25 protein-coding genes and 1 tRNA gene are annotated in these 47,297 nt (G+C 38.7%); 19 read left to right on the top strand and 7 right to left on the bottom strand.

Annotation, left to right across the window (positions count from 1 at the left end; all coding sequences use genetic code 11):
• Nucleotides 1–293 precede the first annotated feature (293 nt).
• On the top strand, nucleotides 294–1,334 hold the full coding sequence (gene nadA / locus BI291_RS08080; protein ID WP_074498153.1) for a quinolinate synthase NadA: 1,041 nt from the start codon (nucleotides 294–296) through the stop codon (nucleotides 1,332–1,334).
• A 249-nt stretch (nucleotides 1,335–1,583) separates the two neighbouring features.
• Nucleotides 1,584–1,671 (top strand) — tRNA-Ser (locus BI291_RS08075).
• Between the two features lie 243 nt (nucleotides 1,672–1,914).
• Here the strand turns inward: BI291_RS08075 and BI291_RS08070 are convergent.
• The 7 genes from BI291_RS08070 to BI291_RS08040 all read right to left on the bottom strand — a co-directional run bounded on the left by BI291_RS08070 (nucleotide 1,915) and on the right by BI291_RS08040 (nucleotide 14,595).
• Entirely contained in the window at nucleotides 1,915–3,645 is a 1,731-nt protein-coding gene (locus BI291_RS08070) for a potassium/proton antiporter (protein ID WP_074498150.1), read from the bottom strand.
• Between the two features lie 471 nt (nucleotides 3,646–4,116).
• Entirely contained in the window at nucleotides 4,117–6,369 is a 2,253-nt protein-coding gene (locus BI291_RS08065) for a GH92 family glycosyl hydrolase (protein WP_074498147.1), read from the bottom strand.
• 2 nt (nucleotides 6,370–6,371) lie between these two features.
• Nucleotides 6,372–8,660: a GH92 family glycosyl hydrolase gene (locus tag BI291_RS08060; protein ID WP_083601961.1), complete on the bottom strand. Its 2,289-nt coding sequence runs from the start codon at nucleotides 8,658–8,660 to the stop codon at nucleotides 6,372–6,374.
• Between the two features lie 16 nt (nucleotides 8,661–8,676).
• Entirely contained in the window at nucleotides 8,677–9,903 is a 1,227-nt protein-coding gene (locus tag BI291_RS08055) for an AGE family epimerase/isomerase (RefSeq protein WP_074498145.1), read from the bottom strand.
• Nucleotides 9,904–9,930: 27 nt separating this feature from the next.
• Entirely contained in the window at nucleotides 9,931–10,905 is a 975-nt protein-coding gene (locus BI291_RS08050) for a carbohydrate kinase (protein WP_074498142.1), read from the bottom strand.
• The gene (locus BI291_RS08045) at nucleotides 10,902–12,161 is read right to left on the bottom strand and encodes a sugar MFS transporter (RefSeq protein WP_074498140.1); all 1,260 of its coding nucleotides are present in this window, start codon (nucleotides 12,159–12,161) and stop codon (nucleotides 10,902–10,904) included. Before BI291_RS08045 ends, BI291_RS08050 begins: the two co-directional genes overlap by 4 nt.
• A 97-nt stretch (nucleotides 12,162–12,258) precedes the next feature.
• Nucleotides 12,259–14,595, bottom strand: a complete 2,337-nt coding sequence (locus tag BI291_RS08040) for a GH92 family glycosyl hydrolase (RefSeq protein ID WP_074498138.1) — start codon at nucleotides 14,593–14,595, stop codon at nucleotides 12,259–12,261.
• A 336-nt stretch (nucleotides 14,596–14,931) separates the two neighbouring features.
• Between BI291_RS08040 and BI291_RS08035 the strand changes: the two genes are divergently transcribed.
• The 17 genes from BI291_RS08035 to BI291_RS07955 all read left to right on the top strand — a co-directional run bounded on the left by BI291_RS08035 (nucleotide 14,932) and on the right by BI291_RS07955 (nucleotide 47,186).
• Nucleotides 14,932–15,948, top strand: a complete 1,017-nt coding sequence (locus BI291_RS08035) for a LacI family DNA-binding transcriptional regulator (protein WP_074498135.1) — start codon at nucleotides 14,932–14,934, stop codon at nucleotides 15,946–15,948.
• Nucleotides 15,949–16,509: 561 nt separating this feature from the next.
• Nucleotides 16,510–19,416: a TonB-dependent receptor gene (locus BI291_RS08030; protein WP_074498133.1), complete on the top strand. Its 2,907-nt coding sequence runs from the start codon at nucleotides 16,510–16,512 to the stop codon at nucleotides 19,414–19,416.
• Between the two features lie 66 nt (nucleotides 19,417–19,482).
• Nucleotides 19,483–22,386, top strand: a complete 2,904-nt coding sequence (locus BI291_RS08025; RefSeq protein WP_074498130.1) for a discoidin domain-containing protein — start codon at nucleotides 19,483–19,485, stop codon at nucleotides 22,384–22,386.
• A gap of 161 nt (nucleotides 22,387–22,547) precedes the next feature.
• Entirely contained in the window at nucleotides 22,548–24,299 is a 1,752-nt protein-coding gene (locus BI291_RS08020) for a glycoside hydrolase (protein WP_139302585.1), read from the top strand.
• On the top strand, nucleotides 24,299–25,042 hold the full coding sequence (locus BI291_RS08015; protein WP_074498125.1) for a copper homeostasis protein CutC: 744 nt from the start codon (nucleotides 24,299–24,301) through the stop codon (nucleotides 25,040–25,042). Before BI291_RS08020 ends, BI291_RS08015 begins: the two co-directional genes overlap by 1 nt.
• Before the next feature lie 113 nt (nucleotides 25,043–25,155).
• Nucleotides 25,156–27,690, top strand: coding sequence for a glycoside hydrolase family 2 protein (locus tag BI291_RS08010; protein WP_074498123.1), 2,535 nt, complete (start codon nucleotides 25,156–25,158; stop codon nucleotides 27,688–27,690).
• Nucleotides 27,691–27,707: 17 nt separating this feature from the next.
• Nucleotides 27,708–29,498: a sodium:solute symporter family protein gene (locus tag BI291_RS08005; RefSeq protein ID WP_074498122.1), complete on the top strand. Its 1,791-nt coding sequence runs from the start codon at nucleotides 27,708–27,710 to the stop codon at nucleotides 29,496–29,498.
• A 39-nt stretch (nucleotides 29,499–29,537) separates the two neighbouring features.
• Entirely contained in the window at nucleotides 29,538–31,775 is a 2,238-nt protein-coding gene (locus BI291_RS08000; protein WP_074498121.1) for a GH92 family glycosyl hydrolase, read from the top strand.
• A gap of 3 nt (nucleotides 31,776–31,778) precedes the next feature.
• Nucleotides 31,779–32,669, top strand: a complete 891-nt coding sequence (locus BI291_RS07995; RefSeq protein ID WP_074498120.1) for a BadF/BadG/BcrA/BcrD ATPase family protein — start codon at nucleotides 31,779–31,781, stop codon at nucleotides 32,667–32,669.
• Between the two features lie 19 nt (nucleotides 32,670–32,688).
• Nucleotides 32,689–33,693 (top strand): isoaspartyl peptidase/L-asparaginase family protein, encoded by a 1,005-nt coding sequence (locus BI291_RS07990; protein WP_074498118.1) that lies wholly within the window; start codon nucleotides 32,689–32,691, stop codon nucleotides 33,691–33,693.
• Nucleotides 33,694–33,788: 95 nt separating this feature from the next.
• Nucleotides 33,789–36,287 (top strand): glycoside hydrolase family 97 catalytic domain-containing protein, encoded by a 2,499-nt coding sequence (locus BI291_RS07985; RefSeq protein ID WP_254849546.1) that lies wholly within the window; start codon nucleotides 33,789–33,791, stop codon nucleotides 36,285–36,287.
• Between the two features lie 158 nt (nucleotides 36,288–36,445).
• Entirely contained in the window at nucleotides 36,446–36,652 is a 207-nt protein-coding gene (gene nrtS, locus BI291_RS07980) for a nitrate/nitrite transporter NrtS (protein WP_074498113.1), read from the top strand.
• A gap of 33 nt (nucleotides 36,653–36,685) precedes the next feature.
• Complete coding sequence (locus tag BI291_RS07975) at nucleotides 36,686–38,335, top strand: methyl-accepting chemotaxis protein (protein WP_074498111.1); 1,650 nt, start codon at nucleotides 36,686–36,688, stop codon at nucleotides 38,333–38,335.
• 401 nt (nucleotides 38,336–38,736) lie between these two features.
• Complete coding sequence (locus tag BI291_RS07970; RefSeq protein WP_074498109.1) at nucleotides 38,737–39,243, top strand: hypothetical protein; 507 nt, start codon at nucleotides 38,737–38,739, stop codon at nucleotides 39,241–39,243.
• Between the two features lie 132 nt (nucleotides 39,244–39,375).
• The gene (locus BI291_RS07965) at nucleotides 39,376–40,431 is read left to right on the top strand and encodes an efflux RND transporter periplasmic adaptor subunit (protein ID WP_074498108.1); all 1,056 of its coding nucleotides are present in this window, start codon (nucleotides 39,376–39,378) and stop codon (nucleotides 40,429–40,431) included.
• Nucleotides 40,432–40,433: 2 nt separating this feature from the next.
• Nucleotides 40,434–43,565, top strand: coding sequence for an efflux RND transporter permease subunit (locus tag BI291_RS07960; RefSeq protein WP_074498107.1), 3,132 nt, complete (start codon nucleotides 40,434–40,436; stop codon nucleotides 43,563–43,565).
• A gap of 135 nt (nucleotides 43,566–43,700) precedes the next feature.
• Entirely contained in the window at nucleotides 43,701–47,186 is a 3,486-nt protein-coding gene (locus BI291_RS07955; protein WP_074498106.1) for a PAS-domain containing protein, read from the top strand.
• Nucleotides 47,187–47,297 lie beyond the last annotated feature (111 nt).

Genomic DNA, 47,297 nt, shown 5'->3' with positions numbered 1-47,297 from the left:
TCAGGAACAATTTTGAACGCGCAGCGGCCAAAGGGTGTAGTACAGGATTACGGAATACAAAATTGTCAGGAACAATTTTGAACGCGCAGCGGCCCGTAGGGTGAAGTACAGGATGTACGGAATAAATCCCACCGACCACTTTTTTATCATGTTATCGCCTATTTGTATGACTTTCCCACACGATATAAGCAGTTCACTAAAAACCACCAGTTGTACATTGATCCGATAGTACACTTTTCATCGTATATCTCGTATAATTCCGCCCAGTTGTAATAGGCACGTAGAGTAAACTAATGGCACAGAGTAATTTAGCAGTAGATTTTGAATTTAACTTTCCAGCGAAACCCGCAAAGTTATCTGAACAAGAAAAATCAGACTACAAAACACGCATTAAGAACCTATTAGTTGAAAAAAACGCGGTATTGATCGCGCATTATTATACTGATCCTGAGATTCAAGCGTTAGCCGAAGAAACCGGTGGCTGTGTGGCAGATTCACTAGAAATGGCACGTTTTGGTAACCAACATCAGGCAGATACGTTAATCATTGCAGGTGTTAAGTTCATGGGTGAAACCGCAAAAGTGCTAACACCTGAAAAACGTGTTGTTATGCCAACCCTAGAAGCTACGTGTTCTTTAGATTTAGGTTGCCCAATTAAAGAGTTTAACGATTTTTGTGATCAACACCCTGATCGTACCGTTGTTGTTTACGCCAATACTTCAACTGCCGTCAAAGCACGTGCTGACTGGATAGTCACTTCATCTTGCGCACTCGACATTGTTGAGCACTTAGATGAACAAGGCGAAAAAATTGTTTGGGGGCCAGATCGTCACCTAGGCAATTATATTCAAAAGCAAACGGGTGCAGATATGATCATGTGGCAAGGTGCTTGTATTGTGCATGATGAGTTTAAAACCAAGGCGTTGACTGATATGAAAGCGTTGCATCCTGATGCCGCTATTTTGGTTCATCCTGAGTCTCCAGAAGAAATTGTAGCGCTAGCTGACGCCGTAGGTTCAACTAGCCAACTGATCAAAGCAGCACAAGAAATGCCTAACCAAAAATTCATTGTTGCCACTGATCGCGGTATTTTTTATAAAATGCAGCAACTGTGCCCTGGAAAAGAGTTTTTTGAAGCTCCAACAGCAGGGGAAGGGGCAACCTGTAAAAGCTGCGCACATTGCCCTTGGATGGCGATGAACGGCTTAAAAGCCATTGAAGAAGCCCTAATAGATCCAACTGGCAAAGAAGTTTTTGTTGATATGGAACTGCGAAAAGGCGCTTTACGTTCAACCAATCGCATGCTCGATTTTTCAGCAAGTTTAAAACGTTAAGCTAAAAAGCAACCAATTAGTACTGAAAGTATAAGAAAGCCTTGCTAAATCAGGGCTTTTTTTCTAACATAGCGCAGCTTTTTTAGTGCAGCCTTCAGTATTGATGTGAAGGAGCAATAAAAATTCAAGTTTAGGTGACGTGTCCGAGTTGCTGCCAAGGTGTATAACACGCCTAGGCGAGCTCAGCCAAATCACCCAGTGCAGATAAACACTGTAAAAAATTTATCGTTAAAAAATGAATCAAATTTAGGTGACGTGTCCGAGTGGCTGAAGGAGCACGCCTGGAAAGTGTGTAAAGGGCAACCTTTCGAGAGTTCGAATCTCTCCGTCACCGCCATTTTCTCTTTTGTTATTATCCAATGAATTTTCTCATATCAAAAAATAGCTATTGCAGCTTCTTTTTAACTCGAAACATTGAAACAAATCCATACATTAATACACTGATCTCATGGGTGTTCGGCAATCCCCACATATTACTGTGAAGAGGTAATCAAAAAGTTACTTCAATTGAAATGAAAAGAGTTAACCAATAAAATAATTTTTTCTTGGTTTATTGGCTCTAAACTTCGTTTTAGCCATTTCATTTACTTTTAGTGATTTTTGGGGCCGTCATTTTTACCCCAACAGTTATGATTCTATCCATTAACATTTCATGAATGGTTAATTCAACATTTTCTAATATCACCGATTTTCCAACTTCCACATTGTCTTTGAGTTTACTTTTTATGAGCTGTTCTAAAGTTTCGTTTTCAGAGCAATTTACTTCTATATTATAGGAGTGAGATAAATCTAATATTCTTGTTGTGGCTTTAACTTTAAATTCGTCTAATAAAGTATTGAGATTTTTTCGCTTTGATTTACTAGAGAAAACAAAATTCACAAAAGACCTAATTGCAGGCTTTAATACAATAAATAAGTGATCGCCTGTCAATAATTGCGTTGAGCCTCTTGGTGCAATTATCTTATCGTTTCGGGTAATCATCGCAACTACGGCACTTTCAGGTAAGGCAAGTTGTGATAATCGTCGCTCTGCTGCACGTGACTTCTCATCAATGGTGATTTCTACAATATCAGCATTTACATCTTTCAATGACATAATTTCTAAAGTGGCTGCTGGCTTCTCTTGAGGCGGTAATGTTAGCTTTAATGCTTTGGCCATTAAAGCTAGGGTAGAGCCTTGAACCGTTGCAGAAATTAGAACAACGAAAAACACTACGTTAAAGATAAGCGCGGCTCCGGGTAACCCAAATATATAAGGGAATATCGCTAAAATAATAGGCACAGAGCCTCTTAAGCCCACCCAAGAAACTAAGGTGATTTCTCGCCATTTAAACCTAAAAAGTGCAAGAATTGGAATTACAGCCAATGGGCGGGCGATAAAAATTAATACGAGTGCTATAACAAGGCCTTCTAGCCAAACTTCTAATAATAATGTAGGCGTTATTAACAAACCGAGTACTAAGAACATTGTAATTTGACTCAGCCAAGCAAGGCCGTCGTGAAATAGAAAAGTGTTTTTTCTTGCAATGAAATGACTATTTCCTATAACTGTGCCGGTAATAAACACAGCTAAAAATCCACTTCCACCAACATAAGCGGTTATACCAAATGACAATAAGCCGCAGGCTGCTACTAGCACAGGGTATAGGCCTGCTGCTGATAACTGTGTGTTATTGATTAACTTGACTGATAACCAACCGATTAGTAATCCGAACAGTCCCCCAAACCCCATTTGTGAGGCAAATAATGCTAATAATTGGGTGCCGGGCTCCATTCCATTCACTAAAATTTCTAATAGACCTACAGTTAGGAAGATGGCCATTGGATCGTTTGATGCACTTTCGATCTCGAGTGTGGAGCTAAGTTTTTTGTCTAAATTAATACCGGCATTGCGCAATAGTGAAAAAACAGCTGCGGCATCAGTAGAGCCAACGATAGCGCCAATTAACATTCCATATAATAAGGGTAAATCTAAGATATAAGCTGCCGCATATCCAGTAACAGCCCCTGTGACAAGTACACCAAGAGTTGCTAATGCAGAAGCTGGTTTCCACACCTTTTTAATCGAGGAAAAGGGTGTTTGTAAGCCACCATCAAATAATATCATTGCTAATGCCAGTGTTCCCAGCGCATGCGCTGCTTCAGCATTATCAAACATTATGCCGCCAGGGCCATCTTCTCCTGCTAGCATGCCAACTAATAAAAAGAGTACTAATACAGGTAAGCCCAAGCGAGCAGACAATTGACTCGACAAAATACCTATTAGAATAAGTGCGGCTGCAAGTAAAATAAACTGATCAATCAGAAACATTGGCTCCTCCAGTACGCACAACTATTTAGGTAAACCATTATTATATGGGAATTAATTCAACACATAAAATTTATTTGTTATGTTTTGTAGCGGTCTGTAGAAAACTTATGTAATGGTGACTATAGATTACTAGGTATGATTGTTAGAACATGATTATAATTCGACAGAATTTTGGCCGTTGCGCTATAGAAAGCATTACTTATTATGATCGTGAAGATTGGCTGCCGGGTAGTAATATCGCGCCTGTTCATATTAAAGGAGTGAATATTACAGAACTGAAGGCAATCTATTGTTTATTGAGAATATAGGGACTCAGGTAGATTTAATTGTAAATAATAACCTCCAAGACTCTCATTGAGGTTGAGTGAGGAATAGGTTCTGTTTAGGGGGTCAGCCGCCCGATATTAAGAAAGCGCGTAATTTAATAATTATCGGACTTTCTTATTTTATATATTCTATTTGTACAAATTGCTATTTAGACTTTTCATCGCCAATCAAAAATAACAACTCACCACCTTTGACCAATGCATTGTGATTGATGAAATAGGAGTTAATCTTTTCATTATTAAACAAAATGTTTGAAATATACTTACCTTCAGAGTCATTTTGTTTTGATTTTATCACTAAATTTTTATTCGCATAGTAATCTGAATTGAGCTTTATTGTTACTTCATTAAATGAGGGTGATACAACGGCATAATGCATATCGCCAGGTGAAACTGGATATATACCCATCATACTGAAAACTAACCATGCTGAAAGGGTACCGGCATCATCATTACCAGGAATGCCACCAGGTGTATTATGGTAATGTTTTTCTATTAGCTCCATTACTCGTTTTTGGCTACGCCATTCTTCGCCCTCTATATAATTATAGAGAAATGGGTAGGTGATATCTGGCTCATTTGCCATATCGAAATTATCAGTAATAAAAGTTTGTTCAAGTTGCTCAAGAAAATGTTTTTCACCGCCAAGTAATTCCATAAGCCCATTAATATCATGGGGAACATAAAAGCGATAGTTCCAAGCATTTCCCTCGATGTACCCAGGAGCGGGTTCAAAATTTCGGCCTAGTTGAGGGTCGTAAGGTGTTAGCCATTTTCCATTGATGTGCTTAGGACGAAGCATACCTGTCTTAGGATCAAATAATTTTTTATAACCCATAGAACGCTGTAAAAAAGTGTCATGATCTTGCTTTTTACCTAATGCTTTTGCTAGCTGTGCAAGGTTCCAGTCAGCGATATAGTATTCTAGGCTAGTTGATACAGTACCATCCCATTGACCTTCTCCATCAACAGGCACATAGCCATGTGTTAAATATGCTTTATTTTCTGGACGTAATAGGTTGTTTTGTTCAACACTCGCAGCTTTTTTTGCAAAATTGTAAGCACTATCAATATCAAAGTCTTGTATGCCACGTAAATAGGTATCAGCAATGACAGGTGTTGCAGGATCACCTACCATGACTTGTGTTTCCATGCCCAGTAATTCCCATTTAGGTAACCAGCCACTTTCTTTAGCCATGTCTACCATAGAATTCACCATATCAGATTGTATTTCTGGGTAAACAAGGCTTAACAGAGGGTGAAGGTTTCTATTGGTGTCCCATAATGAGTATACACTGTAACGCGTTTTTTCTTGATTATTACCAATACCTGATTGTCCCATCAATGGATAATCTCCATTGATGTCTTGAATGATATTAGGGTGAATCAGTGTATGATAGAGTGCGCTATAAAAAATAGTTTTCTTTTCTGTATCGCCTTTAACGGTAATACGTTCAAGCAGTTGTTGCCATTTTTGTTGAGATTTTTCTTTGGTGCGCTCAAATGAAAATTCGGGTTGTTCTGCCTCAAGGTTTTCTCTTGCATTGCTAATACTAACGTAGGAAATACCTAGCTTAACTTCAATTTGCTCATTTTCTTGCGTGTCAAACTGGAAGTACGCACCAATATCATCACCTGCAATTTCTTGTCGATAGTTTTCATAGGGCTTATAGCTATCGTTGTAACCAACCCATTCTGCCTCAACGTTTTTATACGTCGGCATTTTTTTCCATGCACCAGCCGTTTTAGCTTTTTTACTCAGTTTAGCGACAAAATAAACAGGACGAACATCCTCTGGGTTATAACAAAAAGTACCCAGCATTTTAAAGCCTTCGACTTCGTTGTTTGATACCACCTTTAGCATGCCACCCGTTTCATTAGTGAGACCTAAGCCTAAATTTAGTAAAATTTGAGATTGTCCTTTAGGAAAGGTATACCGACTAAGGCCTGTACGTAAGGTGCTAGTGACTTCTACATCAATTCCGTATTTATTAAGGGTATTACGGTAATATCCTGGAGAGGCTTCTTCATTGCTGTAAGTAGCGCCATATTTTTCCGCGTCAAATTCTAAACTCCCTGTCGTTGGCATCAATAAGAGGCTACCTAAGTCTGGGCAACCAACACCACTTAAATTGACATGACTAAAACCGGTTAGAAAGTTATTATCATGGATGTACCCTCGTGAATTCCATGCCTCGTCTTTTTCAAATGTATTTTCTTTACCTGCTTTAAATGCAGCATTAAACGGAACAACAGATGCCATACCATGCGGGTATTGCGCACCGGGGTGTGTTGCGCCAAAATTAGAAGTACCAATAAAAGGGTTAACATATTGAGTGACTGTTTCGGTGGCATGCGTGAATGTGCACACTAAGAAACATAATAAAAAAGTACGCATAATTACTGTTGCTCCGAAGTCATGTTAAATATGAGTGTGCCACCCGCCATAATTTCTTCATGGCTAATTTTAAAGGAAGTGTGTTTTTTATCATTCAAAAATACTGACTCAACATAAATATTATCTTCTGATTGGTTCTTGGCGATGATGTTAAATGTTTTGTCGTTGGGCAGTGATATTGTTGCTTGATTAACTTCTGGGCTACCTAAAATATATTCACCAGATACTGGGTTTACCGGATAAAAACCAAGTGCACTAAACATATACCAAGCTGACATTTGACCGGCATCTTCATTACCAACAAGGCCATCGGGTTTTGTTGTATATAAAGTAGACATAATTTGTCGTACGCGTTGCTGAGTTTTATGAGGTTTGTCTATAAATTGGTACAAGTATGGGACGTGATGTGCTGGTTCGTTGCCGTGTACATACTGACCTATGTAACCTGATATCCATTCAGGCAACATATTTGTTTTGGGATCTACTTGTTGGGCAGTAGTAAACATGTTATCGAGTTTTCGATTAAACTTTTCAGACCCACCCATCAACTTAATAAGCCCATGAATATCATGAGGCACAAAAAAGTTATACTGCCAGGCGTTAGCTTCGCAATAATCTTCTGGATGATAGGCTAATGGATCAAAGTTATCTTTAAATTCGCCGTTTAAGCCTTTAGCGCGCATGAAATTTGTATTGTGATCAAAATGCTGTTGGTAGTTTAAGGCTCGTTGGGAAAATAACTGGTAATCGTCTGCTTTACCTAAAGCCTTTGCCATTTGGGCTATGCTCCAATCGTCAAAAGCATACTCAAGCGTTAATGACACATTCCAGTTACCTTGTTCAAAGGGAACATAGCCCAATTCACGATATTCTTTAATGCTAAAATTAGTTTGCATCGCACTTTTTTTCATGGCGACGAATAACTCTTCACCATTAATGTCTTTATCAGTAATAACACCTTTTAGATACGCATCAGCCAGTACTGGTACGGCATGATAGCCCATCATCATATCGGTTTCGTTACCTTGAAAATTCCACACGGGTAATAGCCCATATTCATGATAATGGGCCATAAGTGAATGCATCATGGCTTTGCTGTGTTCTGTGTCGGTAATTGTTTTCCATGGGTGTAATGCTCGGAAGGTATCCCATAAAGAGAAAAAAGAATAACGTGGGTTTTCTGTAGACTGATGAATATTGCCATCAGGGCCTTTGTATTGTCCATTACTATCTGAAAATACGCGAGGTGCTAAATAAGAATGATAAAGTGCCGTGTAAAACTGCACCATGTTATCAGGAGTTGCGTTAACTTTTACTTTTGCTAGCGCTTGTTCCCATAATAGTTCACTTTCTTGTTTTACCTGTGTAAAACTTTTTTCTGCTCCATCACTTAGTAAATTTAGTTTGGCATTTTCACTACTGACTGAGCTGATCGCTGTTTTAACCGTAATTTTCTTGTTTTTGCTGACATCAAAATGTAGCAGGGCTGTTAAACCATCGCCTTTGGTTGTTGTGTAATGTGTCTTTGTTGTTTGAATGGCTTTTTCAGCAACACTGATATCGATAGAAGTGATTTTTTCAGAAAAGGTGGTATAAAAATATACTCGCTGATCTTTAGCCCAGCCGGTAGACTTTCGGTAACCTGAAATAGTGTAATCATCAATCACGTTAATGTTAGTGGCAATCGTAGCGTCCCAATTACGTGAATAATTTAAATCTAATTTTACTTGTCCATGTTGATGTTTATCAGCAAAGGTATATTTTTGAACCCCGCTTCTTAAACCTGCCGTTAATTCAACATTAATGTCGTAATCGGTTAAAAAAACCTGATAATAACCAGGCGAAGCAGATTCATTATCATGAGAGAAAGACGAATAAATGGTTGGTGTTTTTTTTACATCGTCTAATACTGCTTGTTTTACTTCACCTGCCAATGGCATAAACGAAATATCATATAAATCACCAGCACCTGTGCCGGAAAGGTGAGTATGACTAAAACCGGCAATAACATTATCAGGATAAAAATAACCTGAAATCCAATCCCAACCATTGCGACCATTATCTGGACTTAATTGCACCATACCATAAGGTTGGGTAGCTCCTGGGTAGGTTTTACCTTTTCCGGCCGTGCCAATAAAAGGATCTACATAGGAAATGAGTGTGTTATTGTGTTGAGGCTTGGTTGCATTTGGTTTTTGCGTGCAAGCCGTTGTTAATAATATCGTTATAAAAACACCGAACACTATTTTTTTTACGTCATTGTGCGTCGACTGAACCAAGCGGTACTGCATTTTCTTTCCTTTATGCTTAAAGCTTTCTATTTAAGGTATCGTCGCCAAGTACACGTAATACTTCAAAGCATGCGCCTAATGTGTGGTAATCACATTTTGCACCAGCAGCACTTTTTTGGTCACTGTATTTAGTGTTGTTATGTTTTAAGATACGAAACCATGCTCCGTGTTGATGATCAACCATATGCTGCCAGCTGTATTGCCATAATGCATTGTATTGCTCTAAGTATTTTTTATCCTTGGTGACTTGATATAACATTGCAGCAGCAGCAAAGCTTTCTGCTTGCACCCAAAAATATTTATCGTTATCGCAGCATTTTCCTTGCGGATCAAATCCGTAGATTAAACCGCCGTGCTCATTATCCCATGCTGTTTGATAAGCACGATCGAATAATGATTTGGCGCGTTCAACTAACCAGCTTTGTGGTTGATGTCGGTTAAGCATTAACAGTAATTTGGTCCACTCTGTTTGGTGGCCGGGTTGAAATCCCCAAGGGCGATATAGATTTTTTGGATCGTCTTTGTTGTATTCCCAGTCAGGCGTAAACTCGGTAGTGTAATGTTCCCATACTAACCCATCAGTGAGATCAGCTTGGCGAATAGCAATATTTTCAGCAATGGTTTGCGCACGTTGTAAAAATAATGTGTCTGATGTTGCTTCGTAGGCGGCAATCATCGCTTCACATAAGTGCATGTTAGCATTTTGACCACGGTAATCACTTAATTGTCCATCGGCACTGATTTCGTCGGCATATAAGCCAAATTCGGCTTGCCAAAAGCGCTCTTCAAGTAACTGATAAACAGTAAGTAGTTTATCGTTACTGTTGATAAGGCCTGATTTTTTTGCTGCAGCATATGCAAGTAATACAAAGGCGTAACCATAGGCTTGTTGGGTCATGTCATTAGCTTGGTGATCGTTTAACGTCCATGCGTAGCGTTGCTTGTCTTGTTGCCAATGTACTTGTTCTACATAATCTAAGCCGTGTTTAGCCATGCTAAGGTATTCATTGTTATCATACACCAAACTGGCAAGAGCATAGTTAACAACGATGCGTGTACTACTGACAAGCTGTCTGAATTTATCATCAAAATGGTCGCCATTATCACGGAAGTTTTGAAAGTAACCGCCCGTATTATCAATTACCCTTGGGTTATAAAAGTTAAGAATTGATTGGCCATGTTTGAGTAAAAAATCGCGGCTATAAAACGCCTCTTCTGGTAATGGTTGTTGTGCTGGTTTCATATTTCTCTCCAAATCGGGTATCAATGGTTATAGATAAAGATCTGTTGGCCAATGTTGTTCTATATCACTAAAGCGAGGTAGGGCAGGAAATGCGCCTGGTAAAGTTACTGTATGAGCACCACAGTTTGACGCAAACGTAATTAACTCTCTAAGTATATCCATTGAAAACAGCGCAGTTTTTGGTTCTGACAATTTACTTAATGCAAATAGCAGAGAACCGCTAAATGCATCGCCGCCTGCTGTGGTATCTACAGCTTTAATATCAGGTACTGGTATTGTGTCTTGTCCAATGGTTGAGTAAAACTCAATTGGATGCTCGCCATCAGTAATAACTAACAATGAGACACCGTTATCAAGACAGGATTGAATGTAAGTTTGATTGTTCCCTTGGGCGAGGTACTCTAATTCATCACGTGAGAACTTAACAATATCTGAGATATAAACGAGTTCATTAACTAATTGTACATTAGCTTGGCCAGTAGACCATAAATTATGACGTAAATTAACATCAAAACTTACCAATGACTGCTTCGCTTTTGCTCGTGTAACGGCAGCTTTAGTTGCTATCGCTATGCTTTTGTCAGTTAGTGTATTGCTACAAAAGTGAAATAAAGGTTGATCTTCATACCATTTATCATCAATCTGCTGTTCACTAAAAAGCACATCTGCGGAACCATCACGATAAAAAGAAAAGCTTCTGTCACCTTCACTGTCTAGCATAACAAATGCTAGCGCCGTTTTGGCGCTAGGGTGCTTGGTTAAAAACTGAGTATCAACGCCATATTCTATCAATGCTTGTTCTAGAAAGTGACCAAAGGCATCATTACCTACTTGACCTGCAAATAATGCTTTACCGCCAAGTTTGGCTACAGCTACCGCAGCATTTGCTGGCGCACCACCTGGATATTGGCGATAGTTATTCAAAACAAGGGGACCGTCTTCTTGCTTTCCTGTATTTAAAAAATCGATTAGCGCTTCGCCAAAACATAAGACGGGTTTCATGCTTTTACCTCTGCTGCATTGTTGATATTCGTACTTTTAGAGCCTTTTAGTGCGTACCAAGCGATATAAACATAAGCAAAAGCAGGTACGATAAAGCTAGCCTGTACTGATGTTACGTCAGCTGCAACGCCTTGAAGCATTGGAATAACCGCACCTCCGACAATTGCTTGGCATAATAAGCCAGACCCTCGACCGGTTAATGGACCGAGTCCTTTAATGGCTAAGGTAAAGATAGTAGGAAACATAATTGAGTTGAAAAAACCTACACTGAGGATCGCCCACATCGCAGTTTGACCACTACTGTTAACAGTTAAAGTGATCAGTAAAATAACCATCATGGCATTAAAGGCTAATAAAAATGATGGTCTAATGATTCTCATTAAAGCGGCACCAATAAAACGTCCGATCATGGCCGCACCCCAATAATATGACACCATTTTACTGGCTTCATGCTCACTTAAACCACCAATATGACTTTCTGCAAAAAAATTAACGAGAAAGCTACCGATAGAGACTTCTGCCCCTACATACAAAAAGATAGCTAAGGTACCAAACAAAAGTGGAGGGTGTTTAAAAACAGAATCATTAGGCGCTTCTGTGGTATCTGTTGTTTCAACGTCAGTAATAACTGGAAGTTGTATACGACTAAATATCACCGCTGTAATTATCATGACACTGGCTAAAATTAAATAAGGTAACTGAACTGCCGTTGCGGCTATGATTGTCGCTGTACCACCAAATATAAGTGCTGCACCAAATGCAGGGCCTAAAGTATGACCTAAAGAATTAATAGCTTGCGCTAAATTGAGGCGACTAGCTGCTGTTGTTTCTGAACCCAGGATCGCGACATATGGGTTGGCTGATACTTGCAATATTGTGACGCCGCTAGCAAGAATAAATAAGCCAAGTAGGAAAATGGCATAAATTTCAACTTCTGCTGCTGGATAAAACAAGAGGCAACCAGCTGCAATGGTAAGTAAACCAATAATGATGCCACGTTGATAACCTACTTTCTCAATTAATTTACCCGCGAAAGGAGAGATAATAAAGTAAGCACCAAAAAAGCAAAATTGCACCAACATTGCTTCAGTGTAGTTAAGATCAAATGCCGCTTTTAAATGAGGAATTAAAATGTCATTTAATGCAGTAATAAATCCCCAGATAAAAAACAAGGTTGTCATCGCAATAAAAGCAAATTTAGTATTCATTGCTCCTGTTGCTTTAAATGTATTCCCCGTTGGAATGTTTCCAGCCATATTATTGCCTTTATTCGTTTTTGGTTGTTGTTAAAATAGCGTCACTAGGTGATTTTTTTCGACTAATAACGGTTAATGTTGCTATCAAGACTTTTCATCATTTTTTCTCTGTAGACAGTGAATAAGGTATAGAGTCTTTAGCATTTGCCCATTGTTTGTTGGGGGTTTCTCCCATTGAAAATTCTAGCGAACCACCTGCTTGGATTTGATGATGATCTAACCAACTTTTATTATAGGTTTTTCCATTTAATGAGCTTGATTGAATAAAATGATTTTGCTTTAGATTATCCTTAGCCGTAATCACAAATTGCTTGCCGTCTTCAAGCGTCATGGTAACTTTATCGAACAATGGACTTCCGATAACATACTGAGTGGTACCTGGAGTGACGGGATAAAAACCTAGCGAACTAAAAATGTACCATGCTGACGTTTGTCCATTATCTTCATCACCAGCGTATCCATCTGGTGTTGCGGAGTAGAGCTTGTTCATTACATCTCTAAGTTTAGTTTGTCCTTTCCAGGGCTGCCCCGCATAATTGTACAGGTACAACATATGTTGAATAGGCTGGTTTCCATGAGCATAATTACCCATATTAACAATTTGCATTTCTCTTATTTCATGAATCGTAAATCCGTAGTATGAATCATCAAATTTTGGTGGCATTGAAAATACTTCATCTAATTTGGCAACAAATGCATCATTACCACCCATTAGTTGCTTGAGGCCTTCAATATCTTGGAAAACTGACCAAGTATAATGCAAGCTATTCCCTTCAGTGAAAGCGTCTCCCCACTTCAATGGATTAAAGGGAGATTGAAAGCTACCATCTTGGTTTTTGCCGCGCATCCATTTAGTATCTGGATCAAAAACATGAGTGTAGTTGTATGCTTTTTCACGGTACAAGTCAGCGTCTTTTGTTTTGCCAAGCAATGTTGCTAATTTTGAAATATTAAAATCTGCGAAAGCATATTCAAGCGTTCGTGCGGCATTTTCATGAATATCAACATCGTAAGGAACGTAGCCAAGTTTATTATAGTAATCAACGCCTTCACGACCGACAGAGCTTACCGGGCGGCCTTCATTGACAGTCGCATTTTTGATAATTGCTTCATATAAGGTGTCAATATCAAACCCTCTTATCCCTTTTATGTATGCATCGGCAATATTAATCGCTGAATTAGAGCCTATCATGACACCACGATGACCAGGACTTGCCCACTCAGGTAACCAACCAGATTCTTTATAGGTATTTGCTAGGCCTTCCATTATTTGTGCATCCATTGATGGATACATTAAGGTAAAGAAGGGAAATACTGCACGGAATGTGTCCCAAAATCCATTGTCTGTGAACATATACCCAGGTAAAACCTCACCATTGTAAGGGCTATAGTGTACTATTTGATTGTTTTGGTCGTACTCGTAAAATTTCCGTGGGAATAATAAAACGCGATAAAGTGCCGAATAAAAAGTACGTACGTCTTCAACATTGTCATCTTCAATTCTTAAGCGAGAAAGCTCGGTTTGCCATGCCTGATGTGCTTTGACTTTGGTTGCTGCAAAGCTGTCATTACCAATTTCCCTTGTTAAATTAAGTTCTGCTTGTTCAGCACTAATAAAAGAAGACGCCACTTTTACATGAACAGTTTCCCCTTTTTGAGTTTTGAAACCAATAATGGCACCAACATGATCGCCTTCACTGTCAGTAGAGCTTTCAACAAGTTGCCATTCATCTCTCCAAGTGTGTGTGAGTTCGAAGTCTTTATCGAATTGAGCAACAAAATAATTATGGAAATTTTCAGGTACGCCGCCATGGTTATTCCGAGCATAGCCAATAATTTTACGCTGTTCAGGAATAATTTTTACCATAGAGCCTTTATTAAATGCGTCTAAAGTTATATAAGCGTTATCAGTTTCTGGGAAAGTAAACTTAAAATGTGCAGCGCGTTCTGTTGGCGCAACTTCAACGTTTACATCGTAGTCAGCTAGATATACTTGATAATAGTGCGGTGATGATGTTTCTGCTTTATGTGAAAACCAAGATGCTCGTTTATCTTCCTGAAACTTTAACTCACCGGTTACTGCCATTAAAGAGAAAGCGGCATAATCATTTAGCCAAGGGCTAGGTTGGTGGGTTTGTTTAATGCCTCTAATTTTATTGTCAGAGTACTTATAAGTCCATCCATCACCCATTTTAGCGGTCATTGGCGTCCAAAAATTCATGCCCCATGGCGTTGCTATTGCAGGGTAGGTGTTGCCATTTGATAAGCTAAATTTGGAATCTGTCCCCATTAGCGGGTTTACATATTGTACTAAATCTTCTTTAACAATATTCAAATTCTGTATTGCCGGTTTTTGGACTTTCACTGAGTGTTGTTGGCCACAGCCAAACAGCAATACAGAAGCTAAGCATAAAAAGTAGGTTGACTTGTTCATTATTGAGTCTTCATCTTTTATTAGTTTGTTGTTTTATTTATAGTTTTTTTATTTTTCCATCAAGGCATTCATAGATGGAATATTACTATGTAATCGATTGCATCTTTTAAGATGTTATACGATGAATTTATTTAATTCAATAGAGATTTGTGTCTCTGACTTTAAACAAGTTAAAAATAATTAGGAAATTCTTATGTATAGCTATTAAAATTTAATGAATGCCATAGAATTTAATGCGATATTATGTCAAATTATAAACGGATAATTTGACATAGATGTTATCGGTTGCATTTTTGTTCCGAGTTTACAATTTACTTTTGGGGGGTACGTGAAACAATGTCAACAATAAAAAAAGTTTGTCAACTCGCTGGTGTTTCTACAGCGACAGTATCCAGAGCATTAAAAAACCCTGATATGGTAAATGTTAATACGAGAGAGCGAATCTTTAAAGCAATTGCAGAGGCTGGTTATCGTCCTAATGTATTAGCATCAAGCGTAAAAACAGGTCGCTCTAATTCTCTCGTTATCCTTGTACCTAATCTTTCTAACCCTTTCTTTTTAAAGATTATTCAAGGAATTGAACAAGCGGCTCAAGAAAGTGGTTATTCGGTGTTATTAGGAGATACGCAAGGTGATCCTGCTCGTGAGCATGAATATGCTGGTATGGTATTATCTAACCGAGCTGATGGGTTGATACATCTAGATCATTCTTTTCCTTTTTCTAAAAGTGATCAGGATCTTGCCGAAAATATTCCTATGGTAAGTGTATGTGAGCGAATCGTATCAAAAAAACAATATCCGGTGGTGGAACTAGATAATTACTCAGCATGTAGAGCATTAGCGAATCATTTAGTGAGCTACGGGCATAGAAATTTTGGCGTGATAGGTGGTCAAAAAGAAAGTCAAATTTATCGGGATCGCTTAGGCGGCATAAAAAGTGTCTTACAAGAAGAGAAAATAGCTCTTGATGCCGCGTTGATCGTTGGTGGTGAGTATAGCATTGAGGCTGGCGAAGCAGGAGCTAGGGAGCTGTTAGCTCATAAAGATAGGCCAACGGCTATTTTTTGTTTTAATGATGATATTGCAATCGGTGCTATCCACGAAATTAAAAGACAAGGTTTATCAGTACCGGAAGACATTTCAGTTGTTGGTTTTGATAATATTAAAGTATCCGCCTATGTTGATCCGCCCTTAACGACCATCGACCAACCTGCTTATGAAATGGGCCGTAAAGCGGTTGAAGTTGTGCTTAAGCAAATTAAAAATCAACCCCTGATTAAAGACAGGGAAATTGTTCCTTTCAGCTTATTGGAACGGGAAAGCTCTGGACAAGTAACGTCAAGTTATACATAAAGAGGTTACTGTATTTTCTTAGGAAATTTCAATTTAACATTTTGCTTATCTGCTCTTAAGGTACAGCGATCCTTCAAGGCTACATCCATCATAAGAGCTAGAGTCATATAAGAAATGGCATTATGAAATGCTGGATAAAGAGCGTTAGGTACTACTTTTTTAGGTGGAATATCTTATGCGACTGTATTGTGTCTAGCTGTTTTATACTTATCTACTATGTAGTTTTCACTTAAAGAATAACTAATTCATTATTTTTATATGAATTAAAAAACGTACAGATGAACTGTTGACAGAAAAATAATTTCAATTTAATATCAAATCAACTGTAATCGATTGCAGTTAGGGTAAAAAGGAAACATATTTTTAATAAATAGCTATTTATTCAGAGCATTAGGTAGCTTTTTTATTAATCAAGTATGCAATCGATTACATTAAGGGTGGGATAATGGGTTTTACTATGGGTTTTGTTTTACCAATAGCTGTGGTAAGGAATGTTCGAGCATTATTCCGATAAAAATAAAATCATAAAAAATGAAAACAATAAATTTGGGAGAGAGTGATATGAAGGCGAACAAAGTAGGGGCATCAGTGAAAGTCCCTTTTTCTACAACCTTTAAAAAATCTGTCATTTGCACTGCTATCTTGTGTTCAATCGGGGTAGTACATGCAGAGGAAGTAGAGAGTAGTGAAAAGAAAACTGATCAAGTAGAAGTCATTGAAGTTCGTGGTATCCGAGCATCATCAGCGGCTAACTTGGCAATCAAAAGGCTATCTAACTCAACGATAGAAGCTATTACTGCTGAAGATATTGGTAAGTTTCCGGATAAAAACATAGCGGATTCATTGCAGCGTGTACCAGGTGTCGTTATTGAACGAAGTGGTGGAGAGGGGGCAACGGTAAGTATTCGCGGTTTATCTTCTGACTTCACATTTACACAGTTAAATGGAAACTTCATCGCTTCTTCTCCTGGAACTCCTTCCCGTTCATTTTCATACTCATTGCTTCCTTCAACAATGATTGAAATGGTGGAAGTCTACAAATCTTCAGAAGCCAGGATAGATGAAGGTGGTATAGGTGGTTCAGTATTGTTACATACTCGAAAACCACTCAATATGGAAAAAAACTCTGGTATTATCAATATAGAATCTACCTATGCTGACGTTACCGATAAGCATGAACCACAATTCAGTGGTATTTATTCGTGGAAGAATGACGCAGAAGATCTTGGCTTACTTGTCGGGTATACCAAGCAAGATCGCACCAACCGAGCTCAAAATTCTCGTATCAACATTATTAACCAAAACTTCTTATATCAAGAGCGCAAAAATAATCAAGTTGTGGAAGGTGGTGCTGAAGGCTACGCTGCTCAAAGTATGGTTCAAGAAGTACTTGAAGAAGACAGAGAAAGAGAAGGTATTCAGGTTACAGCACAATGGCAAATGAATGAAAAATGGTTATTGGGTTTTAACTATTTTGGCTTTAAATTAGGACAAGATTCTGTATTACATCAACTTGAATACCCAGAATGGCATAATAAAGATAGTTATTGGACAAATGTTCGGGTAGACGCAGATGCACAATGGGTAACAGGGATTGATTACTCAAACGGTGCGGGCGGTGCAGAACAATTGTTTGACGTACCAAGAATCAATGGTGAATACGTTCGAGAAGAATCGACTTCAGATACGTTTGATTTTTCTGTTGAATATGAAGGCGATGATTACACTGCAAAATTTGTCTTTGGTCGTACAGAAGCTGAAGGTGGACCTTCTCAAAAATATCGAGCTGCTTATTACCCTAAAGAGGCCTCGACTTTTTATGGTTATGATTTAACGGGACAACAATTAACCACGTATATGGATCCTGAAATGTTTAATAACCTTCAGGCTGGCATAGGTGGTGATCCTGATGTAGGTGCAACAGACTCTAGTTTTGTTACTGGTACACAAGAAGAAGATTATGCTCAACTTGACGTAGAATATACACTTGATTATAAAATGATTGAAACATTGCATTTTGGTATTAAATATCGTCAAGGGAAAATTCACAGAGATACTCGTAATACTTTCTACCTTGATAAAGATTTTGATGTTGCGGCAGCAGAAGCCGGTAATGGCATTACTCTTGATGATGATTATTCAAGAAATGGTGGTATCCCATTAATAGTTGATGTATTAGCGGATAAACCATTAGAAAATTTATCAGATGTTATTAATACTAATTTATTTCCAGCGGTTGATTGGCATAAATATGAGGAAATTCTTAACAGTAATTTCCAAAGATATACGCGCAAAGAGCCAAACTTTATTTATGAAGTAGAAGAAGATATTTTATCTGCTTATATACAGGCTGATTATAAATATAATGATCTGCGTGGTAATTTTGGTTTGAGATTTGTAGAAACTGAAACCACGAGCTCTGCAACTGACAAAGTTGTGTATCGATTAGATTATAAAGATGCTGATGGTAATGAAATAAGTCAAGATCAAGGACGCCCAGAAGAGTTCATCCTCAATGATAAAGTTAATAAGCAAACCCATGTGCTACCAAGTTTTAATATTGTCTGGGATATCAATGACTCTTGGGTAATGCGTGGCGCTGCGGCTAAAGTAATTTCACGTCCTGCTTATCAAGATTTAGGTGATTTTCAAACACTTACTTACACCTCAAGTGAGTACTCTGCTGATCGTTCATTAGAAACCGCATTTGACCCTATTTATGATGCTGAAGGCTGGGTTGGTTCAGGCGGTAATTCAAGTCTGAAACCACTAGAGTCAACGCAGTTTGATCTCTCTCTAGAATACTATTACGGAGAAGGTTCAGGCGCCAGTATCGCTGTTTTCAAAAAAGATGTAGACAACTTTGTTGTACCGCTGATTTTAGATGTTACTCGTAGTGTGCCTGTTCGTGAGTTTATTATAGAAACAGCAGGTAACCAGACTGTTTCTGCCGGTGGCGAGAACTTTCTTGTTAGAAATTATCGAACAAATGCTAATGGAACGAATGCTGAGTCAACAGGTATTGAGGTTTCCTGGCAACATTTCTTTGAAAATGGTTTTGGTTTTTATGCCAACTACACCTACAACGATACAAACCAAGCAAATGTTGAGCTAGATGGTAATAAAGTGGGTGAATCACCGTTAATTGGTTCATCTGATTATCAAATGAATTTTTCAGCATTTTATGAAGACGATTTATTCAGTGTAAGAGCGTCATATAACCGTAAAGGTCCTTCTGTTGGTGCATATGTATCATCTTGGGAAACAAACTTCTATAACGATACATACGATCAAATTGATGTGAATGCCAGCTACAACTTTAGTGAAAATTTGGTTTTTTCTGCATCAGTCGTCAACCTTACTGAGTCAGAAACCTATCGTCATTTAGGCAATGATACTAAAAATCGTTTTATTGCAAATGGCTATGGTGGTCGTCGCTTTTATGCAGGCGCAACTTATAGATTTTAATTGATGATCCCTTTGAATCATAAGCGTGAAAAACGCATATAAGAAAAATTAGGTAGAGGAACAGAAATGAAAACATTAAATTTAACTAAGGCGTCTGCTGCCACATTATTGGCAATGAGCGCGTTAGTCGGGTGTAGTAGTGATGAAACCAAAGCTGATGATATTCCTGAAAGAGCGGCTGTAAATGACAGAACATCTGCCGACATCAGCGGTAGTGTTATTAAGGGTACTATGAGTAATGCAAAAGTGCTCGTAAGCCAACTCAATGGGGCCGGTATTGAGATCACATCTGATAATCATACTGATAGCAGCGGTGATATCGACTTAATGGTAGAAGCTAATGCCGGTTTTGGCATTGATAGTGCCTTTAAAATCAGCGTTACCGCTGATAATGAAACACGTATGGCATGTGATGCCATTAATTGTGCTGGTGTTGAATTAGGTGGAGAGTTAAGCGGGGCACCCTTAACCGGTGCTAATCTAACATCACTTGTGTATGTTAATGTTCCATATGCAAGTAGCGCAGATAATAACGCTGATGCCAACTTTACTGCGAATTCATTTACTACGATTACCACTTCGCTTTTAGAAAAGGCCGCAGCAGAAGGTAAAAATATTGGCGTTAAAGCGCTATTTGATTTAGCGATGGCAGAATACTCGGCTTATACTTTAAAAGCTATTGGGGTTTTTTCGCCAGGCACTAATGTCTTTAATACCCCGCTTATAAGCGCTGAATCCTATGAAAACTTCGTTGTTGATCAATCCTGTGAAACTATTCCTTTGGTAGATGAAGAAGGTAACCCTGTTGTTGATGAAAATGGTGATGAGGTAACTGAAGAATCATGCACAGATATATTGGCTGATGCAAAAATCATTAAGTTATCTCTTGCTAATGCGGCATTTGCTAACATCAGCGAGTTTGAAAGTTTTAATGCACTGTTCGATGAAACTGTTTCGCGTACAGAAGCTGCATTAAATGGTGATGAAGTCGCTTTGAAACCATTAAGAGAAAGATTATTAGCGTCAGTTAGTGCTATTCCTTTTCTTGAACAGTTAGGGGTAAGCGCAGAAGAGGTCATTGATGTTGAGTTGACATTTCTTGATAGTGCCTCAAGTGGCGGTCCTGTTAAAGAAATAACAACAGCAGAAAACTTATCGGGTGCAATTATTACAGCGCGTAATCGTATTGGTGACGCTGAAGCAGAAACGATGGCTTTTGATGGCGATGTTACTACTAAGTGGTTAGATCATAATGATTGGGCAGGCGCTCCAACTGAAGAAAACCCTGCATGGATACAAATTCAGTTTCAAGAAGCTCATGCGGTAAATAGTTTATTTATCACTAGCGCAAATGATGCTGATGCTAGAGATCCTGAAAACTTCAATATTGTTGCTTCAAACGATGGTGAAAATTGGACTACCTTAGCAACTTTTGTTGGTGAATCTTTCGATGAACGTTTTGAACGAAAAGGGTTTAGTTTCTCAAATGGTCTCGCTTACACGCATTATCGCGTTAATATTACCAAAAATAAAGGTGATGATTCGTTAATGCAACTGTCTGAAATTCAGTTAGTGGGACCTGTTCATGCAAGTGTGGATCATACTAACCCTGTAGGTTCAGGTACGATTACGGAACGTAATCGTATTAGTGACAATGAAGCAGGGACCATGGCATTTGATAATAATCTAGAAACTAAATGGTTAGACCATAACGACTGGGCTGGTGCGCCAACGGTTGAAGATCCTTCATGGGTACAAATTGATTTTGTTGAACCTGTTGCCGTAAATGCTTTAGCGCTAACAAGTGCAAACGATGCTGATGCACGTGATCCAGAGAATTTTACATTAGTTGCTTCTAATGATGGTGGTGTAACTTGGGTTGAGCTTAGTGGTTGGATTGGTGAAGCATTTGATGAGCGCTTTGAGCGTAAAGTGTTTGGCTTTGATAACGTATTAGCCTTTACTAGCTATCGTTTAAATATCACCAAAAACAAAGGTGATGATACGTTAATGCAAATCGCTGAAATCGAGTTGATTGGTCCTGAAATGGCTGGTTTGAATCATGGTATGACACCAGGAGCTACTATTACCGCCCGTAACCGGATTGGTGACGGGGAAGTTGAAACAATGGCTTTTGACGGGGATGTTAATACTAAGTGGTTAGATCATAATGATTGGGCTGGCGCACCAACAGTTGAAGATCCTTCATGGGTGCAAGTGGCATTACCAGAAGCTGCTACGGTAAACCAGCTAGCAATTACAAGTGCTAATGATGCTGATGTTCGTGATCCGGAAAATTTCGACTTATTAGCCTCTAATGACGGTGAAAACTGGATTGTGCTAAATAGTTGGATTGGTGAGAGCTTTGATGAACGCTTCGAACGCAAAGTATTTAGCTTTGGCAATGACCTTGGTTTTAGTTTTTATCGCTTAAACATCACCAAAAATAAAGGTGATGATACGTTAATGCAAATTGCTGAAATTGAGCTAAATGGTCCGCAGTATCAATCGATTGATCATTCGTCAGATCCAAGTGCTGTATTTACGGCTAGAAATTACATCGGTGATGCAGAAGCGGCAGGAATGGCATTCGATAATGATATCGACACTAAGTGGTTAGATCATAACGATTGGGCGGGAGCACCATCTGTTGATGATCCTTCTTGGGTGCAAATTGATTTTTCTGAAAAGAAAATAGTGACAAGCATCGCAATTACAAGTGCTAACGACAGTGAAGGTCGAGATCCTGAGAACTTTAATTTACAAGGTTCTAACGATGGTGGTGTTACTTGGTCACCGATTGCTAATTGGATAGGTGAAACTTGGGATAATCGCTTTGAACGTAAGTTATTTGAAATGGGGAATGGTTTTGCATACACCACTTACCGTATCAATATTACGAAAAATAAAGGTGATGATACCTTGATGCAAATAGCCGAAATAGAGTTAATTGGACCTGTAATCGACTAAAGTTATTAAGAAACAATGTACATGTGCTGAGATTGACTCCCTTACACACCAATCAAGTTTTGCATGTGCATTGTTTCTTATTTTTCATTGAGTTTATTACTCTGTATTTTGTATTGAGAGAATATAGAGTAATAAAATCAGCTTGAAACCTATAATTAATCATGAAATTAAAACACTATTTGTTATCTATCATTACGTTATTTACTTTGTCTGTGAGCAGTTGGGCAGAGATTAATAATAACCGTCCACCATTTTCATTGACATTAAGTCAAGTAGAACAATGGTCACCATCTTCAAAGTGGGCGGATAAAAACAATATTTCTCGAGTAGATTTACAACCTAGAATGCTTGCATCCTATGATGAGCATAGTGCAAGTCTAGACGGCAAGGTGCGCGTACTTATTGCCCCAGATGGCATGAATAATTTTGCCAATTACCTCAATGAACAGAAAAAATTTAATCTTTATAATTTTACTCATTGGTCGCAAATTGATGTACTTAACTGGTTTGCTGGAACGGCAAATGAAACCGTAAGTTTACCGTCTCGGCCTTGGGTGGAAACGGCACATAAAAATGGCGTCAAAGTTATTGGAACCGTGTACTTATCTGTTGCTCAATATGGTGGCAGCGTCGAAACCGTGGAAAAGTTATTAAAAAAAGACAATCAAGGACGATTTATTTTCGCAGATAAGTTAATCACGTTAGCCCAATATTATGGCTTTGATGGATGGCTGATTAACCCTGAAACTAACCTTACCTTGGTAAAAAATGCAGAAGGAGAGGTGATCAAAGGGAAGTTTGAGTATGAGAATGCTGCGCGTTTAGGTAAAAAAATGCAGGACTTTATGCTTTACCTAACGAAAAATGCACCGAGTGAAATGGAAATTCATTGGTATGACTCTATGCTGCTAGATGGGTCTGTGCGCTGGCAAAATCAGCTTAATGAAAAAAATATTCCTTATTTTCAACAAGAAAACCAACGATTTAGTGATGCTATGTTTATTAATTATTGGTGGAATGAGGACATGATTAACGCTTCAAATCATTTAGTAAAGCAAGTAAATCGTTCTCCCTATGATTTATATTTCGGCGCTGATTTATCTCCAAATAGAAATGCACAGCGTATGTTTGAGCAAAGCAATTGGCTTTATATGTTGTTTCCAGGAAGTGGTACAAAAGGGTTAAGTTCAATTGCATTGTTTGGTAACGACATCAATTACAGTTTCGGTGGAAATGAACACACGAAAGCTTACAGTCAGTTTAAAAAAGATAAAACTGATTACCGTCGTTTTTATCAGGCGGAAAGAAAGTTGTTTGCCGGTTTAGATGGGAATCTAGATAAAAAAGATCCAGACGGGCAGTGGCCAGGTATCGGACAATTTGTGCCAGCTAAAACTACGCTAAATACATTACCATTTCGTACGAGCTTTAATACTGGGCATGGTTTTATGAAGGCGGAACAGGGTGAGTTAATTGCACAAGAATGGCATGATATAAGTCAGCAGGACATATTACCTACGTGGCAATTTGCCATTATCGGAGATGATGCTCTGGACATTTTTTATGATTTTGAACAAGCCTTCTCTGGCGGAAACTCTCTTGCCCTTCGTGCAGACAAGCTCATTCAGCTTACGACCATACCATTATACAAAACGGCTTTTGTATTGGATAACGACGCTCAGTTGTCGGTGACTTTTAAAAATAATGCCACAACAAGTTCATTATGGATTTGGTTAGACACTACTGAAAACGTGCGCATTAAGTATCCATTGATTTCAGATAATAAACAATGGGAAACCCTATCGATAGATTTATCACAATACAAAGGCAAAGTCATCGATAGCATTGGTTTAATGATACACGGACAGACCGGTTCATTTTCTAGCAATATCGGCTTAGTGGAAATTAGATAATGAATGATATCGAAATTTGTATAGATGGTGACAATCAAGAACACCTTTTTAATAACATTAATAAAGTATATCAAGCAGGTGCACAACGAATTGAATTGTGCAGTGCAATGTCTGAAGATGGTTTGACGCCTAGTATTGAATCTATAAAGTTAGCTCGCCAAGCATTTAAACGCTGCGGTCTTATGGTGATGATAAGGCCAAGAATTGGAGATTTTTGTTATAACGCGCAAGAAGTCGAACGAATGATTGAACAAATAAAGTGCGCAGCTCAGTTTGGCGCTGATGGTGTAGTGTTTGGTGTTTTAGACGAAAGCGGTGAGAAATTTAATGTTGAGGCAATGCAAAAGCTAATTTTACTATCAAAAACATTTGGACTTGAAGTGGGCATCCACAGAGCATTTGATGCTGTTATTGATAAAAAGTCAGCGTTATTACAATTAATTGGGTTAAGTGTGGATAGAGTATTAACTAGTGGCTCTCAATGGGGCGCTGCATCTGATGCAATATCTGGTATGGAAAACTTAAAGTCTTTCGCTAGTGTTGCAGGTAACGAAATTGAGTTAGTGATTGCTGGTGGTGTATCTCCAGAGAATGCAAATACTATTTTGACTGGGTTCAGTGAAATGAAAGTACATGTATCTCTGCACGCTTATTCAAGTGTTTTGCATGATGGTGTTATCAGTCACGAACGAGTAAAAGCATTGGTGAATACTACTCCTGAACACAAAATTGTTACTCGTTAAGTCAAGTAGTATGCATACATTAACCTTATGTACACAGTAAATTTAATCAACTGTGTAATCGATTGCAGCTAGTCTGTAGAGTTATTTAGAATCTTATAAACGAAGTAGTATATATGCCTAAAAATGAAGAATTAGTAGCGATAAAAGAAATGAGCCTTAATGGACATTGGCAATTTCGTCAATCTGGCAATGATAGTTGGCTACCAGCTGTAGTTCCGGGCTGTAATTACAGTGACTTGATCGCTAATGGCATCATTAACGATCCCTTTTATCGTGATCATGAACATCAGCTGCAGTGGATTGAGCGAGAAGACTGGCATTATCGTAAGTACTTTGAACTAAATGAAGAACTGTTTGCACAAGAAGCGATAGAGTTAGTGATAGATGGGTTGGATACATATTGTGACGTCTATATTAATAATGTCTTGATTTTAGAAAATGTAAATATGTTTGTAGGTCATCGAATTTCCTGCAAGGAACACTTACTGCTCGGAAAGAATGAAATTAGGGTGGAGTTTCATTCTCCTATTATTAAAACATTACCAAAATATATCGATAATGGTTTTACCTACCCTGCTGAAAATGATAAATCCTCGGAGAGACTTAGTGTCTACGCCCGCAAAGCGCCATATCATTTTGGTTGGGACTGGGGACCTAGATTTGTCACATCTGGCATTTGGCGTGATATTAAGCTAGTAGGCATTACCAAAGCGCGGATAGATAACATTTATGTAAAGCAGAACTTGATAAGTAAAGAACTTGCTAAATTAACTTTTCAGATCAGTTTAGCGCCTTTCACAGGCTTTAATGGTTTCGTTAATGTATGTTGCCAAAATGTTGATGGAATTACTCAGAAGATACCGATAAACCTAACAACAGATAAAAATGCAATAAACGTTAATATTGATATTAAACAGCCCCAATTATGGTGGCCTAATGGTTTAGGTGAAGCTTTTTTACATCAATTTTCAATTGAACTGTTAGATGGTGAACAATGTTTAGATAAACAGTTGTTGTCAGTTGGTTTAAGAACAGTAGAAGTGATCAACGAGGCTGATGCTCAAGGCGAATCGTTTTTTGTTAAAGTAAATGGACAGCCTACTTTTATGAAAGGGGCGAACTATATTCCCTCAGACAGCTTTTTAAATCATGTGAGTAAAGAAAAATATCAAAAGGTTTTTACCGATGCTGTTTCAGCAAATATGAATATGCTACGTGTTTGGGGAGGTGGTATATACGAAAATGATGAATTTTATCAATTTGCTGATGAACATGGGATCTTAATTTGGCAAGACTTTATGTTTGCTTGCAGTTTGTATCCTGGCGATGATGACTTTATTGAAAATGTTCGTCAAGAAGCAGAATACAATATTAAGCGATTACGCAATCATGCTTGCCTTGCTTTATGGTGTGGTAATAATGAAACTGAGATGGGGATTCAATTTTGGCAATGGCCTGAAAAATTTGAATATTCAGATCAGCTCTACACAAAATTACAACAAGATTATGATTTGTTATTTAAACAGGTTTTACCAGAAATGGTGGAAAAGTTAGACCCTCAACGATTCTACTTTTCTTCTTCACCAATTGGCTTTTGGGAAAATAAAGCTGATGATAACCGCGGAGATAATCATTACTGGGGCGTTTGGCACGGTGAAGAACCGTTCAGTGAATTTAAGAATCGAGTCCCTCGCTTTATGAGTGAGTTTGGCTTTCAATCTTTCCCTATTCTTGAGTCGGTACAAAACTATTCTGTGGCGAGTGACTGGCGGTTAGATTCTCCTGTGATGAAAACACATCAAAAACACCCTCGCGGTAATAGTTTAATTCAACAATACATGGATGATGAATACCAAGAGCCAAAAGATTTTGAAAGTTTTTTGTACTTAAGCCAAGTGCAACAGGCTTTAGGAATGAAGGTTGCTTTTGAAGCACACCGCAGTGCAATGCCTTTTTGTATGGGGAGTTTATATTGGCAATTAAATGACTGTTGGCCGGTGGCGTCTTGGTCAGGTATTGACTATTACGGACGATGGAAAGCATTACACTATCAAGTTAAACGTAGCTTTGAACCTGTTGCGGTTTTTATTGATGAACAAGATGAACAGGTTAACGTTAACTTAATTTCAGATAAACGTGAATGCGAGTCTTACTATGTAAAACAACAATTGATGACGTTGGATGGTGTCGTTATGCATAGTCAGCAAGATACCGTAAAAATTGAACCCTTAAATGTTTCAATTTTTAGTTCACAACCTCGTGCTGAATTACTCGCGATGCATGATGCGACAAACTTGGTCTATGTTGTACAACTCTTTCATGATGATTCACAACAATCTTTGATAAGCGAAGCCTTTCATTATTTTGTTCCGACGAAAGCCTTAGCACTAAAGCCAGCTGTGATTACATCTCATTTAAGCTATCAGCAGGGGGAGTTGATAGTCAATTTAAGCAGCGGAGTGTTGGCGAGACAAGTGCATGTTTCAATGCCGGGGCACACAGGCAATTTTTCGGATAACTTTTTTGATCTTCTTCCTAATATGAATAAGCGAATAACCTTAAATATCGAAGCGTTAAGCCAGCAAGAAGTCGCTTTACTGGATGAAGAGATAAAGATAATGTCAATCATTGATAGCTACCAACAATAATAATTTAAAGGGCATCTATGTCGTTACAACCTGTTGATATACTGATTATCGTTTTTTATTTAATTGCAACATTGGCGATAGGCTTTAGCTTATCTAAACGTGCATCTAAAAACATTGACTCTTACTTTCTTGGTGGCCGTAAAATTCCTTGGTGGGCACTTGGTGTATCAAACGCTTCTGGCATGTTTGATATTGCAGGTACCATGTGGTTGGTATCGATGTGCTTTGTCTATGGTTTGAAAAGCGCATGGTTACCTTGGATATGGCCGATATTTAACCAAGTGTTTTTAATGATTTATTTATCAGCATGGTTACGACGTTCTAACGTTATGACGGGGGCTGAATGGTTAAAAACTCGTTTTGGTGATGGTCGTGGTGCTGAGCTTTCTCATCTTGCGGTAGTGATATTTGCTGTAGTCAGTGCTATAGGCTTTATTTCTTATGCGTTTAAAGGAATAGGTAAGTTTGCCGTTATTTTTTTCCCTTGGGACTTATCTCCTGATACCTACGCACTGATTATTTTTACTTTTACCACGCTATATGTTGTGAAAGGAGGCATGTACAGCGTAGTTTTTACAGAATTATTGCAATTCGTCATTATGACGGTTGCGGCTATTGCTGTGGGCGTCATCGCTATGAATACTGTAAGTAGTGACGCTTTGAACGCTGCTATTCCTGCTGGCTGGAAAGAGTTGTCATTTGGTTGGCATTTAGATCTTAACTGGACAGGCGTAATTGACTCAGTTAATCAAAAGATGACGGATGATGGTTTTGGCTTATTCGGCATTTTTTTTATGATGATGTTATTCAAGGGGATTTTATCGAGCTTAGCAGGGCCAGTTCCTAACTATGATATGCAGCGTATTCTAGCAACAAAAAATGCCAAAGAAGCAGCAAAGATGAGTGGGATAGTGTCATTAGTGATGTTTTTTCCGCGATACATGATGGTAGCTGGATTATCAGTATTAGCTTTAGTATTTATGGGGCCTGAAATACAAAGCAGCAATGAGGCTTTTGATTTTGAACAAATTTTACCTTATGCCATTGAAAACTTTATTCCTGTTGGCTTAAGTGGTCTTTTGATTGCTGGCCTATTGGCTGCTTTTATGTCGACCTTCGCTGCTTCAGTTAATGCCGCACCAGCGTATATCGTCAATGATGTTTACAAGCGTTACTTTAATCCGCGTGGAAGTGAACGGCATTATATTCTGTTCAGCTATCTCATATCTACTTTATTAGTGGTTGCTGGAGTCGGTGTTGGTTACCTTATTTCTAGTATAAACGACATCATGCAATGGATTTTCGCTGCTTTATTTGGTGGTTACGCAGCTGCAAACTTACTTAAATGGCATTGGTGGCGCTTCAATGCATTTGGTTACTTTTGGGGGATGATGTCTGGATTGATTGCATCATTAGCTTTACCGTTAATATATCCCGATTTACAGCCCTTATACGCGTTTCCTTTCCTTCTATTGGCCGGAATTACCGGTTCAGTCCTAGGCACATTATTAACACCGCCAGAAAAAGATGACGTACTGATGACCTTTTATAAAAATGTACGTCCTTGGGGTTTTTGGCAACCTATTCACCAAAAAGTATTGGCGCAAGATCCGAATTTTGTTAGTAACGCTAATTTTAGACGTGATGTCCTCAATATCGTAGTAGGTATGATTTGGCAAATATCTTTAGTGGTTATCCCTATTTATTTAGTGATAAAAGAAGCAAATTCAATGGTCATTGCAATAGTCGTCATGCTTATAACATCATTTATTTTAAAGAAAAATTGGTACGACAAATTAGAAAATTAACCATTTCAACTTTTAACTGGAAATTAAAATTAGCACACTATGAAAAAAAGAATTATGTTATCCGCTGCTGCATTACTTTTGACACTAGGCTGTAGTCAAAATCAGTTGGGTAAATCAAACTCAAAACAGTCGGTTAAACCAGAACAGACCGTTGATGTTCTATCCTATGTGGACCCCTTTATTGGTACTGGTGGCCACGGCCATACATTCCCTGGTGCTACAGTACCTTTTGGTATGGTTCAACTTAGCCCTGATAATTTGACGAAAGAAAGATGGGACTGGACTTCTGGTTATCACTACTCTGACGATACTTTGTTAGGTTTCAGTCATACCCATTTATCGGGTACTGGAGTTGGCGATTTATTGGATATTTTGGTGATGCCTTTTGTATCAAACTATCCTGAAAACACTAATAATGACGTTGGTCATTTGTATGCAAAATATCAAAAGGAAGATGAAAAAGCATCAGCGGGTTATTATTCTGTTTATTTACCCCAAGAAGATATTAAAGCTGAACTAACGGCAACTGCACGTGTAGGTGTACACAGGTATCATTTTGGTGGCGAGGGGACACCACAAATACTCGTAGACTTAGGGTATGCACAAAATTTTGATAAGGCTGTTGATACGTATTTTCGTATTGAAAATAACACTACGTTAGTTGGTTATCGTAAATCAACTGGTTGGGCTAAATTTCAACCTGTGTACTTTGTCATGGAATTTAGTGAAGCGTTTTCAGCTCAGCTATTTAATGAAAAGAAAATGGTATCAGGCGATAGTATTCAAGCAGAAAAAAGTGAAGCTGTACTAAGTTTTGCTCAATTGAATAATAAAAGTGTCACTGTCAAAGTGGGCATTTCATATGCCAGTATTGAAGGCGCTCGTAAAAATATTGCCATTGAAGCACCGTTTTTTGACTTTGATAAAACTAAGTTAGCAGCAGAGAGCTTATGGCGGGATCAGCTGAATAAAATTCAAGTAAAAGATAATAATGAAATAGAGAAAACAAAGTTCTACACTGCCCTATATCACGCTTTTATGGCACCACATTTATTTAGTGATGCCAATGGTGAATATTACGGTGCTGATGGAAAAACTCATGTTGCTGAAGGGTATAACCGTTATACATTATTTTCTCTATGGGATACTTTTCGAGCATTACATCCATTATTGACGATCACTAATCCCAAATTAGTGGATGACTTAATAAAGTCGATGATGGCCTTTTACGATGAATCAGGTGTTTTGCCAACTTGGGATCTGATGTCGAATGAAACAGATGTGATGATTGGATATCATGCGGTTCCCGTTATTGTTGATGCTTACTTGAAGGGATTAACGACAGTTGATCCTGAGAAACTGTTACAAGCAAGCAAAACATCTGCAATGCAAAATAAGTTTGGTATCGATTTGTTCGACAAATATGGTTATATCCCTTCAGAATTAGAAGTTGAGGCTGTTTCTAAATCTTTAGAATATGCCTACGATGATTGGGCAATTGCCGAATTAGCTAAAGCGATAGGCAAAGATGATGACTATCAATATTTCACCAAACGAGCACAGTCCTATAAAAACTTGTTTGATAAACGTGTTGGTTTTATGCGTGGCAAAGATCAGTCAGGTCAATGGGTAGAAAACTTTAGCCCTACTCATGTTGATCATCGCACTACTGATTATACAGAAGCTAATGCATGGCAATATACGTGGTTTGTTCCACATGACGTAAATGGACTAAAGAATTTATTTGGAAGTGAACAAGCTTTTATTAATAAATTAGACCAATTGTTTACGGTGAGCTCAGAAATGGAGGGTGATGTTTCACCGGATATTTCAGGACTTATCGGCCAATATGCTCATGGTAATGAGCCGTGCCACCATATTCCTTATTTATACGCTTTTACGGATCAAAAATGGAAAGGTGAAGCACGAATAAAAGAAATTAGAAAAACAATGTATCGTGCGGATCCAGATGGTTTGGCGGGCAATGATGATGTTGGTCAAATGTCTGCTTGGTATATTTTCAGTTCACTTGGTTTCTACCCTGTAAATCCAGCTGATGGAAAGTATATTTTTGGCACGCCATTATTTGATGAAGTGACACTAACATTAGCCAATGACCAAAAGTTTACAATTAAACAGCTGGGCAGCACAGGTGAAAACTTTGTAGATAATATTGATCTAAATGGACAAAAGCTTAATCGTAACCATATTACACATGATGAACTTAAGCGGTCAGGTCATTTAACGTTTTCATTCCAGTCACGTGAGCGTGATTAAGAGATGAAAGTAGTTAATGGCGAAGTTTTTTATGCGGGTATAGATGGTGGTGGTACGCATTGTCGAGTGCGTATTGAATCGTCATGTGGTCAATTTCTCGGACAGGGTATAGGAGGCACAGCAAATCCTTCACATGGTCGAGCAACTGTTATTCTTTCGATTATGACAGCGTTTAAGGAAGCACTAAAGCAAGCAGAACTTTCGGAACAACATTATGGACAGTTTGTCGTTGGCGCGGGGTTGGCAGGGTTGCATTTACCTCGTTATCTGACGATGATGCAAAATTGGCAGCATCCGTTTAAAGCGATGTATTATACCGATGATTTACATGTCGCTACTATCGGTGCACATGCTGGTGGTGATGGAGCCATGGTTATTGTTGGCACAGGATTTAGCGCACTTTCTTTAGTCAATGGCGTGAAAACAATGATTGGCGGATATGGCTTTCTTCAAGCCGATCATTGCAGTGGTTCTTGGTTAGGTTATCAAGCGGTACAAAAAGCATTGTTATCATATGATGGTTATGCTCAGCCTAGCTTATTATGTGAACTGGTAACACAGCACTTTAATGCCAGTGGCTACCAGCTGGCTGATACATTAGCAGAAGCCGGCGCTAGAGATTTTGGCGCTATAGCCCCACTTGTATTCAATGCAGCTGCAAAAGGGGACGTTGTTGCACAACAACTGATTAAAGACAGTTGTCAGTTTATCGTTCGTACCATTGATTTATTGAAAAACACTAACCCACCAAGAATTACATTATTAGGAGGAGTTGCAAGGCAACTCATTCCTATGTTGCCTGTAACGCTTGCTAAAGAGCTATCCTCGCCAATACACAATGCAGAGCAAGGGGCAATTAGTTTTGCCAAACACATGCAATTAAGAGCCAATTAGTAACTATTAAGGAATAGTAATGTCATCTAAAAGAGAGTTTTTGAAATTTTCATTGGCAGGTGCTGCAACGTTCAGTGCCTCAGGCCTTTTTACTGAGGCATTAGGAAAAAGCCACCCAAGTGAGATCACGGCGCATCATACAGAAAAAAAAACGATTAATAAGCCGATTGTTGTTTCAACATGGCAACATGGTATCGCAGCAAATAAAGCCGCTTGGCAGGTATTAACTACTGATGGTAAAGCCATTGATGCTGTTGAAAAAGGCGTTAGAGTCCCCGAAGCAGATCCTGAGGTAAGAACCGTTGGTTATGGGGGCTACCCAGATAGAGAAGGGAAAGTAACGCTCGACGCCTGTATTATGGATGAAAATCAAAACTGTGGCTCAGTGGCTTTTTTACAGCATATTAAACATCCGATATCTGTTGCACGTTTAGTAATGGATAAAACGCCACATGTGATGCTTGTGGGAGAGGGAGCATTAAAATTTGCTAAAGAACAGGGATTTAAAGAAGAGAACCTGTTAACTAAAAAATCTGAGCAAGATTGGCGACAATGGTTAGTTAAATCAAAATATGAGCCAGTGATTAATATTGAGAACCACGACACAATTGGTATGTTAGCGCTAGATAAACACGGTGACCTTTCAGGTGCTTGTACTACGAGTGGAGCGGCATTCAAAATGCATGGCAGAGTTGGTGACTCGCCCATTATTGGTGCAGGGCTTTATGTTGACAATGAAGTTGGTGCAGCAACGGCGACGGGGATGGGGGAGCTGATGATAAAAACCGTAGGTTGTCATCTAGTGGTCGAAATGATGCGACAAGGTATGAGTCCAACCCAAGCTTGTCAAGCAGCGGTAGAGCGTATAGCAAAAAAACTAGGGGATTATAAAGACTTTCAAGTGGGCTTTTTAGCATTGAATAAGTCAGGAGAGTATGGCTCTTTTTGTATTCAATCAGGCTTTGATTATGCGGTTACAAGTAACAAAACCAACCAATTATTTAATGCAGCTAGCTTGCTATGAGTATGTCAGGAAAATCATTTTTAAACATAATTAAACACGTTATGTTTTTGATGAGTATTTGTTTTGCTTTTGGTGTTTGTGCTAATGACAAATATATGATTGATTCTCCAGATAAGCGTATTAAATTAACTTTTTCAGTAAAAACAGGTATAGCACAATATCAAGTATCTTATGACAGAGTTGAGTTGATCAAACCTTCAACGTTAGGGTTTAAATTTCAATCACAAGCAAACATGCTAGCAAACTTTGTCGTGGAATCTACTGACGTTAGCGAAGTAAATGCACCATGGAAAAAAGTTTGGGGGCAAACAAGCACAGCAGAAAACCACTATCGACAACTGAAGGTTGTGCTTAGTGAGTCAGGTGAGTTCCCTCGTCGATTACATCTTTATTTTCGTCTTTTTAATGATGGTTTAGGGTTTCGTTATGAATTTCCGGAACAAAAAAACCTAACAACCTTTGCCATAACATCAGAAGAAACCGAATTTGCTTTTACGGATAATTATACGACTTGGTGGACTCCTGCCGATTATGATAGTTATGAGCATTTATACAAAAAAACACCACTATCGCAAATAACGGCGGTGAATACACCCATTACCATGAAAGGTAAAAATGATGTTTTCTTAAGTATTCATGAAGCAGCTTTAACTAACTATGCTGGGATGACGTTAATTAAAAAAAACGGGCAAGCATTACGATTAACGAGTGACTTAGTGCCTTGGCCTGACGGTATAAAAGTTAAAGGAAAAGCCCCTTTTAAAACACCATGGCGAACCATTCAAATTGCTAAACGTGCCGCTGATTTAATTGAATCCAACTTAATAGAAAATTTAAATGAGCCGAGCGTTATTACCGACAGTTCTTGGATAAAACCTATGAAATATATCGGTATCTGGTGGGGGATGCACATGAGGAAATATACATGGGAGTCAGGACCAAAGCATGGCGCTACTACTGAAAATACTAAATCCTACATTGATTTTGCTAAGCAGCATGGTATCGGCGGCGTTTTAGTGGAGGGATGGAATCAAGGCTGGGAAACATGGCATACAGGCCACAATGTACAAGACTTTACTACGGCTTATGATGACTTTGACTTAGCTGAGGTTGTTCAATACGGTAGAAAAAATAATATCGCTTTAATTGGTCATCATGAAACAGGTGGCAATATTCCTATGTATGAGCAACAAATGGAAGCTGCTTTTAAACTCTATCATGAGGTAGGTGTTCATGCAATTAAAACAGGCTATGCTGGAAAAATGCACCCTGAAGGTGTTTTTCATCATGGCCAACAGATGGTTAATCATTACCGAAGAGTAGTAGAGCTTGCTGCTAAATACCGCATTATGGTGAATGCACATGAACCGATAAAGCCGACAGGAATACGACGAACTTACCCGAATATGATGACACGTGAAGGGGGACGTGGAATGGAGTGGAATGGCTGGAGTGAAGGGAATTCACCGGAACACACGGTAACATTACCTTTTACTAGGTTACTTGCAGGTCCTATGGACTATACCCCTGGAATTTTTAATATTCAATTTGATCCGCACGGTCAATATCGAGTGCATTCTACTTTGGCTAAACAGCTTGCCATGTTCGTTGTTTTGTATAGTCCAATGCAAATGGCGGCAGACATGATTGAAAATTATCATGAACAACCTGCCTTTGAGTTCATAGAAGCTGTTCCTACTACGTGGGATGAAACAAAAGTACTTCATGGTGAAATTGGTGATTTTATTACGATAGCTCGCCGAAAGGGTAGTCAATGGTTTATAGGAAGTATGACAGATGAAAAGCCGAGGACGGTCGATGTTTCATTGGATTTTCTTGAGGAGAACACAAATTATATTGTCCGAGCATTTTCTGACGCAATGACAACAGATTTTCAAGATTCTCCAGCGGATATAGAAATTAATGAGCTTGTTGTAAACAAGGGGGATCAATTAACAGTTGCTATGGCCAGTGGAGGTGGACACGCTTTTTATCTTACTCCGGCTAGAAAAGGGATTGATTTTCAACGTTTAACGGTTGCTCAGCATAATGAAATTGCTCGTAAAAAGACTTTAAAATTTGAGCAAGGTAAAAAATATGGTGAGATCACTAAGGTAAGTCACCTTGCTGTAGGAAAAGATATTCGTTTGTTGTCATTGTATGATGAAAAGTATGCCGCCAATGGAAATGATACGTTAATTGACGGCTTGTCAGGTGGCCCCGATTATAAAACATTATGGCAAGGCTATCGCCAAAAAGATTTGTCTGTTGTGATAGATCTGGGAGAACTAACATCGGTGTCATCGATTGAAATTGGCTTTTTACAAAGTGTTCTTCACTCCATTTTGCTGCCTACAGAAGTACGTTTTTCACAATCAGAAGACGGGAGTAATTTTACTTTACTTGGTAAAGAATCCTATGAAACAAAAGCCAATGTACCAGACTATCAACTAAAGCAATTTAAAGTAGCATTTACGCCCAAACGAATGCGTTACATAAAAGTAACTGCAAAAAATATCTCAAAGCTGCCAAAGTGGCACATTCGTCCAGGGCAAGAAGCATTTATATTCGCGGATGAAATTATCGTTAAATAATGAGTAAATAACTTTTTAATATTTTGGTAAGCGCACTAATATCATGCGGTCCATGAATAACAACGTATCTATAAATATTATCTTGTTAATGAAAGTTTTTATTTAATAACTAGTTCTTACATATACCGCACTGACAACGTAATAGTGAATAGGGTGAAGTGAATTACACACGAAAGCAATTTAAAACAGCAGTTACTATAAGCCTTGTTGTGGGGACAATTTTAACGTTAGTGAATCAAAGTGATGTTATTTTTAGTGATCAACCTCTGAACTGGTTTAAAGTGATCATCACCTATATCGTGCCTTTTTGTGTATCGGTGTATTCAAGTTATGCGACTCGTATTGAAACAACGATGAAACGGTAAATTAGCCTTATACTTCTTTTGACCGGAATAAAAATGAACCTTTTAAATAACCTAACAATTAATACACGCCTTTTAATTGGCTTTAGTATCACTTCATTACTTATGCTGGTATTAACGCTGGTCGGTATTTTTAGAGTGAATATGATCAGTCATGATCTTAGTATTATGACCGATGTAAACATTGTTAAGCAGCGTTATGCCATTAATTTCCGTGGTAGTGTTCATGATCGTGCTATTGCCATCCGTGACTTGATCAATTCTGATACCTCTGAAGAAGCTCAAAATCATATTAATGACATTAATAAGTTAGCTGAGTTTTATGAAAAATCACATCAAAAAATGCAAACGATGATAAGCTCTGAGATAAGTTTTAGCGATAAAGAGAGTTCTTTATTACAGAAAATTGAGAATATCGAAAATAAAACAGAAAGCTTCATTTTAAAAGTTATAAATATAAAAACCGATAAAATAAGTGGTGATGCTTTATCATTATTGAAAACGAGTGGAAGCCAATTGTTTATAGAGTGGTTGAATACGATCAATGAATTTATTGATTTAGAAGAAGCAAAAAACATTGACACCACAAACGCTATTTTAAAATATGCCTCCATGTTTAAAAATACCATGTTAATGTTGACCTTCAGTGCGCTTTTACTTTCAGTATTAGTCGCCTATTTTATTGCGAGTAGTTTTAAAGCATCTTTAGGAGCTGAGCCAGCTGTTGCTGCCGATTCATTAACAGCAATAGCCAAAGGTAATTTAGTACAAGCGCTTTCCACACCACACAAACATAGTATGTTGGCAACAATGGCAAACATGCAGGAACGTTTGAGAAATACAGTTCTTGAAATTATAAAAGCTTCGTATGATTTAAAAGCTCAATCAACAATAGTGACTAGAGGCTCAGAAAATATAGTGCGTTTGGCGCAGCAGCAGCATGAATTAACCGTTACAACACGTGACAATTTAAATAACATGAAAGTTAAGATAAATGATATTTCAGAAACGGCGGCGAAAAATAAAGTCAATGCTAAGTTAATGGTCGACAGGGCTAATAATGGTATAGGTTCTATGTCGATGAGCGTTGATGCAATGCAAAATGTCGCTAACACTGTAACGCAGGCGGTTGAACAAATAAGTAAACTAGAAGCTTTAACTATTCAAATTGGTGGTATTACTAATGTTATTAATAGTATCTCAGATCAAACTAATTTATTAGCATTGAACGCCGCAATTGAAGCTGCACGTGCTGGTGAGTCAGGGAGAGGTTTCGCAGTTGTTGCTGATGAAGTTAGGCAGTTAGCATTTCGAACGGGTGAAGCAACTAATGAAATTCAATCCACTATTGAGCAAGTACAAAAAGAAACGTCGACTGTTGTTTCTGTCATGCAAAATACACTTCCAAAAGTTCAGGATGGCCAAACAAAAACGCATAATGCCATGAGTTTACTTGAGGAAATTGAACAAAGTGCGAATAGTTCGTTTAAAAATGCATCTGAAGTGTCGAACACGGCAGGTGAGCAAGTTGATGTTATTGGTACTATTACAGAAATGATGGCAAAAATTGATGATATTAATGAAAAAACTGTTTATTCATTAGATCAGAATAACGAAGCTACCCTTGCTCTAGATAAGTTAGCAAGGGTGTTAAATCAAGAAGTTGGCTTTTTTAAAACGGCTTAGCATCTTGTTTGCGAGGCGCGCTCAATTGATTGAATAATGATTTCTTCACGAAGATAAGTTGTGGGCTGGTTACGGAATTTGACGCCATAAACAGGGATGTGGAATACATTTGCTTTAGTTTTGTGAATGAGTTGTTGCCGTTGTTCTATTAATTGTTGATCGATAATGAGCCTTGTAATGCCATCTGGTAGCTTGTTGCTGCCTGTTAATAGAATATGCAGGGTGTTATATAAGCATTGCTAAAGATAGTACAGTCATCATTAAGCCATTTAATCGAAAAAATATGTGACGTTAAGCTTAACAGGTTATATGTGTGTTCCACATTTTTATCCTAGGTTTGAAACTTGCTATTCAATAGACTTTTGGTAATAGTAGAGACAGGTTGGAAGAGGCAATAAGTAATGCACTTTTTATTATTATTTGGTTTGTTTTTTTTCTTTACAGAAGTATCCGCTGAAGAGTTTATTGGTCAGTGGTACATTACGGACAAAAGTTCATCATTAACCGCTCATACACGTGACGGTGACAACCAGTTACACCTTGATGTTCAGGAAGGTAAAGTAACAGCCGTCAGGCTTTATTTACCTAACTTTTCGCATTTCGGAGAGATAAACGCTGCCTTTCAATATAGCTCACCTAAATATGGTTTGATCAGAACAACAACATACAAAATTGACGGCGAACAAGTCTTGCTAACCGATGCGTTTGAAATTCATTCCTTTGTAGAAAACCTTAAAGATATTGCTACACATCTTATGTTTCGAGAGCACAATCTAGGCAATTCGTTTAAAAATAGAAAGCTTACGATTTCATACATGGATACCAGTAAAAAGCCTAAATGGCGTCATGCGAAATTTTCAACTATTGAAATTGATGAGGTCTTACAAAAGCTTGGTGTAATCGCGTAACGTATTCTATTGGTCAAAAAGTTGAATTTTCCCTTTAATTATTAAGTTTTTTAGCGTTAATGTGATGAATAGCATGTAAATTTCGTATACCCTAATGCAAATAGTTATTATTACACCTAATGGTTGGGATTTATGGAAAAGTTAATACTATCACTGGTTATCGCTGTGCTTTCACTGCCTGTAAACGCAGAATCTGTAATGAGTGTTGAAGCCGTTAAAGGTGAAGTTGCGAGTGTCAGTGAAACATTAACGCTTTCTGGCAGTATAGAATCTAAGCAGCACGCAAGTTTAGCCCCTTTACAAGCGGGGGTTGTTGATAGCATTTTTGTAGAAGCTGGAGATGTCGTTACTAAAGGCCAGCCGCTTATGCAGCTTGATAATACACTCGCTGAACTTGAATTGCAGCAAGCAACGGCCGACCACCAATCAGCACAAGCGGAGCAGTCAGAAGCTAAGCGCTTATTGCAAGAAGTTGAAGAGTTATCCAGTAAAAAGGTGGTTGCACAAACAACGATAGGAGAACGTCGCTCTCAATTAACGATAGCCAAAGCACAGGTTTTACGTGCTAAAGCCAGTGTTGAGCAATACAAAGAAACAGTAGAGCGGCATGTATTACGTGCGCCTTTTGCAGGTATTGTTTCAGCACGTCATATTGATATTGGTGAGTGGGTTACTCAACAAACGGTTGTGTATACACTCGTTGAGCAACAACAGCTTCGTGTCAAACTTGCAATTCCGCAAGAATATTTATTTCAATTAACTAATCCACAAACTCATAACGTTACCATTATTCCTGACATCATTGGTGCTAACCCCATTTCGGCAACGTTGAGTAAAATAGTACCTGTTGCAAATGAACAAAGTCGAGCAGTTACTGCGTGGGTAGACTTACCACAAGGGCATAATTTAGTGTCGGGCATGTCAGCGAAAGTGAATATTGCATTTTCGGGTGATGCTACCAATAAACACTTAGTGTGGTTGCCTAAATCATCAATAAAAGCTCACCCTGATGGCGGACGTTCAGTATTTATTGTTGATAATGGTACGGCAAAAAATGTCAAAGTAACCGTCACAAAAACCCAAGGAAATAAAGTTGCTGTTGTAGGCATTGATGAAAATCAACGAGTCATTACAACGGGGGTCGCAATGTTAAAAGCAGGTAGTAAAGTCTCGGTAAAGGGTGAATAGCGATGATTAAACAAGCCGTTAACCGAGGCGTATTAGTTGCTGTAGTTGTCCTTATTTGTAGCATTTTAGGTGTGGTAGGTGCACTTAATATTCCTGTACAAATGATCCCTGATTTAGAAGTTAGAACTATTTCTGTGCAAACGGGCTGGCCAGGCGCAACACCACAAGATGTTGAAAAAGAAATTCTGATCGAGCAAGAACGATATTTACGTGGCTTATCGAACCTCAAGCGAATGGTCTCGTTCGCTGATATGGGTGAAGCGAATATTGAATTAGAGTTTCCGTTTGGTGTTGATGCAAATGATGCACTTATTCGGGTTAACAACGCGTTAAGTCAAGTGCCGGCTTATCCTGAGAATGTTGACCAACCTAGGCTTTATTCGAGCTCATTTTCGGGTAATGCCTTCATGTATTTTACTCTCAAGCCTGTGGCAGGTAATCCATTTGATCTTGATGTTGATATGCTAAGAGATTATGCCGAAGATTTTGTTCGGCCTCGTATGGAAAGCGTGGCAGGTGTTTCTGAGGTTCGCGTAAGTGGTGGTGCTCAGCGCCAAATTCAAATTAAAGTTGACGCAGCTCGCTTAGCACAACGAGGTGTGAGTTTACCTGAGCTAAGAACCGCGATTCGAACACGTAATAAAGATACCTCAGCGGGTGATATAGAAAGTGGTAAAAGTCGTTATTTGTTGCGTGTTATTGGTCGTTTTGAACACTTGAGCGAATTAGAAGAGTTAGTTGTCGCAAGAAAAAACACCACAGATATTCGTTTAAAAGATGTCGCGACGGTCAACTTAGACCATTTTGAAACCCGAAGTGTGTCTTACAAAGATGGAGAACGAACACTCAGGTTGTCTGTAAGGCGTGAAAGTGGCTCAAATGTACTTGCGATTAAAGATGCTATGTTGCCTATTGTTACAGAGATTAATCAACAACTATTAGCGCAAAATGGCCTTGAGTTAACCTTAATGAGTGATGACGTGCGTTACGTTAAAAGCTCGTTAGAAAATGTGTGGATCAATTTAGCGCTTGGCGCGCTGTTAGCAACGCTGGTCATGTATTTATTCTTACGATCAGGTAAAGCAACATTAGTTGGTGTGATGGGGATACCTATCTGTACTGTGGCAGCATTTTTAGCGTTAATGTTGTTCGGCAGAACTATTAATGTTATCTCGCTGGCGGGGGTTGCATTCGCCATTGGTATGACCGTAGATAATACTATTGTCGTGCTTGAGTCTATCATGCAAGCAAAACGACAAGGTGTGAGTAAAGTACAGGCGGCTATTAATGGTGTCACTGAGGTTTGGCCTGCAGTGTTAGCTTCTACTGCTACAACGGTATTGGTTTTTGCGCCTATTTTATTTGTTGAGCAAGAAGCAGGGCAATTATATTCTGATATCGCAATTGCTATTTCAGGCGCTATTATTGCCTCGATGTTTGTTGCTATTTTTGTCGTGCCTGTTGCACTTGCAACCTTAAGTAAGAAAAAAGATTTACAGCATGGAAAACAATTAACACTTTCAAGTAAATGGTTAATGTTAGCGAATCGTTTTACCCAAACGAAAAGGCATGCGCGCATTACTTCTGCGGTATTTATCGTTGTGATTCTAACCAGTGCATTTTTATTGATGCCGGCAGCGGAGTATTTACCCGAGGGTGAAGAACCAAAAGCCTTCTCATCAATGATCGCCCCACCAAGCTATAATTTATCGGAAATGATGGTGATAGGGGAAGAGATAAGATCGTACTTAGATCCTTTTGTGTTAGATGCACACGAAGAAAAGTTTTTAGCAGGTCAGTCTGAAATGCCTCCGCTTGAATATTATTCAATGTCAGTTTCTGTGGGGCGAATTTGGCTACTAAGCGCGCCGAAAGATGCAACGTACATTGATCAAATGATGACAGCAATCACGGATAAATTTAGAAGTTATCCTGATATGCGGGCTTTCTCATCACGGGGGTCAATTATTTCAAGTAATGATGGCGGTACAAGGGCTGTTGCTGTTGATATAGCCGGCAGTGATATTAACGAGCTATATCAAGCTGCAGATGCTGTTTATCAACAGGCAAGTGTCGTGTTTGACAATCCACAGATCAATTCAGATCCAAGTTCGTTAACCTTAGATCAACCATTAATTGAAATAAGCCCAAGATGGCAAAGGCTTTCAGAGTTAGGGATTAACAATAACGATTTTGGCTATGCCATTGCTGCAATGAGCGATGGAGCTTATGTTGATGAGTTTATTTTAGAAGATGATAAAGTCGATATTTTTCTGTTTAGTGGTGAAGGTAACCAGCAAAGCCTTACGCAGCTAGCTAATACACCGATAATTGCCCCTGATGGTGAAGTTCTGCCACTAAAAGCCCTGGCTGATTTAAAAGAAAGCCAAAACAGTAATTCTTTACGTCGTGTTGATGGTAAACGAACGGTAACGGTTTATATTATTCCTCCGCGTAATGTGGCGTTGGAAATCGCAGAGCAAAAAGTACGGCAAGAGTTATTGCCAGCACTATGGCAGCAAGGAGCAATCGCGCAAGGTATTAATGTTAGCATTAGTGGTGCAGCTGATCAGCTTGAAGCAACACAGGCATCTTTAAGTAGCAACTTTATTATTGCGCTTGTCTTGTGTTATTTATTGCTCGTGGCAATATTTACCCACTGGCGTTACCCCTTATTTATTCTTGCTACAGTACCGCTTGGAATGGCTGGTGGCTTGCTGGGACTAGTGCTTATTAATGGATTAAATAAAGCGTTAGGCTTTGTTGGCCTTGGTTTAATTCACCTGCCTTTTGATATGATCACCATGCTTGGTTTTCTTATTCTATTGGGCACGGTAGTTAATAATCCGATATTAATTGTGGATCAAACGCGCCGTTTTGTTATTGAGCAAGGCATGGCGGTTAGACAAGCGGTGATTCAATCGGTTGAAAAACGGCTAAAGCCGATACTTATGTCAACGGCTACTACACTTTTTGGCCTCGCACCTTTAGTGCTTATACCTGGCGAGGGTACAGAGTTATATCGAGGTGTAGGGGTTATTGTATTGAGCGGTATTTTTGTGTCTACCTTTTTAAGTTTGACTTTTTTACCCGCCTTACTCGTTGCAGTACTCCATAAAAACAATGATAAGTAAATATACTTGATAATATAATTCAGTATAAAAATGGGTACTTTATTGTACGAGAAAGCATAACAGTACTTTAGCACTATTCGCAATTGAGGAAAGATAGATTAGTATGGCTAACACAATAATAAAAAATTATCTGTTATGCTGCCGATTTCTGTCTTAGTTTTATTAAGCTTTTTCTATCTTATTTTACTGTTTACCATCGCCTTTGTTGGCGATAAATACACAATCTCAAAGAAAGTTAAGCCGGTAGTATATAGCCTAGGGTTAGGAGTTTACTGCACCTCTTGGGCGTTTTATGGCGTAACAGGGCAGTCAGCTACCACGGGATGGTGGTTTACACCAACCTATACCGGCGCTATTTTAGTGTTCATTTTCGCTTGGCCTTTAGTGTTAAAGGTTGCTCGCATTTGTCGTGAGCAATCGTTAACCTCGTTAGCCGATTTTATTGCTTCTCGCTATGGTAAATCATCTAAACTAGCTGGCTTAATTACCATCACGGCAGTGTTTGCTATTATTCCGTATATTGCTTTGCAGCTTAGGGCGATTACTAGCAGTTTCAACGAAGTGATTAATTACCCCACTGAACAATCTCCCGTAGATATTACCTTATTGTTTACCGTTACCTTAGCCGTGTTTGCCATATTATTCGGCACTAGGCGTATTCGCCCCTCTGAACATAACCCAGGGCTCTTATTAGCGATTGCGTTTGAATCGATAGTGAAGCTATTCACCTTTTTAGCGATTGGTTTTTTCGTGTGTTTTTACATGTTTGACGGTATGACTGAACTGTTTCAACAGGCAAGCGAGCACCGTGCGGTTCAAACCATTAGCTCGCCACCCAGCTATGTTTACGTCATGCAAACGTTATTAGGCGTGTTAATGATGTTTTGTTTACCGCGTCAGTTTCATATGACTTTTATTGAATTAGATGAAGAAAGAGAGCTTAAAACAGCACGTTGGCTTTTTCCTGTATATATGATTTTAATCAATATATTTGCATTACCTATTGCTTATGCGGGCTTAATTTTATTTGATGGTGTGAGCGTTGGCTCTGACAGCTTTATGCTGCAATTGCCGATATTAGCGGGCAGTCAATTAATGACCTTAGTGTCATTCTTAGGTGGTTTTTCTGCGGCGACGAGTATGGTGATTGTCGCAACCATTGTATTAAGTATTATGATTTCAAATGACTTGATCACACCAAAATTACTAAACCGTGAAGCACATGCCGGCCAGCTGCAAAAGCTTAGCCCTGATAAACTGCTGTTGATCCGCCGTATCGCTATTGTGATTATACTATTAGCCGCTTATGCCTATTATCAGGTTACCTCTAATTCTGAATTATTAGCGGTTACCGGTTTAATGTCTATGTCGTTAGTTGCACAGTTTTCTCCAGCATTATTGTTAGGGTTGGTATGGCGAAAAGCGAACCAAAAAGCGGCTTATCGCAGTATTATTGTTGGCACGCTATTTTGGGCGTACACCTTGTTATTACCTTCGCTTCATCAAAGCTTGATTAATATTGAAGCACTACTTCAGGAAGGTTTTTTAGGTATTGCGTGGCTGCGTCCAACGATGATGTTTGGCTTGGAGCTCGAATTTATTTCTCACGGTGTGTTTATTAGTCTCGTGGCAAGTTTCTTGGTGTTTGTATATTACTCTTTAACAACTACGCCAGAGATTACAGAGCAATTGCATGCGGTTAATTTTATTCAACCTGATGACTCTCAGCGTGATATTAACCAAATATCTTCTGCGCTAACCATTCGCGATTTACATAGTTTAGTGGCTCGTTTTTTTGGACCAACGATAGCTGATCAGCTTATTAATGATTATTTTCAACAGCAGACGTTTAACTGGGAGCATGTTGCACCGGTTGCTTTAGAGCAAAAAGCAGAACAAGAATTAGCGGGTGTGATCGGCGGGGCGTCAGCAAAACTATTGTTTGATTCAGCAAAACGCAGGCGTAGCGCGTTGTTAAATGATGTGGTTGATATTGTTGATGAAGCGAGTGAGTTGCTACGCTTTAACCGTTCGTTATTACAAGCGACCATTCAAAACGTTGAACAGGGTATTTCGGTGGTCGATAAAGAATTACGTGTTGTTGCATGGAATCGCCGCTACATAGAAATGTTTGATTACCCTGAAAAAGAGATATTTGTCGGTAGGCCAGTAGAAGAAGTATTACAGTTTAATGCAAACAGAGGCTTATTTAATAAAGACAACCGTAATGAAGAAATAGCTAAGCGAATTTCGTATTTGCAGCAAGGGAAGTCTTACCGATTTCAGCGGGTGCAAAAGAACGGTAAAGTGTATGAAATGTCTGGTAACCCTTTGCCAGGTGGCGGCTTTGTTACTACGTATGCAGATATTACTGAATTTGTACACACTCAAAAAGCGTTAGAAGAAGTGAATGTACATTTGGAATCACGTGTTGAGCAACGTACGCATGATTTACAGCAGTTAAATTTACATTTACAGGCAGCCAAGCAAGAAGCAGAGCAAGCTAATATCAATAAAACACGCTATTTTGCCGCATTAAGCCATGATTTATTACAGCCGTTTAATGCTGCCAGCTTATTTTCTTCTATCCTTGCAGAAAAAGCAGGAGAACAAGGTGGCGATAAAGCTGATATTAAAGAATTAAGCGATAATATACATTATTCGTTGACCAATGCTGAGCAGTTATTAAGTTCGATTCTAGAGCTAACAAAACTAGATGCTGGCAGTACAACCCCCTATTTAGAAGACTTTACAATTGAGAGCTTTATAAAACCTATTGCGGAAGAGTTTTCGTATCTTGCACAAAATAAGCAATTAACGTTTGAACAACACATAGATCATTGTGCAACACGTTCTGATAAAGCGTTATTAAGACGTGTGTTACAAAATTTATTAGCAAATGCGCTGCGCTATACCGATCAAGGCACAATTGCATTAAATGCTTACCAATTGCAGCAAAAACTGATTATTGAGGTAGCTGATACAGGTGTGGGGATAAAACAAGAAGATCAACAACGTATTTTTAACGACTTCGAACAAATAGAAGGGGCACAAGGTAATAAGCATCATGTTGGCTTGGGGTTAGGCCTCGCCATTACTTCTCGTATTTGTAAAATTCTAGGTATTCCACTGTCGTTAACATCTTCAATAAACGAAGGGAGTTGTTTTACCTTATCATTGCCAGTGATCAAAGTGTCGCAGCAAACAGAAGTTGACAAACTCCCCGTTATTAATCGAAATAGACGAGATTTAACGGGCTTACATGTTTTAGTGATAGATAACGATACTGCGGTCTTGACGGCGATGGAGCAACGCTTATTAGAATGGGGGTGTCAGGTCAGTGTTGCACACGATCAACAAACGGCTTTAGCAAAGTGTCAGCAACAATTACCTGAAATGATTTTGGCCGATTACCACTTAGATCATGGTAAAACGGGTGTTGATGCGGTTAATCATATTCGTGATACTTTACAGTGTCAGATCCCTATCATTATCAATTCTGCTGATCATTCCGAAGAGCTTTATGAGCAAGTCGTTGAGAATAACTTTATTTTTATAAATAAGCCGGTAAAGCCTGCGGCATTAAAGCGTACGATAAAATCGTTGATGGTGAACATTTAATTATTCATCAATAGTGTGTTATACCAATTCGCATAAATATTCGGTCATTCAGCGAGAATTAAACGCTTTAGAGGCACGGCGTTGATTGCAGAGAATGGTTATTCAGGAGAA

This window comes from Thalassotalea sp. PP2-459 (genome assembly GCF_001913705.1).
In the GTDB taxonomy this organism is placed as follows: domain Bacteria; phylum Pseudomonadota; class Gammaproteobacteria; order Enterobacterales; family Alteromonadaceae; genus Thalassotalea_C; species Thalassotalea_C hakodatensis.
Note: the sequence above shows the minus strand (reverse complement) of the source record. Positions and strands in the feature narration are given on the sequence as shown.

What these genes read in the sequence shown, in the direction of transcription:
- BI291_RS08020 (WP_139302585.1), top strand. Translation starts at nt 22,548, where the DNA reads ATGAAATTAAAACACTATTTGTTATCTATCATTACGTTATTTACTTTG.
- BI291_RS07975 (WP_074498111.1), top strand. Translation starts at nt 36,686, where the DNA reads ATGAACCTTTTAAATAACCTAACAATTAATACACGCCTTTTAATTGGC.
- BI291_RS08050 (WP_074498142.1), bottom strand. Translation starts at nt 10,905, where the DNA reads ATGAAACCCGTCTTATGTTTTGGCGAAGCGCTAATCGATTTTTTAAAT.
- BI291_RS08040 (WP_074498138.1), bottom strand. Translation starts at nt 14,595, where the DNA reads ATGAACAAGTCAACCTACTTTTTATGCTTAGCTTCTGTATTGCTGTTT.
- BI291_RS08030 (WP_074498133.1), top strand. Translation starts at nt 16,510, where the DNA reads ATGAAGGCGAACAAAGTAGGGGCATCAGTGAAAGTCCCTTTTTCTACA.
- BI291_RS07985 (WP_254849546.1), top strand. Translation starts at nt 33,789, where the DNA reads ATGATTGATTCTCCAGATAAGCGTATTAAATTAACTTTTTCAGTAAAA.
- nadA (WP_074498153.1), top strand. Translation starts at nt 294, where the DNA reads ATGGCACAGAGTAATTTAGCAGTAGATTTTGAATTTAACTTTCCAGCG.
- BI291_RS08045 (WP_074498140.1), bottom strand. Translation starts at nt 12,161, where the DNA reads ATGGCTGGAAACATTCCAACGGGGAATACATTTAAAGCAACAGGAGCA.
- BI291_RS08005 (WP_074498122.1), top strand. Translation starts at nt 27,708, where the DNA reads ATGTCGTTACAACCTGTTGATATACTGATTATCGTTTTTTATTTAATT.
- BI291_RS08035 (WP_074498135.1), top strand. Translation starts at nt 14,932, where the DNA reads ATGTCAACAATAAAAAAAGTTTGTCAACTCGCTGGTGTTTCTACAGCG.
- BI291_RS07990 (WP_074498118.1), top strand. Translation starts at nt 32,689, where the DNA reads ATGTCATCTAAAAGAGAGTTTTTGAAATTTTCATTGGCAGGTGCTGCA.
- BI291_RS07995 (WP_074498120.1), top strand. Translation starts at nt 31,779, where the DNA reads ATGAAAGTAGTTAATGGCGAAGTTTTTTATGCGGGTATAGATGGTGGT.
- BI291_RS07955 (WP_074498106.1), top strand. Translation starts at nt 43,701, where the DNA reads ATGCTGCCGATTTCTGTCTTAGTTTTATTAAGCTTTTTCTATCTTATT.
- BI291_RS08000 (WP_074498121.1), top strand. Translation starts at nt 29,538, where the DNA reads ATGAAAAAAAGAATTATGTTATCCGCTGCTGCATTACTTTTGACACTA.
- BI291_RS08010 (WP_074498123.1), top strand. Translation starts at nt 25,156, where the DNA reads ATGCCTAAAAATGAAGAATTAGTAGCGATAAAAGAAATGAGCCTTAAT.
- BI291_RS07970 (WP_074498109.1), top strand. Translation starts at nt 38,737, where the DNA reads ATGCACTTTTTATTATTATTTGGTTTGTTTTTTTTCTTTACAGAAGTA.
- BI291_RS08065 (WP_074498147.1), bottom strand. Translation starts at nt 6,369, where the DNA reads ATGCGTACTTTTTTATTATGTTTCTTAGTGTGCACATTCACGCATGCC.
- BI291_RS07965 (WP_074498108.1), top strand. Translation starts at nt 39,376, where the DNA reads ATGGAAAAGTTAATACTATCACTGGTTATCGCTGTGCTTTCACTGCCT.
- BI291_RS07960 (WP_074498107.1), top strand. Translation starts at nt 40,434, where the DNA reads ATGATTAAACAAGCCGTTAACCGAGGCGTATTAGTTGCTGTAGTTGTC.
- BI291_RS08060 (WP_083601961.1), bottom strand. Translation starts at nt 8,660, where the DNA reads ATGCAGTACCGCTTGGTTCAGTCGACGCACAATGACGTAAAAAAAATA.
- BI291_RS08015 (WP_074498125.1), top strand. Translation starts at nt 24,299, where the DNA reads ATGAATGATATCGAAATTTGTATAGATGGTGACAATCAAGAACACCTT.
- BI291_RS08025 (WP_074498130.1), top strand. Translation starts at nt 19,483, where the DNA reads ATGAAAACATTAAATTTAACTAAGGCGTCTGCTGCCACATTATTGGCA.
- BI291_RS08055 (WP_074498145.1), bottom strand. Translation starts at nt 9,903, where the DNA reads ATGAAACCAGCACAACAACCATTACCAGAAGAGGCGTTTTATAGCCGC.
- BI291_RS08070 (WP_074498150.1), bottom strand. Translation starts at nt 3,645, where the DNA reads ATGTTTCTGATTGATCAGTTTATTTTACTTGCAGCCGCACTTATTCTA.